General features: G+C 35.1%; 76 protein-coding genes and 1 riboswitch (1 of these 77 only partly in view). Of the genes, 1 reads left to right on the forward strand and 75 read right to left on the reverse strand.

The annotated features are described in order from the left end of the window. Window positions 1-124 precede the first annotated feature (124 nt). The 39 genes from DER71_RS06520 to cdaA all read right to left on the reverse strand — a co-directional run bounded on the left by DER71_RS06520 (window position 125) and on the right by cdaA (window position 36206). Window positions 125-1096, reverse strand: a complete 972-nt coding sequence (locus tag DER71_RS06520) for an ABC transporter substrate-binding protein (protein WP_114457622.1) — start codon at window positions 1094-1096, stop codon at window positions 125-127. Then, on the reverse strand, window positions 1097-1864 hold the full coding sequence (locus DER71_RS06525; RefSeq protein WP_114457623.1) for an ABC transporter permease: 768 nt from the start codon (window positions 1862-1864) through the stop codon (window positions 1097-1099). Window positions 1865-1866: 2 nt separating this feature from the next. After that, entirely contained in the window at window positions 1867-2166 is a 300-nt protein-coding gene (locus DER71_RS06530) for a thiamine-binding protein (RefSeq protein WP_114457624.1), read from the reverse strand. Between the two features lie 42 nt (window positions 2167-2208). Beyond that, window positions 2209-2306: riboswitch (TPP riboswitch) on the reverse strand. A gap of 261 nt (window positions 2307-2567) precedes the next feature. Next, the gene (groL, locus tag DER71_RS06535) at window positions 2568-4226 is read right to left on the reverse strand and encodes a chaperonin GroEL (protein ID WP_114457625.1); all 1659 of its coding nucleotides are present in this window, start codon (window positions 4224-4226) and stop codon (window positions 2568-2570) included. A 69-nt stretch (window positions 4227-4295) separates the two neighbouring features. Next, on the reverse strand, window positions 4296-4586 hold the full coding sequence (locus tag DER71_RS06540; RefSeq protein ID WP_114474444.1) for a co-chaperone GroES: 291 nt from the start codon (window positions 4584-4586) through the stop codon (window positions 4296-4298). 192 nt (window positions 4587-4778) lie between these two features. Then, window positions 4779-6113, reverse strand: a complete 1335-nt coding sequence (locus DER71_RS06545; RefSeq protein WP_114457627.1) for a DUF512 domain-containing protein — start codon at window positions 6111-6113, stop codon at window positions 4779-4781. 127 nt (window positions 6114-6240) lie between these two features. Next, window positions 6241-7281 carry a tRNA (adenosine(37)-N6)-threonylcarbamoyltransferase complex transferase subunit TsaD gene (tsaD, locus tag DER71_RS06550; RefSeq protein WP_114457628.1) on the reverse strand — a complete coding sequence of 347 codons (1041 nt, stop codon included), beginning with the start codon at window positions 7279-7281 and terminating at the stop codon, window positions 6241-6243. 2 nt (window positions 7282-7283) lie between these two features. After that, window positions 7284-7727 carry a ribosomal protein S18-alanine N-acetyltransferase gene (rimI, locus tag DER71_RS06555; RefSeq protein ID WP_158531710.1) on the reverse strand — a complete coding sequence of 148 codons (444 nt, stop codon included), beginning with the start codon at window positions 7725-7727 and terminating at the stop codon, window positions 7284-7286. Further along, entirely contained in the window at window positions 7717-8436 is a 720-nt protein-coding gene (gene tsaB, locus DER71_RS06560) for a tRNA (adenosine(37)-N6)-threonylcarbamoyltransferase complex dimerization subunit type 1 TsaB (RefSeq protein ID WP_114457630.1), read from the reverse strand. The genes rimI and tsaB overlap by 11 nt, the downstream gene beginning before the upstream one ends. Next, window positions 8417-8902, reverse strand: coding sequence for a tRNA (adenosine(37)-N6)-threonylcarbamoyltransferase complex ATPase subunit type 1 TsaE (tsaE, locus tag DER71_RS06565; protein ID WP_114457631.1), 486 nt, complete (start codon window positions 8900-8902; stop codon window positions 8417-8419). Before tsaE ends, tsaB begins: the two co-directional genes overlap by 20 nt. Window positions 8903-8913: 11 nt before the next feature. Next, window positions 8914-9723: a pyrroline-5-carboxylate reductase gene (gene proC, locus DER71_RS06570; RefSeq protein WP_114457632.1), complete on the reverse strand. Its 810-nt coding sequence runs from the start codon at window positions 9721-9723 to the stop codon at window positions 8914-8916. A gap of 27 nt (window positions 9724-9750) precedes the next feature. Further along, window positions 9751-11007, reverse strand: coding sequence for a glutamate-5-semialdehyde dehydrogenase (locus DER71_RS06575; protein ID WP_114457633.1), 1257 nt, complete (start codon window positions 11005-11007; stop codon window positions 9751-9753). Then, a complete protein-coding gene (gene proB / locus DER71_RS06580; RefSeq protein ID WP_114457634.1) occupies window positions 11007-12134 on the reverse strand; it encodes a glutamate 5-kinase in 1128 nt (375 codons plus the stop codon). Before proB ends, DER71_RS06575 begins: the two co-directional genes overlap by 1 nt. A 202-nt stretch (window positions 12135-12336) precedes the next feature. Then, window positions 12337-12816: a PTS glucose transporter subunit IIA gene (locus DER71_RS06585; protein ID WP_114457635.1), complete on the reverse strand. Its 480-nt coding sequence runs from the start codon at window positions 12814-12816 to the stop codon at window positions 12337-12339. Between the two features lie 87 nt (window positions 12817-12903). Further along, on the reverse strand, window positions 12904-13161 hold the full coding sequence (locus DER71_RS06590; RefSeq protein WP_199505643.1) for a glucose PTS transporter subunit EIIB: 258 nt from the start codon (window positions 13159-13161) through the stop codon (window positions 12904-12906). 36 nt (window positions 13162-13197) lie between these two features. Continuing rightward, window positions 13198-14103 (reverse strand): haloacid dehalogenase-like hydrolase, encoded by a 906-nt coding sequence (locus DER71_RS06595; protein WP_114457636.1) that lies wholly within the window; start codon window positions 14101-14103, stop codon window positions 13198-13200. A 217-nt stretch (window positions 14104-14320) separates the two neighbouring features. Then, the gene (gene nagE / locus DER71_RS06600; protein ID WP_114457637.1) at window positions 14321-15748 is read right to left on the reverse strand and encodes an N-acetylglucosamine-specific PTS transporter subunit IIBC; all 1428 of its coding nucleotides are present in this window, start codon (window positions 15746-15748) and stop codon (window positions 14321-14323) included. 73 nt (window positions 15749-15821) lie between these two features. After that, window positions 15822-16670 (reverse strand): PRD domain-containing protein, encoded by an 849-nt coding sequence (locus DER71_RS06605; RefSeq protein ID WP_114457638.1) that lies wholly within the window; start codon window positions 16668-16670, stop codon window positions 15822-15824. Window positions 16671-17092: 422 nt separating this feature from the next. After that, window positions 17093-18814, reverse strand: a complete 1722-nt coding sequence (locus DER71_RS06610; RefSeq protein WP_114457639.1) for an NADH-dependent [FeFe] hydrogenase, group A6 — start codon at window positions 18812-18814, stop codon at window positions 17093-17095. A 24-nt stretch (window positions 18815-18838) separates the two neighbouring features. Then, window positions 18839-20641 (reverse strand): NADH-quinone oxidoreductase subunit NuoF, encoded by a 1803-nt coding sequence (nuoF, locus tag DER71_RS06615; RefSeq protein WP_114457640.1) that lies wholly within the window; start codon window positions 20639-20641, stop codon window positions 18839-18841. 24 nt (window positions 20642-20665) lie between these two features. After that, window positions 20666-21031, reverse strand: a complete 366-nt coding sequence (locus DER71_RS06620) for a ferredoxin (protein ID WP_114457641.1) — start codon at window positions 21029-21031, stop codon at window positions 20666-20668. Window position 21032: 1 nt separating this feature from the next. Then, on the reverse strand, window positions 21033-21587 hold the full coding sequence (locus DER71_RS06625) for an ATP-binding protein (protein WP_114457642.1): 555 nt from the start codon (window positions 21585-21587) through the stop codon (window positions 21033-21035). Window position 21588: 1 nt separating this feature from the next. After that, entirely contained in the window at window positions 21589-22071 is a 483-nt protein-coding gene (gene nuoE, locus DER71_RS06630) for an NADH-quinone oxidoreductase subunit NuoE (RefSeq protein ID WP_114457643.1), read from the reverse strand. Between the two features lie 22 nt (window positions 22072-22093). Continuing rightward, entirely contained in the window at window positions 22094-22873 is a 780-nt protein-coding gene (locus DER71_RS06635) for a PHP domain-containing protein (protein WP_369834909.1), read from the reverse strand. Then, complete coding sequence (locus DER71_RS06640; RefSeq protein ID WP_114457644.1) at window positions 22836-23165, reverse strand: serine kinase; 330 nt, start codon at window positions 23163-23165, stop codon at window positions 22836-22838. Before DER71_RS06640 ends, DER71_RS06635 begins: the two co-directional genes overlap by 38 nt. Further along, window positions 23143-24474 carry a [Fe-Fe] hydrogenase large subunit C-terminal domain-containing protein gene (locus DER71_RS06645; RefSeq protein WP_114457645.1) on the reverse strand — a complete coding sequence of 444 codons (1332 nt, stop codon included), beginning with the start codon at window positions 24472-24474 and terminating at the stop codon, window positions 23143-23145. Before DER71_RS06645 ends, DER71_RS06640 begins: the two co-directional genes overlap by 23 nt. A 21-nt stretch (window positions 24475-24495) precedes the next feature. Beyond that, window positions 24496-24930 carry an ATP-binding protein gene (locus tag DER71_RS06650; protein ID WP_114457646.1) on the reverse strand — a complete coding sequence of 145 codons (435 nt, stop codon included), beginning with the start codon at window positions 24928-24930 and terminating at the stop codon, window positions 24496-24498. Window positions 24931-24966: 36 nt separating this feature from the next. Beyond that, window positions 24967-25329: a hypothetical protein gene (locus DER71_RS06655; protein ID WP_114457647.1), complete on the reverse strand. Its 363-nt coding sequence runs from the start codon at window positions 25327-25329 to the stop codon at window positions 24967-24969. Window positions 25330-25641: 312 nt separating this feature from the next. Continuing rightward, on the reverse strand, window positions 25642-25992 hold the full coding sequence (locus DER71_RS06660; protein WP_114457648.1) for a type II toxin-antitoxin system PemK/MazF family toxin: 351 nt from the start codon (window positions 25990-25992) through the stop codon (window positions 25642-25644). Further along, window positions 25973-26269, reverse strand: coding sequence for a CopG family transcriptional regulator (locus DER71_RS06665; protein ID WP_114457649.1), 297 nt, complete (start codon window positions 26267-26269; stop codon window positions 25973-25975). The genes DER71_RS06660 and DER71_RS06665 overlap by 20 nt, the downstream gene beginning before the upstream one ends. Window positions 26270-26416: 147 nt before the next feature. Then, window positions 26417-26566 (reverse strand): hypothetical protein, encoded by a 150-nt coding sequence (locus DER71_RS11940; RefSeq protein WP_158531711.1) that lies wholly within the window; start codon window positions 26564-26566, stop codon window positions 26417-26419. Window positions 26567-26672: 106 nt separating this feature from the next. Next, window positions 26673-28937: an IGHMBP2 family helicase gene (locus tag DER71_RS06670; protein ID WP_369834911.1), complete on the reverse strand. Its 2265-nt coding sequence runs from the start codon at window positions 28935-28937 to the stop codon at window positions 26673-26675. Window positions 28938-28952: 15 nt separating this feature from the next. After that, window positions 28953-29489: a dCTP deaminase gene (dcd, locus tag DER71_RS06675; protein WP_114457650.1), complete on the reverse strand. Its 537-nt coding sequence runs from the start codon at window positions 29487-29489 to the stop codon at window positions 28953-28955. A gap of 23 nt (window positions 29490-29512) precedes the next feature. Next, the gene (locus DER71_RS06680) at window positions 29513-31078 is read right to left on the reverse strand and encodes an NAD(P)H-hydrate dehydratase (RefSeq protein ID WP_114457651.1); all 1566 of its coding nucleotides are present in this window, start codon (window positions 31076-31078) and stop codon (window positions 29513-29515) included. After that, a complete protein-coding gene (gene acpS, locus DER71_RS06685; protein ID WP_114457652.1) occupies window positions 31079-31459 on the reverse strand; it encodes a holo-ACP synthase in 381 nt (126 codons plus the stop codon). Between the two features lie 128 nt (window positions 31460-31587). Continuing rightward, on the reverse strand, window positions 31588-33417 hold the full coding sequence (glmS, locus tag DER71_RS06690) for a glutamine--fructose-6-phosphate transaminase (isomerizing) (protein ID WP_114457653.1): 1830 nt from the start codon (window positions 33415-33417) through the stop codon (window positions 31588-31590). Window positions 33418-33663: 246 nt separating this feature from the next. Next, window positions 33664-35016, reverse strand: a complete 1353-nt coding sequence (gene glmM, locus DER71_RS06695; protein ID WP_233486977.1) for a phosphoglucosamine mutase — start codon at window positions 35014-35016, stop codon at window positions 33664-33666. A gap of 22 nt (window positions 35017-35038) precedes the next feature. Further along, window positions 35039-35422, reverse strand: coding sequence for a hypothetical protein (locus tag DER71_RS06700; RefSeq protein WP_114457655.1), 384 nt, complete (start codon window positions 35420-35422; stop codon window positions 35039-35041). Window position 35423: 1 nt separating this feature from the next. Continuing rightward, on the reverse strand, window positions 35424-36206 hold the full coding sequence (gene cdaA, locus DER71_RS06705; protein ID WP_114457656.1) for a diadenylate cyclase CdaA: 783 nt from the start codon (window positions 36204-36206) through the stop codon (window positions 35424-35426). A gap of 138 nt (window positions 36207-36344) precedes the next feature. Here cdaA and DER71_RS06710 point away from each other — a divergent pair, with 138 nt between their 5' ends. Continuing rightward, window positions 36345-37064: a hypothetical protein gene (locus DER71_RS06710; RefSeq protein WP_114457657.1), complete on the forward strand. Its 720-nt coding sequence runs from the start codon at window positions 36345-36347 to the stop codon at window positions 37062-37064. 2 nt (window positions 37065-37066) lie between these two features. On the opposite strand, the gene amrS is transcribed toward DER71_RS06710, so the two are convergent. From amrS to rplB, 36 genes are all read right to left on the reverse strand, one after another. Then, the gene (gene amrS, locus DER71_RS06715; RefSeq protein WP_114457658.1) at window positions 37067-38053 is read right to left on the reverse strand and encodes an AmmeMemoRadiSam system radical SAM enzyme; all 987 of its coding nucleotides are present in this window, start codon (window positions 38051-38053) and stop codon (window positions 37067-37069) included. Beyond that, window positions 38046-38573, reverse strand: a complete 528-nt coding sequence (gene amrA, locus DER71_RS06720) for an AmmeMemoRadiSam system protein A (protein ID WP_114457659.1) — start codon at window positions 38571-38573, stop codon at window positions 38046-38048. The genes amrS and amrA overlap by 8 nt, the downstream gene beginning before the upstream one ends. Window positions 38574-38638: 65 nt before the next feature. Then, a complete protein-coding gene (gene amrB / locus DER71_RS06725; RefSeq protein ID WP_114457660.1) occupies window positions 38639-39463 on the reverse strand; it encodes an AmmeMemoRadiSam system protein B in 825 nt (274 codons plus the stop codon). A 78-nt stretch (window positions 39464-39541) separates the two neighbouring features. After that, a complete protein-coding gene (gene rpsI, locus DER71_RS06730) occupies window positions 39542-39937 on the reverse strand; it encodes a 30S ribosomal protein S9 (RefSeq protein ID WP_114457661.1) in 396 nt (131 codons plus the stop codon). Window positions 39938-39962: 25 nt separating this feature from the next. Then, the gene (rplM, locus tag DER71_RS06735; protein ID WP_114457662.1) at window positions 39963-40391 is read right to left on the reverse strand and encodes a 50S ribosomal protein L13; all 429 of its coding nucleotides are present in this window, start codon (window positions 40389-40391) and stop codon (window positions 39963-39965) included. A gap of 127 nt (window positions 40392-40518) precedes the next feature. Then, window positions 40519-41265: a tRNA pseudouridine(38-40) synthase TruA gene (gene truA, locus DER71_RS06740; protein WP_114457663.1), complete on the reverse strand. Its 747-nt coding sequence runs from the start codon at window positions 41263-41265 to the stop codon at window positions 40519-40521. Window positions 41266-41274: 9 nt separating this feature from the next. After that, window positions 41275-42066, reverse strand: a complete 792-nt coding sequence (locus DER71_RS06745) for an energy-coupling factor transporter transmembrane protein EcfT (protein ID WP_114457664.1) — start codon at window positions 42064-42066, stop codon at window positions 41275-41277. A gap of 2 nt (window positions 42067-42068) precedes the next feature. After that, on the reverse strand, window positions 42069-42917 hold the full coding sequence (locus tag DER71_RS06750) for an energy-coupling factor transporter ATPase (protein ID WP_114457665.1): 849 nt from the start codon (window positions 42915-42917) through the stop codon (window positions 42069-42071). Next, on the reverse strand, window positions 42911-43732 hold the full coding sequence (locus DER71_RS06755) for an energy-coupling factor transporter ATPase (protein ID WP_114474445.1): 822 nt from the start codon (window positions 43730-43732) through the stop codon (window positions 42911-42913). The genes DER71_RS06750 and DER71_RS06755 overlap by 7 nt, the downstream gene beginning before the upstream one ends. Before the next feature lie 20 nt (window positions 43733-43752). Beyond that, the gene (rplQ, locus tag DER71_RS06760) at window positions 43753-44094 is read right to left on the reverse strand and encodes a 50S ribosomal protein L17 (protein WP_114457666.1); all 342 of its coding nucleotides are present in this window, start codon (window positions 44092-44094) and stop codon (window positions 43753-43755) included. Window positions 44095-44107: 13 nt separating this feature from the next. Continuing rightward, the gene (locus tag DER71_RS06765) at window positions 44108-45052 is read right to left on the reverse strand and encodes a DNA-directed RNA polymerase subunit alpha (protein ID WP_114457667.1); all 945 of its coding nucleotides are present in this window, start codon (window positions 45050-45052) and stop codon (window positions 44108-44110) included. Window positions 45053-45106: 54 nt separating this feature from the next. Next, window positions 45107-45733, reverse strand: coding sequence for a 30S ribosomal protein S4 (gene rpsD, locus DER71_RS06770; protein WP_114457668.1), 627 nt, complete (start codon window positions 45731-45733; stop codon window positions 45107-45109). 32 nt (window positions 45734-45765) lie between these two features. Continuing rightward, window positions 45766-46158: a 30S ribosomal protein S11 gene (gene rpsK / locus DER71_RS06775; protein WP_114457669.1), complete on the reverse strand. Its 393-nt coding sequence runs from the start codon at window positions 46156-46158 to the stop codon at window positions 45766-45768. 12 nt (window positions 46159-46170) lie between these two features. After that, window positions 46171-46548 carry a 30S ribosomal protein S13 gene (gene rpsM / locus DER71_RS06780; RefSeq protein ID WP_114457670.1) on the reverse strand — a complete coding sequence of 126 codons (378 nt, stop codon included), beginning with the start codon at window positions 46546-46548 and terminating at the stop codon, window positions 46171-46173. Window positions 46549-46569: 21 nt separating this feature from the next. After that, entirely contained in the window at window positions 46570-46683 is a 114-nt protein-coding gene (rpmJ, locus tag DER71_RS06785) for a 50S ribosomal protein L36 (RefSeq protein ID WP_013406387.1), read from the reverse strand. Between the two features lie 22 nt (window positions 46684-46705). Continuing rightward, on the reverse strand, window positions 46706-46930 hold the full coding sequence (infA, locus tag DER71_RS06790) for a translation initiation factor IF-1 (RefSeq protein ID WP_005487029.1): 225 nt from the start codon (window positions 46928-46930) through the stop codon (window positions 46706-46708). 4 nt (window positions 46931-46934) lie between these two features. Then, entirely contained in the window at window positions 46935-47219 is a 285-nt protein-coding gene (locus tag DER71_RS06795) for an RNA-binding protein (protein WP_114457671.1), read from the reverse strand. A 91-nt stretch (window positions 47220-47310) separates the two neighbouring features. Continuing rightward, complete coding sequence (map, locus tag DER71_RS06800) at window positions 47311-48060, reverse strand: type I methionyl aminopeptidase (RefSeq protein ID WP_114457672.1); 750 nt, start codon at window positions 48058-48060, stop codon at window positions 47311-47313. Continuing rightward, window positions 48060-48710, reverse strand: a complete 651-nt coding sequence (locus DER71_RS06805) for an adenylate kinase (RefSeq protein ID WP_114457673.1) — start codon at window positions 48708-48710, stop codon at window positions 48060-48062. The genes map and DER71_RS06805 overlap by 1 nt, the downstream gene beginning before the upstream one ends. A 15-nt stretch (window positions 48711-48725) precedes the next feature. Continuing rightward, window positions 48726-49994 (reverse strand): preprotein translocase subunit SecY, encoded by a 1269-nt coding sequence (gene secY, locus DER71_RS06810; protein WP_114457674.1) that lies wholly within the window; start codon window positions 49992-49994, stop codon window positions 48726-48728. A 1-nt stretch (window position 49995) separates the two neighbouring features. Next, window positions 49996-50439 carry a 50S ribosomal protein L15 gene (gene rplO / locus DER71_RS06815; protein WP_114457675.1) on the reverse strand — a complete coding sequence of 148 codons (444 nt, stop codon included), beginning with the start codon at window positions 50437-50439 and terminating at the stop codon, window positions 49996-49998. 18 nt (window positions 50440-50457) lie between these two features. Further along, complete coding sequence (rpsE, locus tag DER71_RS06820) at window positions 50458-50964, reverse strand: 30S ribosomal protein S5 (protein ID WP_369834918.1); 507 nt, start codon at window positions 50962-50964, stop codon at window positions 50458-50460. A 10-nt stretch (window positions 50965-50974) separates the two neighbouring features. Beyond that, complete coding sequence (gene rplR / locus DER71_RS06825; protein WP_114457677.1) at window positions 50975-51331, reverse strand: 50S ribosomal protein L18; 357 nt, start codon at window positions 51329-51331, stop codon at window positions 50975-50977. A gap of 19 nt (window positions 51332-51350) precedes the next feature. Continuing rightward, on the reverse strand, window positions 51351-51884 hold the full coding sequence (gene rplF / locus DER71_RS06830; protein WP_114457678.1) for a 50S ribosomal protein L6: 534 nt from the start codon (window positions 51882-51884) through the stop codon (window positions 51351-51353). 170 nt (window positions 51885-52054) lie between these two features. After that, window positions 52055-52453 carry a 30S ribosomal protein S8 gene (rpsH, locus tag DER71_RS06835; protein WP_114474446.1) on the reverse strand — a complete coding sequence of 133 codons (399 nt, stop codon included), beginning with the start codon at window positions 52451-52453 and terminating at the stop codon, window positions 52055-52057. 21 nt (window positions 52454-52474) lie between these two features. Continuing rightward, a complete protein-coding gene (locus DER71_RS06840; protein WP_114457680.1) occupies window positions 52475-52660 on the reverse strand; it encodes a type Z 30S ribosomal protein S14 in 186 nt (61 codons plus the stop codon). Window positions 52661-52687: 27 nt separating this feature from the next. After that, window positions 52688-53227 (reverse strand): 50S ribosomal protein L5, encoded by a 540-nt coding sequence (gene rplE / locus DER71_RS06845; RefSeq protein WP_114457681.1) that lies wholly within the window; start codon window positions 53225-53227, stop codon window positions 52688-52690. A gap of 21 nt (window positions 53228-53248) precedes the next feature. After that, window positions 53249-53563: a 50S ribosomal protein L24 gene (rplX, locus tag DER71_RS06850; protein ID WP_114457682.1), complete on the reverse strand. Its 315-nt coding sequence runs from the start codon at window positions 53561-53563 to the stop codon at window positions 53249-53251. A 14-nt stretch (window positions 53564-53577) separates the two neighbouring features. Then, entirely contained in the window at window positions 53578-53946 is a 369-nt protein-coding gene (rplN, locus tag DER71_RS06855; RefSeq protein WP_114457683.1) for a 50S ribosomal protein L14, read from the reverse strand. A gap of 27 nt (window positions 53947-53973) precedes the next feature. After that, the gene (gene rpsQ / locus DER71_RS06860) at window positions 53974-54228 is read right to left on the reverse strand and encodes a 30S ribosomal protein S17 (RefSeq protein WP_114457684.1); all 255 of its coding nucleotides are present in this window, start codon (window positions 54226-54228) and stop codon (window positions 53974-53976) included. Window positions 54229-54253: 25 nt separating this feature from the next. After that, window positions 54254-54457 (reverse strand): 50S ribosomal protein L29, encoded by a 204-nt coding sequence (rpmC, locus tag DER71_RS06865; protein ID WP_114457685.1) that lies wholly within the window; start codon window positions 54455-54457, stop codon window positions 54254-54256. After that, the gene (rplP, locus tag DER71_RS06870; RefSeq protein ID WP_114457686.1) at window positions 54447-54881 is read right to left on the reverse strand and encodes a 50S ribosomal protein L16; all 435 of its coding nucleotides are present in this window, start codon (window positions 54879-54881) and stop codon (window positions 54447-54449) included. The genes rpmC and rplP overlap by 11 nt, the downstream gene beginning before the upstream one ends. 29 nt (window positions 54882-54910) lie before the next feature. Continuing rightward, on the reverse strand, window positions 54911-55552 hold the full coding sequence (rpsC, locus tag DER71_RS06875; protein WP_114457687.1) for a 30S ribosomal protein S3: 642 nt from the start codon (window positions 55550-55552) through the stop codon (window positions 54911-54913). Between the two features lie 3 nt (window positions 55553-55555). Beyond that, window positions 55556-55897: a 50S ribosomal protein L22 gene (rplV, locus tag DER71_RS06880; RefSeq protein ID WP_114457688.1), complete on the reverse strand. Its 342-nt coding sequence runs from the start codon at window positions 55895-55897 to the stop codon at window positions 55556-55558. Between the two features lie 38 nt (window positions 55898-55935). Next, window positions 55936-56220, reverse strand: coding sequence for a 30S ribosomal protein S19 (gene rpsS, locus DER71_RS06885; RefSeq protein ID WP_114457689.1), 285 nt, complete (start codon window positions 56218-56220; stop codon window positions 55936-55938). A 23-nt stretch (window positions 56221-56243) separates the two neighbouring features. Then, window positions 56244-56778, reverse strand: partial view of a 50S ribosomal protein L2 gene (gene rplB, locus DER71_RS06890; protein WP_114457690.1) — the 3' portion only. The gene runs 299 nt beyond the window's last position; the window shows 535 of its 834 coding nt (coding positions 300-834); its start codon lies beyond the right edge, outside the window; it ends in the stop codon at window positions 56244-56246.

A 56778-nucleotide genomic window follows, 5' to 3' on the forward strand; every position in this document is an offset into this window, starting at 1 on the left:
ACACCCGAATTGAGTTTTAGATAAATCTAAAAATTTCGTTGATGACTAAAGCCCCCTTTTTGCAGCTTGAAAATAAATTTTGGGGAAACTCCTAATTTTATTTACTGTTTATTTTTAAAATTTTCTATTTGCTGTCAGGCAAAAATTGATTTGTAAAAGCTTTTTCTGCACTGAATTCTTCATCTATTAAGTCATTTTCCAGCATCCAGTCAGCAAATTCTTTCCAAATCTCCAGCTTTTGATAACCCCAGTAAGGCGCATCATCTATATAGCGTGGACTCAGCCAGTTTTGGCTTTTTACAATAAATTCTCGGCTGCTTTCTGGAATTTTTTTATACAAAATTTCTGCAGCTTTATCAGGATTTTCTGCTGCAAAAATGTACCCTCTGCTCACTGCTTTCATAAATTTCTCCAAAAGCTGAGGTTTTTCTGCAGCCATTTTTTCTGAAGTAATTATAACTGGTGTATAGTAATCAGGAACTAATTCCTGATAATCTTCAAGCATAAAGATATCAATATCAATATCTCTCATTTCTGCCTGAATTCCATCAACCGCATAAAATATCCAGGTAAAGTCAAATTTATTGCTGTTTAACATAGCAAGCAGATCCCCACTCCCAATATTAATAAATTTAACTTCTGAAAATTCTCCTCCTGAACCTTCAACTAGAGATTTTATTATTGCCTTTTCTATTGGCATTCCCCAGCCTCCATATCTTAAACCACTTAAATCAGCCGGAGTCTCCACATTTTTTTCAGAAAGTACAGCAAATCCAGAAGTGTTATGCTGAATAATTGCAGCTATGGATATAATAGGTACTCCTTCTATTCTGGCAGGTGTTACCCATTCCTGAAAGCTAATTCCTAAATCTGCTTTTCCGGCACCAACAACTTGTTCAACTGACATATTACTTCCTGGTTCAATAAAATTAACCTTAATATTTTCCTGCTCAAACCATCCCATCTCTTCTGCAACAAATAGCCCAGTATGATTAGTATTGGGAACCCAGTCCAGCAGAAAATCAACCTCTTCTGCAGCAGTATTTGCTGACAGTAAAAGCATCAACACAGCTGTAAAAATAATTATTTTTCTCATTTAAATTTCCTCCCTTTTTTGTTCTTTCCAGGGAATTAAAATCTTTTCTAAAAAATCAATAGATTTGAATAATATTATAGAAAAAAAAGATACAAACACTATTCCAGCAAAAACTCTTGCGGTTAGATAAGAATTGGAAGACCTTACTATAAATACACCCAGACCCATATCACTGCCCATCCACTCTGCTACTACTGCCGCCATAACAGAATATGTTGCTGAAATTCTCATGCCGCTAAAAATCATCGGTAGTGCTGCAGGAACTCTTACTTTAGTAAATACCTGCCAATTTGTTGCCCCCATTGATTTTAAAAGACTTATCATATCATTATCTGCTGTAGAAAGACCATCAATTGTATTTACAGCAGCAGGAAAAAAACAGGCAAGTATTACTATTAAAATTTTTGGTAAAATACCAAATCCAAACCAGATAACCAGCAGGGGTATTAAAATAACTATTGGAACAGTCTGAGAAATAACAAGTAATGGATAAAAAGTCCTTTTTAAAATATCAAAATGGAAAATAACGACACCTGTAATAATTCCTGTAATAAAGGAAATAAGCAGCCCTACTATTGATTCAAAAAGTGTTCTCAGAGAATGTCTTAAAAGAAGTGATCTGGTTTTAATTATTTCTTTGATTATTCTATGGGGAGCTGGCAGTATCCAGCTTTCTATATCAAAAAATGCAACAGCTAATTCCCAAACTAAAATAAGCAGGAAGAAGAAAACAAGTACAGGCAGATGGTTTTTAATTTTCTTTATCATTTTTAATTTCCCTCATTTTGCCGTTTAAGCTTTTCTGTAGTTGAACCAAGATTGTTTCCTGTAGCAAGCTTTATATAGCTTATAACATTTCCACTGGAAGCATTCTGAACTGCTTTGTGAGCTTTTAAGGCAGTATTCCAAATTTCTTCCAGTTCTCCCTCTATAGTAGTTGAAAAAGCTGCAACAGTGTAATCATGACCAGATTTTTCTATTATATCTATAGCTATATCAACCAGTTTATACAATTCTTCTTTTTCTGCAACTCCCAGAGGAAGACACTGAATATCTACTGCTGATTTCATAATATCACTCCTTTCATTAAAATACAAAAGCTCCCCAAATGGGAAGCTAAATTTTATTCTTCCCTACACTGGAATTATCCAGACCAGGTTCTAAGGGTTGAAATTTATCTCTCAGCCTTTTGGCACCCCTGAAAACTATATTTCTTATAATATTATATTTCGAGATTAAATATTAAAATCCTCTTATTCAAGCAGGATCTTTTTGAACAAAATATCTTTCGGACTTTTTTATTATAGTAAGGTTAAATTTTGTTGATGTCTAAAATTATGAATCCACAAATTTTATTCACAATAAACCATCTGATATAATTTTTTAGACATTTTAAAAAGGCATATCTGTAAAAAAACAGACATGCCTTTTAAATATCTATATTAAATTAAACTATTGGGGGCGTTTGGGCTTACATCATACCGCCCATTCCACCCATGCCGCCCATTCCACCGGGCATGCCGCCTCTCATACCGCCACCACCATTATCGTCATCGTCATCACCTTTATCGGCAACTAGACATTCAGTGGTTAACAGCATAGCAGCTGCACTGGCAGCATTCTGCAGGGCAGAACGTGTTACTTTAGCAGGATCAATGATACCAGCTTCAATCATATTTACATATTCGCCTTTCATGGCGTCAAATCCAATTCCTGCTTCCTTTTCTTTAACTCTTTCTACAACAACCGATCCTTCAAAACCAGCATTATCAGCAATCAGACGAATTGGAGCTTCCAGAGCTTCTCTTACAATATCTACTCCTGTAGCTTCATCACCTTCAAGATCTAACTGATCCAGAGCTGACATTACTTCCAGATATGTTGTTCCTCCACCAGGAACAAGTCCCTCTTCTACAGCAGCTCTTGTTGCAGAAAGTGCATCTTCAATTCGATGCTGCTTTTCTTTTAACTCTGTTTCTGTAGCAGCACCTACCTGAATTACTGCAACTCCGCCGGCCAGTTTTGCAAGGCGTTCCTGCAGTTTTTCTTTATCAAAATCTGATGTTGTTGTTTCGATTTGCTTTCTAATCTGATTAATTCTATCCTGAATTTTATCTTTTTCTCCATTACCTTCAACAATTGTTGTATCATCTTTGGTAATAGTAACTTTGTGTGCCTGACCTAAATCATTTACACTTACATTTTCTAACTTAAGTCCCAGATCCTCTGTTATAACTGTACCACCAGTAAGTACAGCAATATCTTCTAACATTGCTTTACGGCGGTCACCAAAGCCAGGAGCTTTAACAGCTACACAGTTAAATGTTCCTCTAATTTTATTTACAACCAATGTAGCTAATGCTTCACCATCAACATCTTCAGCAATAATCATCAGACTTTTACCTGATTGAGCTACCTGCTCTAAGAGAGGCAGAATATCCTGAATACTGCTGATCTTCTTATCTGTAATGAGAATATATGGATCTTCTAATGAAGCTTCCATTGTATCTGTGTCTGTAACCATATAGGGAGAAAGATATCCACGGTCAAACTGCATACCTTCAACGACTTCTAAAGAAGTTCCCATACTTTTTGACTCTTCAACAGAAATAACACCATCCTGCCCAACTTTTTCCATCGCTTCAGCAATCAGCTGTCCTATTTCCTCATCATTACCTGCAGAAATAGCGGCAATCTGAGAAACAGCCTCTTTACCTTCAACAGGCTTGGCAAAACTTGCAATTTCATCAGTTAACTTTTCTACAGCTTTAAGAATACCTCTTTTGAGCAGCATTGGATTGGCACCAGCTGCAACATTTTTTAGTCCTTCTTTAAAGATAGCTTCAGCAAGAACTGTTGCAGTAGTAGTTCCATCACCAGCTACATCATTTGTTTTAGTTGCAACCTCTTTTACAGTTTGCGCACCCATATTTTCATAATGATTCTTTAATTCTATTTCTTTGGCTATACTTACACCATCATTTGTAATTGTTGGTGCACCAAAACTTTTTTCCAGTAAAACATTGCGTCCTTTAGGTCCAAGTGTCACTTTAACAGCATCTGCTAAAGATGTAACACCCCTTTCTAAACTGCGGCGGGCATTTTCGCCAAATCTTAATTCTTTTGCCATTATGTATCCCTCCTATATAGGTTAAATATCTTTATTTTCTAATTTTCAATCCATAAAAAACAAAATTGTTTATCCAATAACAGCTAAAACATCTTCAATTGAAAGAACAATATATTCTTCATCATCAATTTCGACTTTTGTTCCAGCATACTTATCAAATACAACCATGTCTCCGACTTTTACTTCTGCTTCTTCATCTTCAGGTGCTATATTCTTACCTACAGCTACAATTTCACCTTTTTGTGGTTTTTCATCCTTTTTGGCTGTGTCCGGTAAAACAATACCACCCTGTGTTTTTTCTTTTTCTTCTTCTTTCACAAATTTTACAGCAACTCTGTTGTCTAAAGGTTTAATATTCATACAAAAATAACCCCCTTTTATTTTTTTTCTTATATAATTATTAGCACTCATTAGCATCGAGTGCTAATAAGCACTATAGATATAATATCTAAGACTAAATTTAAAATCAAGTCTCTTTAATAACTCTACAGCGCTATTAGAGGTTATTAATAACTTTCTTAACTATTTAGCTTTCAAATTCTTCGATTTTCTTTATATTAATATTATTTTTGATTTATATATTTTTTCAAGTTCTGTATAAGAACTCATACTAAGATCATAACCGTAATAGTCATACATTATTTCCGGCAAAATCATTCTTTTAAAAGAAAAATTGTTCTTTTCCAGCACAGAAACTATATCACTATTTAAAAGCAGACCGGCTGACATAATAGAACCTCCAAAAAATTTATTTTTTGCTTTAACAAGTTTTAATTTATAATTATCTTTACTGTTATTATGGACTAAATATTTCAGCATTGGATATGCAAGCTCTGAAGTGATGATAACAGTGCTGACATTTATGCACTGTTTTAAATATCCCAAAAATTTTTCTTTTATATAAGGTGAAATATCATAAGACATTATCAATCCTGATTTTTCTCCTTCTTTTTTAATAATTTTTAAATTTATTATTTCATTACCTCTTACTATCCTTAAATTTGGATTTTCAGCTTTTTTTATTCTATAAAATGCATCTACCCTTGATTCTGATTTATCTCCATCAATTTCTTCAATTAGATCATCTTTTTTAATACCGGCTTTATAAGCAGGTGATTTATCGATTATCCCTGCTATTACTGCATCCAGATTACTTATTATCTGAGGTTCAAGAATTACTGGATAACTGTAATTCTCACTGATCTTATCTATAAAATCATTTAATTCATTATAGATATTACCACTAAAGGTTAAATTATCAGGTGCATGTCTGCTAAATCCGGGCAAAAAAATTCTGAGGCTTTCCGGACTATATAATTCCATTCTATCCAGGGTCTTTTTAATAAAACCAAGCCCGGTAATATGGTGCATGGAAACTATACTTGCCTGAAAAAATATGCCGTATTTTTTTAACTTTGAAAGAAGTATAAATACATTTTCCGCATTTTTGTCATTCATTAAAATTTTTCTGGCTTCAGCATCTGGTCCATTAACAGAAACATTTAATTCAAGATTTTTAAATCTCTGCAGCTGATAAAGTTCTTCATCTCCAATATGAGAACCGTTTGTTGTTATTTTTAAATTTATCTCCGGATATTTTTTGTAAAGCAGCTCTAATACTGTATTGATCTGCGGATGTAAAAAGGGTTCTCCTTCTATTATGCGTGTTGCTGACTCACCAATAATAAGTGGTTTTTTAGGATCAATAAATTCTATTAATTGTTTAATAACTTTTAAACTAAGATCTCCAAAAGAAAAGGTTTCAATTTCTGGCGGATTATTTTTATGACTGCAGAAAATACAGTTCAGGCTGCATTTAGAGGTTATGGGAAGAATATTATCACGCTGTACTGTGTCAAATAATAGTTTTTCTCTGCTGTAATTCACTTTTTCCTCCTTCTATTGTGTTATTCTAAATTATAAAAACTGATCAAACTAAATAATTTAAGAAGATTCCCCAAGATTATTTCTAGAGTTATAAAAAAGAGATTTCGTCATAAATGTAATTTTTATACTATAATTTAAGAGAAGGATCTGCACTTAAGCTCAAATCTGAAAAATCTCTGTTTAAATACTGATAATATGCAACAGCTGCTATCATGGCAGCATTATCCGTACAAAACTGTAGAGGAGGATAGTAAAAGTCCAAACCATATTTTTCTATTTCTTTTTTTACAGCTGTTCTCAACCTCTTATTAGCAGCAACTCCTCCTGACAAAACAACACTTTTTATATCGTATTTTTCCACTGCCTGCATCAATTTAATCTTTAAACTATCAACCACAGCTTCCTGAAAGCTCGCGGCTATATCTGCTTTATTTATTTCTTCATTTTTCTGTTTTTTGTTATTGATATAGTTCATTACTGCTGTTTTTAAACCACTAAAACTGAAATCAAAACTCTCATTATCACTTATAGCTCTGGGAAAATTAGCAGCTTCAGGATTGCCATTCATGGCTGCTTTTTCTATTGCCGGCCCGCCAGGATAACCAAGATTCATAAAACGCGCAATTTTATCAAAAGCCTCCCCGGCAGCATCATCTCTTGTCCTCCCAAGAATCTTGTAGTCTTTTAAGTCTTCAAAATAAAGAAGATCTGTATGTCCACCAGAAATAGTTAAACAAATAAGAGGTTTTTCTATAGCTGGATTTTCAATAAAATTAGCATAAATATGACCTGCAATATGATTAACTCCGATTAAAGGTATATTTAAAAAAAGTGACACCGTTTTTGCTGCTGTAAGCCCTACCAGAAGTCCTCCAACCAGACCCGGTCCATAGGTTGCTGCCACAGCATCAATGTCCGAAAATGAAAGCTGTGCTTTTTCTAATGATTCATCAATAACAGGCAGGAGAAACTCTAAGTGTTTCCGTGAAGCTATTTCTGGAACTACACCTCCAAATTTTTTGTGGAGATCAACCTGTGACGAAACAGTATTAGAAAGTATTTCCAGCCCATTTTTACTAACAGCAGCTGCTGTCTCATCACATGAAGTTTCAAATGCCAGTATGTAAATATCTTCATCTTTATTTTTTAATTCATATTCTGAGTTCAATTCTAATCTAACTCCTTCCACATTATTAGTGCATCACAGCCTGGACCATAATAATCCAGTCTAACTCCTTCAGCTGTAAAATTAAATTTTTTGTACAGATTTACTGCAGCAGTATTTTCTGTTCGCACTTCTAAAGTTGCTCTATTTGCACCAATACTTCTGCCGTAATTCAATGCCTCATCGAGTATTCTGCTGGCAATTCCCTGCCTTCTATAAAGAGGTAGAACAGCCAGATTAACTATGTGCAGTACATCTAAAATAAGCCAGCACCCTATAAAAGCAGCTATATTGTTATCAACAGTCATTTTAAGATAAAAAGCTCTTTTATTATGTTCAAGATCTCTCAAAAAAGCATTTCTGGTCCACGGTGAATCAAATGATGATTTTTCTATTTTTATAATTTCCTCCAAATCTTTAGAAGTTAATTTAGAAATTTTAACTTTCACTTTTTTGGCTCCCATATTTTTTAAGCCAGTTAATTTCTGCCTGTGGTTTTTTTAAATATTTCGGCTTTATTTTATATAAGTCATCTTCACGTTTCTGTTCAATGTACTCATGACCCAAAACAGCCAGGATAGATGACTGCGGGTAATCAAATTCCCTTCCAGGATAAATAATATTATTATCCAGCTCGGCAGCCAGGATATCAGCTGCTTTTTTGCTTTTTTCTCCTACCACATATATATCTTTACTGCCGACTGCTGCAGCCTTTTTTGAAATAATGTCCAGCTGAGCAGCTTCAGGGTCAGATATTAATTTGAGGTTATTATCTTCTCTAAGATAGATAGAAAAATAGAACCTGTTTCTTCCCGCATCAATTAAAGGAATAATTATACCATTGTTTTTTACAGATGATGCTGTGATTTCAAGAGTAGAAACACCTTTTATAGGAATATTATTAATTCTGGAGATTATTTTGGCAGCAGTTATACCTATCCTTAACCCTGTAAAAGAACCTGGGCCGGTCGAAACGGCCACAGCCTCAATTTCTGAAGGCTCAATTTCTAAAACTGCAAACATTTCTTTAATTAAAGGCAGCAGTTTTTCGCTGTGCTGCCTCCTCAATCTAAGATTATATTCTGCCTTAATTTTATTTTCATCTGCCAGGGCCAGCCCCAGCACCTCAGTAGATGTATCAATTCCTAATATCAGCATTATTATTCAGCCTTTCCATTATAATTTCTTTCTGCTTACCTTCTCCAAAAATAATTATCTCTCTTTTATTATCAGTTAATTTTTTTATCTCAATAAATACAAAATCAGCCGGAAGAAGAGAAAAAGCTAATTCCGGCCATTCTATAATAACAATATTATCTTTATCCAGATATTCTTCAAAACCTATTTCTATCAGCTCTTCTTCAGTATTGAGCCTGTATAAATCCATATGAATAATATTTTTGCTGCCACTATTATATTCCTGTATTATGCTAAAAGTTGGACTGGTAACTTCGTTTTTATACCCAGCTCCTTCAGCAATCCCTTTTGCAAGCAGTGTTTTACCACTACCTAAATCACCCAGCAGTAAAAGCAAAAATCCTTTTTCTATAAATCTGCCGAGCAAAACACCAAAATTAAATGTTTCTTCAGGTGAGTTCGATATTTTTCTATATTTTTCAGTCAAATTTATTCACCTCAATCACTGCTCCCCAGCTCTTCTGACCGTTCTACTGCCCTATTCACAGCCTTAATAATGGAAGCTCTAAAAGCTCTGTCCTCAAGTACAGAAAGACCGGCAATAGTTGTACCTGCAGGAGAAGTAACCATATCTTTAAGCTCCGCTGGATGTCTGCCTGTTTTAAGCACCATCTCAGCACTGCCTTTTACTGTCTGAGCAGCAAGTTTTAATGCTGTTTCTCTAGTTAAACCATTTAAAACGCCAGCATCAGACATTGCTTCAATAAGTATATAAATAAAAGCCGGGCCACTGCCGCTTAGCCCTGTAACAGCATCCATATATTCTTCTTCGATAACAGCAGTTTCTCCCACAGCAGAGAATATTTTTTTGGCTGTTTTAAGCTCTTTACTGGTAATACTGCTGTCAGGAGAAAGAGCAGCTGCACCTGAATTTATTAAAGCGGGAGTATTCGGCATTACCCTAATAATTTTCGCATCATTACCAAGCTTCTGTTTTAAATAATCTATTTTTATACCCGCAGCAATAGATATAAAAAGCTTTCCACTGCTTAAATCACTTATTTCTTCAAGTACATGTTCAATAATTTGCGGTTTTACAGACAGCAGCACTACATCTGCCTCTTTAACACCACTCCGGTTATCATCTGTAAACCTGACCTGCCTAAAAACTTCATCAGGCTTATTATCAGGATCAGAAAATTTTTTATCACAGGCAATTATATCCTCTGCTTTAAAAATTCCCGCTTCTCTAATTCCTTTCAAAATAGCTGTCCCCATATTACCTAAACCAATAACTGCTAATTTCATAATAACCTCCTGCATTCAGATACCATTTTATTCGCGTATCTGTCCATCTCCCATGATAATATATTTTGTTGTTGTAAGTTCCTTTATACCCATTGGACCTCTTGCATGCAGTTTTTGGGTACTTATACCAGTCTCAGCTCCAAGTCCAAATTCGCCACCATCAGTGAATCTTGTAGACGCATTGACATAAACTGCGGCTGCATCAATATCATTCAAAAAATTTCTGGCAGTTGTATAATTTTCGGTTACAATAGCTTCAGAATGTTTTGTTCCATATTTATATATATGTTCCACTGCCTCATCATAATTTTTAACAACCTTAACCGAAATTATATAATCAAGATATTCCCTGCCAAAATCTTCTTCAGTTGCTTCAGCTGCATATGGTACAATTGCTCTAGTCTTCTCACATCCTCTTAACTCAACATTATTTTCCGAAAAAATACGTGCCATCTCAGGTAAAAATTTTTCGGATATTTCTTCATCAACCAGCAGACTTTCTGCTGAATTGCAGACAGCCGGTCTGCTGTATTTAGCATTAAAAACTATTTTTTTGGCTTTATTTAAATCTGCATCTTTATTAACATAAACATGACAGTTTCCTACCCCGGTTTCTATAACAGGTACCCTGGATTCGTTAACTACTTTCTGAATCAGACCTCTTCCACCTCTAGGGATAAGTACATCCAAATATTGATTTAATGTAAATAATATATCTACTGCTTTTCTGTCAGTTGTACCTATAAGCTGAACAGAATCCTCTGGAAGATTAGCCTCCTTTAGACCACCCTGTATAATATTTGTCAATATCTTATTTGAGTTAAATGCATTTGAACCACCTCGTAAAAGAACTGTATTCCCCGACTTTAGGCATAAACCTGCTACATCAACTGTAACATTTGGTCTCGCCTCATAGATTATTCCAATTACTCCAAGTGGGACTCTAACTTTTCCGATCTGCAGACCATTTGGTCTTTTCCACATATGAAGCACTTCACCAATTGGGTCTTCCTGAGCTGCAACCTGTCTTAACCCTTCTGCCATAGATATTATTCTATCTTCATTAAGTTTAAGACGGTCTAAAAGTGCCTCTGATAATCCCTCCTTTTTTCCCTTTTTCATATCTTCTTTGTTTATTTTTAGTATCTCTTCTTTTCTGGCAATTAGTTTATCAGCTACTAACATAAGTGCTTTATCCTTATCTTTACTTGATAAATTGGCCAATTCTCTTGCAGCTTGTTTAGCCTTTTTAGCCTGCGAAATAAGATTTTCTCTAATACTCATTATTTATCTCCTCCTAATACCATATTATCCCGATGAACTACCTCAGCCTGATTATAGTAACCAAGCACCTCACTTATTTTATTAGAATGCCTTCCCTTAATTTGTTGGATCTCATCAGAACTATAATTTACTAAACCTCTGGCAAATTCTCCTGTGAAATCCTCTATGATGACAAGCTCTCCTGCATTAAATTCCCCTTCAACATCCTTTATTCCCCCTGGAAGAAGACTTTTCCCTCTTTTTTTGAGAGCCTCTGCTGCTCCTTCATCTACTATTAATTTCCCAGCAGGTGTTATATTATAATTAAGCCACTGCTTGCGCTTACATAAACTATCACTGCAGGGCATAAATGTTGTCCCAATATTAGTTTTTTCTTTTTCAGCCATTTCCACCAGTTTAAGAATAATATTTCTATCATGTCCAGGTCCAATTATCATCATTATCCCTGAATTTACAGCAATTTTAGCAGCAGCAATTTTGGTCATCATCCCACCAGTTCCAATTTTACTGCCTTTACCTCCAGCCATTTTTTCAATTTCTTCTGTAATTTTTTCTACTTTAGAAATTAGTTTTAACTTATCACTTTTTTCACTTGGATTACCATTATACAGGCCTGGAACATCAGATAAATTAATTAATAAATCAGCTTCTACTAATCCAGCAACTCTTGCAGCTAACCTGTCATTATCTCCTACCTTGATTTCATTAGTAACAACCGTATCATTTTCATTAATTACTGGAATAATGCCATAATCAATTAAAGTTTTTAAAGTATTAAAAGCATTTAAATAACGATTTCTATTCTCTAAATCACTTGAAGTCAATAAAATTTGAGCACATTTTGCCCCATACTCTCTAAAAAATTTGTTATAGATTCCGATTAAAACTCCCTGACCAACAGCTGCACATGCCTGTTGTTCTGGAATAGATACTGGTTTTTTTGCATAACCCAGCTCTCCCATGCCAGCTGCTATCGCTCCTGAACTAACCAATATCATTTCTCGACCCTGATTTTCTAAATCAACTAACTGCCTAGTCAGAGCCTCAATTTGACTAAAGTTTAGCTTGGCGTTTTGATTGCTTATTGAACTGCTGCCTACCTTTACTACAATTCTTTTGAAATCCATTATTAATCATCCCGTTTTTAATATTAGATAAAAGTGTTTTTTTTATTATATCAAATTTATCTAAATATAAAAAGGGAAATAACTAAGTAGCAGATATCTCCCTTATTAAACATACTATTTAAGGAATTTCCCCCAAAATTACTTTTATAGTTAAAAAAGGGAGAAACTCCTTTTCTATTAAATATTTAAATAAATTATTTAATTAAGCTAATTCTATTTTAAGAACTTTTGTTCCAGCCTTAACTTTACCTGTTTTAACCAAATCCATGCTTTTAACTTTTTCCATATTGGTAATAATAACAGGAGTTAAAATAGAAGGAGCGTTATTTTTTATATACTCTAAATCTATTTCTATTAAAGGTGTTCCCACCTCTACTTGATCTCCATTTTTAACTAATTTTTCGAATCCTTCTCCATCCAATTTTATAGTATCTATACCGATATGAACTAGTACTTCTAGCCCTTTTTTAGTTTTGATTCCAACTGCATGTCCTGTTGAAAAAATCTGTACAATTTCTCCAGCACAGGGTGACTTAACTACATTTTCTTCTGGAGTTATAGCAAAACCATCTCCCACCATTTTTTGGGCAAAGGCTTCATCTGGTACCTGTTTTAAATCAGTAACATCTCCGGCAAAAGGTGCAGTCAGATATTCTTCTTTTTTCTTAAATATATTGAACATTAGATCTCCTCCTAAAATCATCATAATATATTTATTTTAATTTAGACAAGCTAATTCATTTAACCAATTTAACCAAATATACTTTATTTACATTAAACTCTTTATTTTATCCTTTAAAGCATCAGATCCTGGGCCAAATACTACTTGAACACTGTTCCCTGATTTCATAATACCTGACGCCCCTAATTTTCTCAGCTCTTTTTCATCAATTACTGCATTATCTACAACTTCTAACCTCAATCTTGTTATACAGGCATCTACACTTTCTAAGTTTTTGCTGCCTCCTAAAGCAGCTAATGTCACTAGAGCTTTACCAATCTTTTGTAATTTCTTAAAACCTTTCATTAAAATAATTCCTCATATTTATGTTGTAAATAAAATTTATCGATTAATTGAAAGTGCCATCCGGCGATAGGTATGTCTTTTTCCTCGAATTGTTTTAGATAAAGTTAAAATATTTTCAGGTAAAGCTATCCCTGCATATCCGGCATCTCCTATATGCTGAATATCAGCTCCTGCCATTTTACTCATCATAGCTATATCTCTTATTGTCTGCTGATCAGAACTTTCCTGTGAAGTTCCAATTGCAGTTAAAGCCAATTTACCACGATTATGAATCAATTGAATTATTTCTTTAAGGGAATTTAAATCAATTCCGGGAACTGTACCGGGAGCAGGTAATAAAATTATATCTGTGCCTGCAGAAATTAAAGAATCTATATATTTAGCTGCTAAATAATCTTCATTTATACCTGACATATGCATTTTTCCAGCTGCTATAATTATTTGACCACCAAAATTTTCGTCAGCAGCTTTAACTGCTTCAATAATTGCCTGATTACTAACTCCAACTGAAGGATTTCCTGTAAAAGTTATCATATTAAAACCTGCTTTGACAGCCTTTTCTATATTATTTAAAGTTGCTTTGCGGCCAGAACTCAATTTTATAAAACGTTCAGATTGAAGTTCATCTGTACTAACCGGTTCTAGGTTAATTGCTAAAGGACGACCACATAATTTTTTTATTTCTTTAACTATCTCAAAAGCTGTCTCCTTTGCTATGTTTTTGAATTTTGCCTGTTCAAGATCAAATAAATTTAAAAGTAAAATATCAGCTCCAAAAGCAGCGGCTATTTCTGCATTGCTGACATCGCGAAAAAGAGATGTTTTACCAATTACTTCACTCAAAACAGTTCTCCCTTCAGAAAGTTTAATGCTTTCTAAAAGTTCTTCTGCATTATAGTTTAAAATCTCTTTAGGAGTAGAACTCAACAGTCTCTTTAACATTTTTAATCTCTCCTATCATTTTAATTCTAAAATTTTTAAAGATGGATATAGCCCCTAGTTTCGGTCATTTACACAACTTATTATATAACTGCTAGTAAATGTTTTTTTATCATTAATCTTAAAACAAATGACACTTTTTTTGAAAAAAAATTTTAATACTTATGTATTAACTCAAATATAAAAGGGAGGTAGGTCCTACCTCCCTTTTATAGTCATATTATCTGGATAGCTCTTTTTTTATTTTATCAGCAATTAATTCTGCTTTTGTTCCAACAACAACCTGAGCATTGTTTTTATTTGCTTTTAATACCCCGGCAGCTCCCAGACTCCTAAGAGCATTTTCATCTATTTTATCCGAATCTTCTACTTCAAGTCGCAAACGTGTAATACAGGATTCAACTTTATTAATATTATTTTTTCCACCAAGAGCTGCTACATATTTTGCAGCATCACTTTCTTCTTCTGCTGTTTCAGAAGAAGATTTTTTCTTCTGTGATTCTGGCATAATATTCATTCCTGCACTGACTGCTGCTTCTTCTTCTAAACGCCCTGGTGTTGGAATATCAAATTTTTCTATCACAAAGCGAAATAAAAAATAATAAACAACAAATGTAACTAGCCCAATAGGTATAATCAAAAATGGTTTTGTGGCAAGTCCATAATTTAAAAAGTAATCTATTGCCCCTGCCGAAAAGCCAAAACCATGTTTAATACCCAAAATATATGTTACAACAAGCAAACCTCCAGTTAAAAGTGCATGAATTACATATAAAACTGGTGCCAGGAACATAAAGCTGAATTCTATCGGTTCAGTTATACCTGTCAAAAAGGAAGTTAAAGCAACACTTAAAAAAATACCTGCAACTGCTTTTTTATTTTCCTCTTTAGCTGAATTATACATTGCTAGAGCAGCAGCTGGCAGTCCAAACATCATCATTGGGAAAAATCCAGCCATAAATATACCTGCAGATGGATCACCAGCAAAAAATCTTGATAAATCTCCTGTAACTACCTCTCCTGCAGCATTTGTAAATTCGCCAAATAAAAACCAGATAAAACTGTTCATTACATGATGTAAACCAACCGGTATTAATAATCTATTTAGAAATCCATAAACTCCAACTCCAAGAGCTCCAGCATCAATAATCCACTGTCCAGCTGCCTGAATTGCCTCCTGTATTGGCGGCCATATAAATCCAAATATACCAGCCAGTATAACACTGGCAGCTCCAGTTACAATTGGCACAAAACGGCGTCCGCCAAAAAATCCTAAAAAATCAGGTAGTTCAATATCATGAAAGCGATTATAAAGAGCTCCCGCCATCAATCCACCAATTATACCAGCTAAAACTCCCATATTAATATCAGAATTAATTGCCTGTGTACCTCTGGTTAACACAAAATATCCAACTGCACCTGCAAGTCCAGCAGCACCTGAACTGTCAAAAGCAATTCCTACAGCAACACCAATACCAAATAATAAAGCAAGATTATCAAATATTGCTGAACCTGCTGCCATTACAAAAGGAATATCAAAGACATCTGGTGCTCCTAATCTTAAAAGAAGAGCTGCTGCCGGTAAAACTGCAATAGGCAGCATAAGTGATTTACCAATTCTCTGAAGCTGTGAAAAAAAATTTCTCATTTTATTTTCCTCCTATCTATTAATGGTTTCCTGACAGTTAGAAGAGATTAATCCCCCCTTTCCAATATTATATTTATTTTCCAACCTGCAGCCTCTGCAGGTGTAAAGCAAGATAACCGACTTCATCTATGGGCAAAGATTTACCTGTACGCTTTTCAATAATTTCTGACAGATTTAATGCCAGCTGAAAACTCTGTACAAATTCTTCTTTAATTTTATCTATTAGAGGATTTTTAATGGTTTTTTTATTTTCAAGCCTCTGCAGTGAAAATCTTAAATGATTGATCAATCTCATATACGAAAGATCTTCTTTAGAAAAATCAATTTTCAGTTCTGCTTTTACACATTCGACCAGTTCCTTAATTAATGAGGTCTGTTTAACTGTTTTTGAAACATCTTTATTTAATCTTGCTGCATGAATATGCATCGCAATAAAACCAATCTCAGATTCTGGAATTTTAACATTTAATTTTGACTCAATAATTTTTTTTCCCTCTTCTGCTACCTGATATTCTTCAGTATAAAGTGCTTTTATTTCTTCAATAAATGGATTGGCAACTTCCATATTATTAGCAATTCTTTCCACGGAAAAACCAATGTGGTCTGTTAGAGCTATATGTATATGAGGATTTAACGAACCAAATTTATCTACAGCTAAATCAATAATTTCTTCACTTACACCTATAACAGAATCGTCAAGCTGATTAATTAATTGATGATATTTTTCTCTATCTCCACTTTTATATGCCAGAAAATATTTTTCTATTTCTCTGGCAGGAATTTCTACATTACTGCCAACTTTAGTATTAAAACCTATACCTTTACCTACTACTACCACTTCTCGATTATCTTCTGAATTTATAGCCAGAATAACATTGTTATTATAAATTTTCTCTATTCGAAAACTATATTTAGCTGCCAATTCTCTCCTCCCTTCAGTAACTTTTGATCAATAATTAAATTTTAAAAGACAAAATATCCTTAGAAATTCTTTATTACAGTAAGGTTAAATTTTGTTGATAGCGGAAATTATGGATCTATAAATTTTATCCACAATAAATCATCCAGTATCATTTCCTGGTATTATATACTGTTGATAGATAAGAAAAAAGGACTTTTCCCATAGACATTAATAAAACCAGGATTAAGGATGATATAACTATCCCAAATCCTGGTTTATGCCTGCCAAACAGTAACACACCAATTAACTCACTATCTACTTATCTGAATATTCAATTCTATTTTTATTATACTCAATTAAAATAATTTTGTCAAGAATTTTGAGTTTTTATAAAATTCCATAATTGATTATATTTTATAGAACCCTTTCTCAAATAATCTATATTAGTTTTTTGGTCTTGCTTTGTATTTTGTATGCAGCAGGTGATGAGATTCTCCACTGAGTGGTTCTCCCAAAAATTCTTCATATAATTTGATTATCTGTGGATTTTCGTGTGATTTTCTAATTTCATTGCTGACATCTATATTACTTAAACCAGCAGCTCTTTTATCTTTTTTCTCATTTGTTGCAGGACGAGGCTGACCCCCTCCACCAACACATCCGTGTGGACAGGCCATAATTTCTATAAAATCATAATCAGATTCACCTGCTCTGACTTTATTAAGCAGTTTTTCTGCATTGGCCAATCCATTAGCAATGCCAACTTTTATTTTTCTATCTCCTATCTCCAGCTCTGCAGAATTTATACCTCTAAAGCCAAGATTCAATCTTTCAAGAGGTTCACCTGTCAATTTTTCTTTAACAGTTCTTACAGCTGCCTCAGTAACTCCACCTGTCGTACCAAAAATAGTACCTGCCCCACTAGACTCTCCCATCAGTTCATCAAATTCTTCATCAGGCAGTGAATTAAAATCTATTCCTATTTCTTTAATCATTCTTGCAAGTTCTCTAGTTGTTAAAACTGCATCTGTATCTTTAAATCGGCTTGCATTGATCTCATCTCTGTCTTTTTCGAATTTTTTAGCTGTACAGGGCATTACTGCCACTGTATATATATCTTCTGCATCAATTCCACTCTGCTGAGAGTAATAAGTTTTGCTAAGAGCAGAAAACATCTGCATAGGTGATTTAGCTGTTGAGAGATGATTAAGCAGATCCGGAAAGTTGTGTTCTGCATATTTTACCCAACCCGGACAGCAGGAAGTAATATGTGGCAGTTTTTTATTTCCTTTCAATCTCTTTAAAAACTCATTACCCTCTTCTAAAATCGTCAGATCAGCTGCAAAGTCAGTTGAAAATACTTTATCAAACCCTATTCTGTGCAGTGCAGCTACAAGTTGACCTGTAACAACTGTTCCAGCATCCATGCCAAATTCTTCTCCAATTGTCGCCTGGATGGATGGTGCAGTCTGTACAACAACATGTTTTTTATCATCTTCCAGTGCAGACCAAACTTTTTCGATTTCGCTCATTTCTGTTAGTGCTCCAACAGGGCATACTGTAGCACACTGACCACAGTTAGCACAATTTATTTCTGCCTGAGGCAGGTCAAATGCTGTTGTAACAATAGAATCAAATCCTCTCTGTGTAAATTGAAGTGCAGAAACGCCCTGTATTTCTTCACAGATTCTGACACAGCGGCCACAAAGTATACATTTATTTGGATCTCTTTTTAGAGCCGGTCCAACCGTATTAAGTGGTAGTTCTCTTCTATCACCTTCATATTTTTCTACATCTTCTTTCTGTATTCCAAGCTTATAAGTTATATCCTGAAGTTCACAGTGCCTATTTCGGTCACATCCCAGACAATCATTGGGGTGATTTGCCAGCAGCAGTTCAACATTTTTTCTTCGGGCCTTTCTCGCCTTCATACTTCTTGTGCTAATCTTCATCCCATCACCAACTGGGGTGGCACATGAAGCAAGTAGTCTGCCGCTTTCCAGATCTTCTACAACACATACTCTGCAGGCTCCGTGCAGGCTGAGATCCGGGTGATAGCACAAATAAGGAATATCTATTCCTATTTCTCTGGCAGCTTCAAGTATTGACTGATCTGATTTTGCCTCAATCGTCTGACCATCTATAGTTAAATTTATTTTACTCATTTTTAAACCTCCTATATTTCCAGATTAACCCTGGGAGATAGCGTCAACAGGACACCTATCAGCACATGCTCCACAGGAAATACATGTTTCTGCATCTATTACATAAGTTTCTTTCGGCTTACCAGAAATCGCATCAACAGGACAAACTTTAACACATTGTCCACAGCCCACACAGGATGATTCATCAATCACATATGCAGCTGCAAGTTCTTTACATACACCGGCAGGACACTTGTTTTCATATATATGTGCTTCATATTCATTTCTAAAATAATGTATTGTACTTAAAACTGGATTTGGTGCTGTCTGGCCCAGACCACATAAAGCTGTATCTTTAATATGCTGGCCTAAGTCTTCCAGAAGTTCAATATCTCCCTCTTCACCTTCACCCTCACAGATGCGGTTTAAGATTTCCAGCATTCTTTTTGTACCTTCACGACAGGGAGTACATTTTCCACATGATTCGCTCTGAGTAAAGTTTAGAAAAAATCTGGCTACATCTACCATACATGTTCCTTCATCCATTACAACCATACCACCTGATCCCATCATTGCTCCAACTTCCAGCAGAGAATCATAATCTATCGGTAAATCAAGATATTCCTCCGGTATACATCCACCAGAAGGTCCACCTGTCTGTACAGCTTTATATTTTTTACCTTCCTGCAGTCCACCACCAATATCAAATATTACTTCTCTTAAAGTCGTACCCATCGGTACTTCTACTAAGCCAGTATTATTTATTTTACCGGTCAGTGCAAAAACCTTTGTTCCTTTACTTCCTTCAGTACCAATGGAAGAAAAGGCTTCAGAACCTTCTTTTATGATATATGGAATATTACCTAGTGTTTCCACATTATTTATATTGGTTGGTTTACCCCACAGTCCACTTACTGCCGGATAAGGAGGCCTGGGACGAGGCATGCCTCTTTTGCCTTCTATTGAAGCCATAAGAGCTGTTTCCTCACCACATACAAATGCTCCAGCTCCTTTTTTAATATGAAGTTTAAAGTTAAATCCACTTCCGAATATATCTTCACCAAGCAGGCCGTATTCTTCAGCCTGTTTGATAGCTTTTTCCAGTCTTCTTATTGCCAGTGGATATTCTGCTCTTACATATACATACCCTTCATCTGCTCCAATTGCATAAGCAGCAGTCATCATTCCTTCAATAACTCTGTGGGGGTCTCCTTCCAGCAGACTTCTATCCATAAATGCTCCTGGATCACCTTCATCAGCATTACAGATTACATATTTTTTTTCACTATCAGAATTTCTTGCAAACTGCCATTTTAATCCTGTGGGGAAACCTCCACCCCCACGGCCCCTAAGTCCTGCTTTCTTAACTTCATCTATAACCTCCTGTGGAGTCATTTTGGTTAATGCTTTACCGACTGCTTCATATCCGCCTAAAGCAATATATTCGTTTATATCTTCGGGATCTATGCGGCCGCAGTTGGCAAGAACTATTCTTTTCTGCTTTTTATAAAAATCTATATCACTATATGAAGGAATATTTTCTTCAGTAAAAGGTTCTTTAAAAAGCAGCCTATCCACGATTCTTCCTTTAAGAAGATGTTCTTCTACTATTTCGGCAACATCTTCTGATTCTACCTGACAGTAAAATACACCTTCAGGATAGACAATCATAATAGGTCCTTTTTCACAGAAACCGTGACATCCTGTTTCTACAATCTTAATTTCATCACTGAGATCTTTTGCAGCTAACTCATCTTCAAGAGCCATTTTTATATTTTTTGACCCAGAAGAAACACAACCAGTACCTGTACAGACCAAAACATGGGAACGGTAAATTGTTTCTTTCATTAATCGATGCCTCCTTTTCTATATTTAATCTTCGTGTTTTGCTATTACAAGATCTTTAACAATATTTCCGTTAATAACGTGTTCCGCAATTATTTTTTTTACATCATCGGTACTTAAATTACCATAGGTAATTCTTTTTTTACCGGGCATTTTTACATCTATAAGCGGTTCTTTTTCGCACATACCTATACATCCTGTTTGAGTCACTCTTAAATCAATATTTCTTCTGTCTACTTCTTCCAGTATTGCTTTTAGAATATCTCTTGCTCCTGCTGCTATTCCACATGTTCCCATGCCAACTATAATTTCAGGTTTTGTACTCTGATCTCTCATTTCCATTTCTTTTTGCACTTTATTTCTTAATTCTTTTAATTCTTTTAAAGATTTCAACTTAATTTTCACCTCCATATATTTCAGCAAAGCTATCTTTTAGATAATTTTTTATCCAACTTATTATTTCTTTTGATTGAATAGAAATACCATCCAATTCTTTTTTTACTTCTCTGCTGTCAAAACAAAATTCTCTATTTTTAAATTTATGCCTGTAAATTAAATCGATAGAATCTCCATTTACTGCTATAAAAGAAATTATTGTGGTAATAATATCTCCCAGTGGAGCTCTATCAATATGATTATAGGGAAATTCCACCATTACTTCGGTACCTTTTCCTTTTTCTGATTTAATATAAAAATTTCCACCACATCTTTCAGCAGCTTGTTTAAACAGCGATAGGCCCAGACCAACTTCTCTGGTTGTGCGCGTGGTAACAAATGGATTAGTAATATCTTCTAATTTATCTTCATCTATACCTGAACCATTGTCTTTTAAAAAAATTTTTAAACTATCCTGTTCGGGCTGTTCAAAAATTTTGAGTTTTATTAAATCTGCTCCCGCTTCACGAGAATTCTCAATGATATCCAGGATATGAAGTGTTAATTCCCTCATTTTAGCTGTATTTAGCCAGTATTTCCGGAATTTTTTCCGGAGTCAGCCGACCGTGAGTGTTATCATTAACCATCATTACCGGAGCCAGTCCACATGCACCTACACAGGCTACAGATTCCAGAGTAAATTTAAGATCTTCCGTTGTTTCTCCACTATCAACATTCAGTTCATCTTTAAGTGCCTCTAAAACTTTGTCACCACCCCTAACATGACAAGCTGTACCCATACAGACACGGATAATATTTTTTCCTCTGGGTTCCTGATGAAACTGACTGTAAAAAGTTACTACTCCATAAACCTGACTTAAGGAAAGATCGAGTCCACTTGCTACTTCTTTTAAGACTTCTTCTGGCAGGTAGCCGTATTCTTCCTGGGCTTCCTGAAGAACTGGAATTAAATAGTGCTCTTTTTTTTCATAACGCTCTAAAATTTTTCTAACAGGTGTCAGATATTTTTCTAATTTTTCTTCTTTAATTTCTGCCATAATATAAACCTCCTAAGTTTAATTATATATCGTTAAATTTTATTTTTCTGCCGTTTTTAGACTTTAAGGCCAGTAAAAATTCGGCAAAACTTTTTTCTTTCATAACTAAAGTAATATAAGATCTAATATCATCAAGATAATGGCTGTCAGAATTCTTCATTATATTTATCTGTTCTGATATGTTGTATTTTTTGCGGAAGTTAACTGGATCAGCATTTTTTGATATTTCTACTACATCTATTGCAAGATCATCCGGTATAAATCCCAGCTGACTTATTATACTTTTATTTCTATCCAAATGTGCAGGAACAGCTATTCCATTCAGGTTTTTACTCTCTTTTATCACCTCAGATAGTGTCATATTCACAGCAGCAGCAAGCATTTTATCGTTTTTTTTGCTGTATTTGTCATTAAAATCAAGTACAATTTGGGGTCCAAAAAATTCTTCGTCATTTTTTATATCTGGTAAAGATTTATATACTTTTTCCTGCCATTTTTTTAAGGTATTTATATCGGGGAAAAATGTTAGTACATGAATTTCTTCTTTTGTCTCTACTTCCATCCCAGGTACAAACATTATATTATTTATTTCACAATAATATTGAAAGATTTCTGCATTTTCTGCAGAGTTGTGATCGGTTAAAGATATGATATCTATCCCAATTTTTTTAGCTTTTTCTATAACTGCTTTAGCTGTCATAAGTAGATCTCCACAGGGAGATAGTACAGAATGCAAATGAAAATCAGCTTTATATTCATTCATTTTATAAATTTCTTTCACACAATTTGCAGGCAATTTCATAAGCAGTTTCTTTACTTTTAAGCAGATTTACTCCTTTTTGATATGCTTTTTTAACAGCTGCTTCGTCAAAATCAAACCCTTCCACAATAATAACAGCTGAAACATCTACTAAAAGAGCTACTGCAGTTGTGTTCTGATGTCCCTGTACTGTAAGCCAAATGTTATCTTTTTTTGCATTTGCCATTACATTACTCAGCAGATCACCACAGTAAACTCCACTGACTTCTCTATCCAAATCAGGCCCGGCAATAACCTCTAATTCTAACTCATCAATCAGATCTTTTACTTTCATTATTTTCCTCCTTTTTTGATGACATTACAGGCGGCAGCTCATGTGCAAGTTCAGACAGCTCATCTGCAAGCTGACCAACATTTTTTCTCAGCATAAAGATACAATCAGATTTATTTGCGAGTCCATTAACTATATCTTCTGCAAAGGTTTTGCAGTCAGGAGCACCACAGGCAGCACAGTCAAGACCGGGCAGGCTTTCTATTTCTTTTTCCATCTGTTCTAACTTTTCCATTGCTTTTTGGAAATCTGGATCCAGTTTTCCGACATCTTCAGCTTCTATTTTCTCTGTAATTAAAAAATTGTAAATAAAATCTTTTTTATCTTTTTTATCCAGCTCAGAAATTTGTTCCATTCTTTTCTGAAGATTAAATTTTGCCTGGAAGGGATTTACCACATTTAATACTCCTCCAACACAGCCATTTATACAGGAACTGAGCTCAAAATATTTTATATCAGAAGAAATATTGTTTCTTTCAATTTCATCGAGAATTTTCTTAACCTGATGTATACCGGAAACATTTACAAAAGAAATTCCCTTCCATCTTTTTAATATATCTGTTTCTCCACCTTCCTGTCCCCATATTGTTGCAGGTGAAAAATCCGAAAACTGTTCTGTTTCTTCAGCAGTTATTTCAGAAAGTTTATCATATATTTTCTGATAAATATTTTCTACACCTATTGCACCAGTTAAAAAACTTTTTTTCTGACCCAAAGGATATTTTATGGTGGTTAATTTTGCAGGACAGGGAGTCAGCAGAAATATATCTGCTTTTATATTTTCCTTTTCCCACAGCAGTTTTTTTGTTTTTTCTGCACAGAGTTCAACTGGAGATTTAAAAGGTATGATCATATCTATGAGACCCGGATAAAGCAGTTTAATCAGCCGTATAATAACCGGACAGGAAGCTGATATAAAACTTCCGCTGTTATTTTCCAAAAATTCTAATGTTTTTCTGGAAAGAGCTGCTGCAGATTCTGCTACATCGTAAACTCTTTTAAAACCAAGTTTTAATACAGCTGCCTTTATTTTAGTTACTGAAATATCAGATTCAAATTGACCATAAAAACTCGGCGGTATTATAAGAACCGGATAATTATAATTTTTAATATCATCCAGCTGATCGGTTTCTGTATATTTAGCATGATATTCACAGGTGCGTATACACTCTGCACAATCTATACAGAGATCTTCTTTAATCCATGCTCTCCCCTGATGAACTCTTATCGCTCTTGTTGGACACTTTTTTACACAGTTTGTACATCCTTCACATTTATCTTCCTTAAGAAGCACAGAATGCTTATCTACCATCTTAATCCTCCCATGAACACTCTATAAAGGTTTTTCCAGTTTAATAGTCACTTTAATATTTGTACCTTCACCTTCAGCAGTTCTGATATCCATATTATCGGCATATCTTTTGATATTAACAAGCCCCATTCCGGCTCCAAATCCCATTTCTCTAATTTCACTTCCAGCAGTAGAAAAACCAGGAGTTAATGCCTTCTCTAAATCAGCTATCCCTGGTCCTTTATCATCTGCATAAATTACAAGCTCATCCTCTGATATTTGAGCAGTGATTTTACCGCCGAAAGAGTGAATTATTACATTCATCTCCAGTTCATAAGTCACTATTGCTGTTTTTCTAACAATATCCGAACTTACACCTAATTTGCGGAGCATATTTTTTAATTGACTGGATGCTTCTCCACCACTCTGAAAATCAAATCTTTCAATAGCAACATTTAAAATTTCTTTTTTCTGCAAGGAATAGTCAGCTCCCAATAATTTTTTTGAAGGTTATTAAATATAATTCATTTCTTCTGGACGAATACCATATTTATAAAGCAGACCACAAGCTTCAAAAAGAGTCTTTTCGGTACTGTAGAGCAGTATTTTTAACTCTTTAGCAAGAAAAACTGTTTCTGACGGTGGTTTTTTCCCCCTTACAAATATAATAGCCTGAATACCTATCATTTCAGCTGTTCTAACAACCTGTGGATTTGTCAGTCCTGTCAGCAGCATTGTTTTCTCCTGTGAAAAGGCAAGAACATCACTCATAAGATCAGCACCACAGGCACTTTTTATTATCAGGCTGTCTTCAATATTTTTTTCCCCATAAATTGTTTCCACATTGAGCAGGGATTTAACTTCAGATAGCTTCATTTTTAACCTCCATTAGCCGCCATAATAAATCATTAAAAAAGCCGATCCAGTCTAGAAAATTTATATTTATACCAAAAGCGGTGAATCAAATCACAATCTTTCTACAAAAAAAATACACCTGTAAAAATTATATGACACAAAAATCATATTGTCAAGAAAATAAATATAGGAGTTTCCCCAAAATTTATTTTCAAGCTGCAGAAAAGGTGATGTAGGAATATTTATATTTTACTTTAATTCTGCACATTTGAGCTATTTAAACACATAATCTGCTGCTTTAAAAATTAAGCAGCAGAAAAATATGTAATGATTTTAAATATCTATTAAGCCCAGACTTATTTCCAGTGAAGTATTAACATCTTCTATGACATCATCACCCAGATGGGCAATATGTCTCTGGAGTCTTTTTTTGTCTATTGTTCTTATTTGTTCCAGCAGAACAACAGAGTCTTTATCAAGATTTGTATAATCAGATGGAATTTCAACATGGGTTGGCAGTTTTGCCTTGTTTATTCGGGAAGTAATAGCCGCTACGATAACAGTAGGACTGTATTTATTACCAATATCATTCTGGACTATCAAAACCGGTCTTACTCCCCCCTGTTCTGATCCAATAACAGGATTCAGATCAGCGTAAAAAACATCACCTCTTTTTACTTTCAATTTTTTCACACTCCACAAGTCGTTGTTCATAACAATAAAAAGAATAGCAGTCAGTAGAAAGACCTTCATCGGCCAGCTGCCGGTTTAAAGCAGCCATTTTTAGGTATCCTCTTTTTAGATCATTTCTGACCTCTTCTTTTTTTCGTTCTCTTAAATATAATTTTACTGCATCAAGTAAAATAGCATTCCGATGCTCATCATTCTGCCCGGAGTAGGAGTTTAGTTCTTCTAATAAATAGTTAGGTAATTTTAGCTTTATTTCTTTAAATTCTGGCAAAGAAAGCACCCCCATTTATAAATTATATTCTTTTAAATCTAATATAATTATATACATTTATATTAAACTGTGTCAATAGAGATATTGGATATTAAAAATGGTGTATGTACTTTGAACAGCTTGATTATTTTAAAAAACAAGATGAGGCTATTTAGCCTCATCATCACTAAAAATATTTTCTTTTGCCAGGCTGCTGTTAATGGAAGCTATCTTTTTGTATCCTTCTATCATGTCCCTTGCAATCTGCCTTTTCTCAGCCTCAGTAAATTGACGCCGCTGCCGAATCCTTTTCACCATATAACCACCTCATTATTACTGAAATAAATTAAATGATTCTTTTCTCTTTTTTAGTATATAATAATAGAATATAGGTGTCAATCCCGGCAAAAAATATTATTTTTTTTTAAAGTTTATAAAAAAGTCCATTTTCTCTTATATAATCAACCAGTGATTTATATGTCTTATGTTTGGAGATAGTATTGATATCTCCAATAAATACCAGCTTTCTTCTTGCTCTTGTCAGAGCAACATTCAGCCTTCTTAAATCCCGCAAAAATCCGATATTACCTTTGCTATTGCTCCGCACTGAAGAGAAAATTATCATTTCTTTTTCTCTTCCCTGGAAACCATCTACAGTATTAATTTCAATATTTTCAAATTTACAATGCTGATAGAGCAGATCCACCTGATCTTTATAAGGAGTTATAACTGCTAAATCTTTTTCATCAACACCCCATTTTACAGCTTTATCAGCAATATCAAGTACTATTTCAGCTTCAACAGGATTGTCATAAGAATTTGATCCAGAAAGAGATCTTTCTGCTGCCTCCATTTCTGAAGTATCTAGAAAAACTACCGGATAATCTTCAAACAGAACTTTATCAGCAAAACAGTCACTTCCATCACTATCAACTGCGACTCCAATATCTTTAAGTGTGTGTTCTGCAACTTCCTCTGCTGCTTCTAAATTTGAATTGTAAAATTCCCTACTGGAAAATTCCATTATTTTTTTGTGCATTCTGTACTGTATTTTTAGCTGATAAGAAAATTCTTCTCCATACAGCTCCATAAATCTTTCAAACAAAGAACGATCCAGTCCCTGTTTCAGAACTTCTTTACTTAAAACAGTTGGAGGAAGCTGTTTGTGATCACCAATAAGAATGGTTTTTCTGCTTTTTAAATATGGTATCAGTGCAGATGGTTCTGTTGACTGTGTCGCTTCATCTATTACAGACAGATCAAAAAATTTATCTTCTAACAGTTCTGAACCGGCAGTAATATTTGTAGTGCAGACTACATCTGCTTTTTCTATCAATTCATTTACTGCTGACTGTTCTAATTCTTTTATTCTGCTGAAATAGTTATTTATTTTTGACTGAAGTTCAAGCCAAACTGCCATTTCATTAATTATTTTGGGTTTGATTCCTCTTACATGATGATCAATACCTTTTTCTGCATATTCTCTAATTTCCTGATCTGATAAACCGCGCCGATATTTCCCACTAGGATGAATATAATCTTCCTGTTCATTTATTAGTTCAGATACTTCATCTCTAAGTTTTTCGGCTTTTTTGTAATCTGGATGTTCAAGAACCATATAATCCAGGGTGTGTTCTCTTAAACTTTTTGTTATGCGAATTGGATGGCCGATTCTTAAGACATCAATATCTTCTGCAGCCAGCAGCTCCACCAAATTATCTACTGCAATATTTGAATCTGCTGCTGCCAAAACACTGTTATTTACTTCAATATTATTTTTTATAATTTCAACTGCTGTTATAGTTTTACCTGTTCCAGGTGGACCCTGAATTAAAAATATATCTTCTGCTTTTAAAGATTTTTCTACTGCCTTTTTCTGATATTCATCTAAATTATTATTAAGTACTTCAATTTCTTTTTCACTGTAGGCTGGTTTTACTTTATTAAGCAGCAGATCTCTTTTCTTTTTCATCTTTTTAGGACAATTTTTAACCTGTTCCAGAGCTGTAAACATACGCTGAAAACTTATATCATTTACATATAAATCCAATCTGAGATTTTTGCCGTAAACAAATGAAGGCGGCTGTCTGTCAAAAGCAACTGTTAATGAAAATCTTGTCTTTTCAGAAACAGTCCCGGTTGGATTATCTGAATTTAAAGGGTTATTTAAACTTATCATCACAAGATCTCCAGGGCCAATTTCTGTATCCGGAAGTTTTGTACCTTTATTTTGTTTAATAAATTTTACAGCAGGTTTATGGCCAAAAGCTGTTCCATCATCTTTACCTTTTAAATCTAATATAGCCCTTCCTTTGGCCTGCCTTTCTTTCGGACTGAGGTATTTTATCTCAAGCTTATGTCTTTCCATCTCTTCCTGTCTTTCCAATTCAACAAGACTGCGGAATTTTTTGTAATATTCAATTACTTTTTTATCATTTAAATCATCTGGGCTTTTTGCTTTTACTCTGACATGTACTCCACCGATCTGATTATCATCCATTATTTCCACAACTTTTTTAGCACTTTCTTCTGCTACTTCTACTTCTGCTTTTTTATTTTTCTTGTCTATTTTTATCTTTCCAATATCATTACTGTTAAGGCCAACCTCATTTATAAAAGCACCTACAATATCACCAGGTCCAATTGATTTATCTATATCAAAAATTTCGAGGTTTATAATTGTGAACACCTCCTACGGTTAAAATTACTTATTCTCTAAATCATCATATACTCTGCTTCCTACTGTATTTTGCTGGAACTGATATTTACCTCGATAAGGATTTTCAGCTGTATTATCCATTTTTGCAAAAACCAGCTGACAGATTCTGCGGTCAGCTTCCAGTTTTATCGGCAGACGATTAGCATTATATAATTCCAGAGTAATCTGACCTTCAAAACCGGGATCAACCCAGCCGGCGTTCTGTATAAACAATCCCATTCTCCCAATAGAACTTCTACCTTCCACAAATGCTGTTAAATTATCAGGCAGTTTAATATACTCATTTGTAGTTGCCAGCAGAAAAGAGTTGGGAGGAATAATTATTTCACTTCCCCTAAATTCCTTATATTTTATTTTATCAGTTAGTGTCATAACTGGCAGCATATTTTCATCAACTTTCAAAAAATCACGACCAAGTCTCATATCTACAGATGCAGGCTGAATCTGAATTTCATCCAGGGGTTCTATAATAAGTTCTTTATTTGCTAACATATTTTTAATTGTTTTATCAGATAATATCATGTCTTTTCTCCTTTATTAATTTATTAATATTTTCTTATCAGCTGCTTCCAGACAACTGATAAGTTTTCTATTATATCTCCTGCAGTCATATAGTATTCAGTATACTTTTCTGCTGCTTTTTCACCAGCTTTTCCATGTATATAAGCTGCCAGCACTGCTGAAGAAAAAAGATTCATCTGCTGAGCAGCCAGTCCTGCAGCAATACCAGTCAGAACATCACCACTGCCTGCAGTAGCCATACCATCTGTACCTGTTGTATTAATGTATGTTTCTCCATCAGGAGAAGATATGACAGTTGAAGCACCTTTAAGTATTAAATTAACTCCATATTCAGCAGCAAATTTTTCTGCAGTTTCAATTCTATTTTTATTTATTTCCACTGCTGTCTTCCCAAGCAGTCTGGCCATCTCTCCCGGATGTGGTGTTAAAAGAATCTCTCCTCTACTTTTTTTCAGTATAGCTGGGTTTATTATAGAATTAATTCCATCAGCATCAATTATAAGTGGTTTCGAAATACTGGTTATTAGTTCCTGCATAATCTCCTGAGTGTTTTTACTGCTGCCCATACCTGGGCCAACCACAACCAAATCAGCCGTTTCCGCTGCTGCAAATATAGTATCCAGGGCTGCTGTGTCCACAATGTTATCACTGCTTTTTAATGAAATTACAACAAGTTCTCTACTTAAAGACCCACAGGTTCTAGCAGCAGTTTCCGGTACAGCAATATAAACCAAACCCGCACCAGTGTGGAGGCAGGATTCGCCACTTAAAACAGCTGCACCTTCCATACCCATCTTCCCACCGATAATTAGTACTTTACCAAAACTGCCTTTATGACCATCTCTCTTCCGCTCTGGAAGAAGTGCTAAAATCTCCCTATCAGATAATACTTTTAAATTTGAAGTGTGCTTTTTTATTACATTATCAGTAATACCAATATCAGCTACACGAATTTTACCGGCATATTTTCTGCCCGGAAATAATAATAATCCTCTTTTGTATGCTGCCATTGTCACTGTAAACAGTGCTTTAACAGCTCTACCACATATCTCCCCGGTTTTTCCATTTATTCCTGATGGTATATCAACAGAAAGAACAGGAGAACTGCTTTCATTCATTACATCAATTAAATATCTGTAAACACCTCTCACTTCTCCTTTTATACCTGTACCGAGAAGTGCATCAATTATAAGATCAGAATTTTTTATTTTTAAGGCATTACTATCATTTAAACTACCGGTTATTTTACAAATATCGACTCCGCGATTTTTTAAAATGGAATAATTTTTAGCTGTTACACCCTTAAGATCATCCTCTTCTGCAGCAAGAAAAACCTTAACTTCATATCCCCACTGGTGAAGAAATCTGGCTGCAGTAAGGCCATCTCCTCCATTATTACCCTTACCTGCTGTAACTGAAATGATTATTTTATCTTTCTGCAGAATGCAGTCATCAACACTGGTAAGTATTTCATCTGCATACTCAGCAGCAGAGAGACCAGCAGACTCCATAAGTAAAATCTCCGGAAATCCATTTTCTATAGTTTCTTTATCACATTCAGCCATTTCAGATGGTGTTAAAATATACATTTAATCTTCTCCTTCCAGAATAACCTGGGCTATACTATAGTTTTGTTCATGTGAGATGGTGACAAATATTTTTTTTACACCCATTTTGGCTGCTATTTCAGCCGCATTACCTTTTAAATTAATTTCTGGTTTTCCCAATTCACTGTGAAATATTTCTATATCATGCCAGCTGTTGTCCCTAAGTCCGGTACCCAGCGCTTTTAAAGCTGCTTCTTTTGCTGCATATCTTGCTGCAAAACAGCTTACATATTGCGCCTTATCTTTACAGTAGTCAGCTTCAGATAACAAAAATAATTTTTCAATAAACCTGTCTCCATATTTTTTTATCAATTTTTCTATCCGCTGATTTTCTACAATATCAACACCTGTACCAATTATCATTTGGCCGATCCTTTCCCAAATTGCTTTATTTCTAAAAAGATTAATCTTTAATTTATTATAATAAATTAAGGCAATAAATGCAAAGTCCGGGCCAGACTCGACCCGGACTTGTTAATCTAAAATATATTTTACTCAACAGTAACACTTTTTGCTAAATTGCGCGGCTGATCAATATCCCTTTCACAGATAAGGGCTGTATAATATGCAAGAAGCTGCATCGGCACAACAGCAAGCAGGCCGGCAAAATAATCATCTATATCAGGCAGTTCAATGGCTTCATCAACAGTGTTTTTATCACAGCTGTTTCCTGCCAGAGTAATTAGAAATGTTTCTGCTCCTCTGGATTTAACTTCTTTTAAATTGCTGAATAATTTTGCAAAAAGTCTTTTCCGCACAGCAATTGATATTACCGGTACCCCTTCTTCAACAAGAGCAAGTGTACCGTGCTTCAACTCGCCGGCCGGATATGCTTCAGAATGTATATAAGAAATCTCTTTCAGTTTAAGTGCACCCTCTAAAGCCAGTGCATAATCAGTATTCCGACCAATAAAGAATATATGTTCTTTATCTGCATATTTTTCTGCAATTTCTTTTATTTTTTCTTCAGTATTATCTATTACCTGCCTCAGCAGTTCCGGTAATTTTATTAACTGATCTGTTAATTTTTTTAGCTCTTTTCTGCTAAAATCATCCTTCTGCCTTAGACCATCGAGAACCAGCATATAAAAAGCAGCTACCATATTGGTATATGCTTTGGTAGATGCAACAGCAATTTCCGGACCGGCATTTAAATAGAGAACCATATCAGATTCTCTGGCAATACTGCTGCCTCTAGAATTTGTAAATGCCAGAATATCTGCCCCTTTCTTTTTAGCAAGTCTGAGTGCAGCAAGTGTATCTGCTGTTTCTCCTGACTGACTTACAGCAATCATGAGGGTGGATTTATCTACAAGTGGCTTTCTGTATCGATATTCTGATGCAGCCTCAACTTCAACCGGTATCTGCAGCAGCTCCTCATACAGATATTTTGCCAGCAGTCCGGAATGATAGGCAGTTCCACAGGCAACAATATGAATTTTACTGTATTTAGACAGCCAATTCTTATCAATATTACTGTCTCTCAGATCTATCTGACCATCTGTTAGGTGATCCTGAAACAGCCATTTTAATGCTTCAGGTTGTTCATTAATTTCTTTGAGCATAAAATGTGCATAACCCTGTTTTTCAGCCATTTCTGCATCCCAGTCTATATGTGTCTTAATTTTTTCTTTTTTTTCACCGGAAAAAAAATTGTAGATATCTATAGAATCCTGCCTTATCTCAGCCAGTTCCCCATCTTCTAAGATATAAAATTCATTGGTTCTGCTCAAATATGCAGGAATATCAGATGCAAGAAAGTTTTCATTTTCTCCGATACCAATAATTAGAGGACTGTCTTTGCGGACAGCTATTATACGGTCACTATAATCTACCGACATAACTGCCATTGCAAAAGAACCTTCAAGTTTCTGCACAGATTTCTCAACTGCCTTTTTAAGATCATGCTTGTAATTGCTCGAAATAAGATGGGCCACAACTTCAGTATCTGTATCTGATTTAAATTGATGACCCTTTTCTATCAGCTCTTTTTTTAAGCTTTCAAAATTCTCAATAATCCCATTATGAACAATTACTATCTCCCCATTATAGTCATCATGAGGATGAGAATTTCTGTCTGATGGTTTGCCGTGTGTTGCCCATCTTGTATGTCCTATCCCTGCCTTCCCCGAAAAAATCTCTGATTTAATTTCCGAACTTAAATTATCAAGTTTACCTTTTTTCTTCTTTATTTTAATTTCATTGTTTTCATGTACTGCAATACCTGCAGAATCATATCCTCTGTATTCAAGTTTTTTTAAACCTGAAATGAGAATTGATGCTGCATCTTCTTTCCCAATATAACCTACAATTCCACACATTGATTAATTTAACCTCCATTTATTTTCTATATTTAACTGTCAGCCGACATTTATCTCCTCTGTACTGATAATCACTTATCAGTTTTTAAAGACAAACTATTAGGTGCTCGGCCAGCACCTGAGAGCATCCGCCGAATTTTCGATAACTCTCTCCCTCGTCAACTTGGATTTTCTGCGTCCATCCAAGCCCTGGCGCTTTTTTTATTTTCTTTTCTGGCCTCACCTCCTTAAATTAATACATATGTATTAATTTAACTCTTTCACTATTACTTCTCTTATTTTTTTAGACCATTTAGCCAATTTATTTTCTTCCTTTCCTTCCAACATAACTCTTACAAGTGGTTCAGTTCCAGATGCTCTGACAAAAACTCTGCCCTGACTGCCTAAATCAAGCTCAGCTTCAGCAATCACTTCAGCAATTCTGTCATTATCTTTCCACTTATTTTTTTTCTTCACTTTAATATTATCCAAAATTTGTGGCCAGTAATACATAACAGATTTCAAATCACTTAAACTCTTGTTTTCTTCTTTCATTATTTCTGCAATTTTAACTGCAGTTAAAATTCCATCACCTGTTGTATTATATTGACTAAAAATAATATGGCCGGACTTTTCTCCACCAAGTTTATAATCATTTTTCAGCATCTCTGCCAGAACATATCTGTCTCCATTTTTAGTTAAAACAACTTTTCCCCCAGCTTTATGTAATGTCTCTGTTAGCCCAAGATTGCTGTATCTTGTAGTAACAACAGTATTTTTGTTCAGCTCATTTTTTTTCATCATATTTAAAGCTGCAACTGCCATTATATTATCCCCTGGTACAACCTCTCCAGTTTCATCTATTAGTATTACTCGATCTGCATCACCATCATAGGCAATTCCTAAATCTGCATTTATTCTTTTTACTTCTGCTACAGCAAGTTCTGGCGAAGTTGAACCACAGTTAACATTGATTGCAGCTCCATCTGGATGATTATTGATTACACTTATCTCTGCCCCCAGTTTACGGAATACTTCTGGGGCTGTTTTGTAAGCAGCTCCATTCGCACAGTCAATTACAACTTTAAGTCCTTTTAAATTTTTTTCAGCAGAAGAAATAAGGTATGCTATATACTGAGAAATCCAGTCATATTTCTCATCTACAATACCAATATCACCATCCACAGGATAGGGAAGTTCTTTTTCTTTGCCTGCAAAAAAAATCGACTCTATTTCAATTTCTTCTTCATCACTCAGCTTTACTCCTCTTTCGTTAAAAAATTTAATTCCATTATCGGCAGTTGGATTATGTGAAGCAGAAATCATTATACCACCCTGTACATCTTTATTTGCTGTAAGGTAACATACTCCTGGAGTAGGTATAATACCAAGTCTGCAAACATCAATTCCAACAGAAGTTAATCCGGCCATAAGAGCTGCCTCCAACATATCACCAGATAATCTAGTGTCTTTACCAATGATGACTGTTGGACGCTGTTTCTTATTATAATTTTCCGTCAAAAAAAAGCCACCTATTCTACCCAGCTTATAGGCTAAATCGCCCTTCAATTCCTGGTTTGCAACACCACGCACACCGTCAGTTCCAAATAACTTCTTCAAAAAATTCACCTCAACATATAATTTATTTCTCTTCAATATTAACAACAACATAGCCAGGATCTATACTAATTAGTCTCGCTCCAGTTGGAACATTTACTTCAATTATTTTTATATTATCACCAATTGAAACATCTTTCAAATCTATATAAGCATTTATATCTTCTTTATCAAGCTGAACTAGATATGACACATAATCAATCCTTATCACAGCTTTATCGCCTGATATTGATTTAATTCGATATTTGTCATCCAGATTCCGGTATTCTAAATCAACAATAAACGATTCATTTTTTTCTTCACCAAAACTGAAGAGGTTATTAGCCTGATTATTGGCATAAGTCCACAGTAAAATAGCTATAAATAAAGCAAGCATTATCTTTTTGTGTTTTTCCTGCAGAGAAAACATATTATCCGTGCCTCCTCATAAAGGATTTCCCTTTACCTTTAGTAATATCAAAATAGCTGAAAAGGGATTCTCTTAATTCGGCTTCATCCAGGTGCCGCCTGAGCTGTCCCGAAGCCGCAAGGGATATTACACCTGTTTCCTCTGAAACAACTATGGCTAAAGCATCAGATTCTTCTGTAATACCTATAGCAGCTCTATGCCTTGTTCCCAATCGTGGATTGAGATCTGATCTGGTAGATAAATTCAAAAAACAGCTGGCTGCCTTAATTTTCCCATCTTCTATTATAACAGCTCCATCATGAAGGGGGGCATTGTGAAAAAAAATATTTTCCAGCAGCTGCTTACTTATATCTGCATCAAGGCTAATACCGGTCTGGATGTAGTTTTTTAAACCCACTTTTCTGGATAATACAATCAAGGCCCCTGTTTTATTTTCTGATAATTCTGTTGCAGCAGAAACAATCTCATTAAATTCTCTCGGTCCCCAATTCTGCCAGAACTGCTCACGCAGAAATCCACCTCTACCTATCTGTTCCAGTGCTTTTCTTAATTCTGGCTGAAATACAATCGGCAGAGCTACCATCACAACCGTTAAAAAGCTCTGCAGAAACCAATTTACAGTATTGAGTTCTAACAGCTGGCTTATTAAAGCTGCAGCAAATATTAAAATTAATCCTTTTATAAGCTGTACTGCTCTTGTACCTGATATTATATTTAAAAGATAATATATTATCACTGTTATTATAAATATATCTACTATACTGGTTATTATTTTCCAGTTCATATAAAAACACCTCTAAAATATTTATTCTGTAAAGATAGCTGTTTTACCTTCCTGATATATAATTATTAATTAAAAATTATTTCAATTTAAAGGTTTTCTCTAAATATTATAGAAAATATATTAAATGAGGTGAAAATAATGGAAAATCTATTTAAAGATGAGAGATTAAATTATAAAGATGTACTGATAATATTATTCACCTGGAGTTTTTTATTTATCACTGTTTTTTATTTAAACACCTCTGAATTTGCTGACATTATTATTATAAATGATTTTCTAGCATTTATGCTAAAAACTACTGCTTTAGCTGTTTTTACTGCTGTTTTTTACAGCTATTTTAATCTAATTTATGACTTGTCTCTTAAAGATCTGGGCTTTGATTTTAAAAATTTTAATTTCAATATCTCTCTATCAGCAGCTTTTTTTGTTATATTTTTTATATCAGCAGTTTTAATAACTTATACAGCTGACCAATCAAATACAGTTGGGGAATTTAATCCTGTTTATAGAGCAAACAGTTTAAAAGCAATAATGAGTGGTTTCCCACTCATTATGATAATCTTAATTTCAACAGCTATTATTTCAGCTGCAGAAATGTTTTTAGTTAACAAAGTAATCTTTGCCCTTTTTGACCTAAAATTCCCGTCTGCTATTGCATCTGTGCTAACAGCTCTGTTTTTTCCGATAATGCTCCTGGAATTTAGGCCGAATAAAATACTAATATTATTTCTGGCCGTTTTAACAGCTAATTATATCTACAGGATCAGCAAAAGCAACCTGCTGCCTGCTGTTTTATTTTACACAGCTTATCTGACAAATTATATAATATTTATTTACGGATATGATTTTTTGCTTTAAATTTAAAATTGACCATTTACAGCAGTTTTACAGTAAGGGCATTTACCATTTTTAATTAAATTTTTTATGCTGTATCCACTTCTGTTTATTATAGTTTCCCCACAGTTGGAACAGATAGTATCTCCAGCACCCGCTATATTGATATTACCCAGGAATATATAGGAAAGCTTTCTTTTTGCTGTTTGATAGGCCTTTTTTAATGTCTCAGGATCCGTAGATTTTTTCTTTAGTTTATTAGCAGGGTAATATCTGCTCAAATGGAGAGGTATATTTTTATTAATAGATGCAATCCAGTCTGTTATTTTTTCTATCTCTTCTCTGCTGTCATTCAAATCTGTTATTATAAGATTGGTCAGCTCCAGATGTATAGTCTCTGCCATTATTTTTATTGTATTTTTTACTGGCTCTAAACTTCCACCACAGTATTTTTTGTAGAAACTGCTGTTAAAAGACTTTAAATCAATATTTGCTGCATCAATAAATGGAATCAGTTCTTCCAGTGGGTCTTTCTCTATAAAACCATTGCTGACAAGAACTGTCTTTATATTATTTTTTTTGGCCAGTTCAGCAGTCTCTTTAACATATTCATACCAGACAATAGGTTCAGAATAAGTAAAAGCAATCATTTTTATATCCTCTTTTTCAGCAGCAGCAATAATTTCTTCAGCACTGTATTCTCTTAATACAGGTGTCTCCTGACTAATCTGCCAGTTCTGACAGAAAGTACAGCTGAAATTACAGCCATAGGTCCCCACAGAAAGAACTTTACTGCCTGGATAAAAATGATACAGAGGCTTTTTCTCTACCGGATCAACTGCTAACGAACTTATTTTATTATAATTTAAGGAATATAACCTTCCTCCTTCATTTTTTCTTACTCTACAGATACCACTTTTCCCTTCTTTTATCAAACAGTTATGTGGACATAATTTGCAGTGAACCGATAAATTGTCCCCTCGGCTGTAATAAAGCGCTTCTTTTTTAGCCATTTTCTTCAAACCTTCTTACAGAAAACCTATATATTGTTATATCCTCACTTTCCGACAGACCCGCTTTTTTTCTTGCCACAGCAATCTGTTTTTCTACTGTATCTATACCATCTAAATCAGGCAGCAGAAGACCTGTCTGATGATTCCCCTGAACAATTATACCATACTTTTTTGGATCAAGCTCATCCAAAGATTTTACTTTTTCAGGTTCTGACAGCAGATCCACCGATATTTCCAGCTCATCAAGCTCATCTTTCTGCACCGGACTAAAACGCGGATCTTTTTCTGCTGCACTTATAGCATTGCAGATAATTTCTTCGGCTGCATTTTTTTGTACTGCTTTTATAGTCCCAATACATCCCCTGAGCTTATTATTTTTCTTCAATGTTACAAATGCTCCACATCTTTGCTGCAAAATTTCTGGCAAATCATCTGGAACATCAATCTGAATACCAGATTTAACATATGCTTCAACTGATTTTCTTGCAAGATCTGTAATAAATTTTGTATCACTGCTCATAGTTTTAACTCCTTTAACAATGTTTTTAAATAGTTTTTTAAAAAATGAAGTTTTTCTTCAAAAATTTATTTAACCTGAAAATATAATTCAGCATAACCAACACCAAAAGGTCCTTCATAAGAATAAAAATCGACATCAACATCTTTATTTTCTATAGATCCAAGCATCATAATTATTGGGCGCAGACCACATTCTCCTGCATTTTCGATTAATTTTTTATTAATCTCTAAAACTTCTTTAAATTTTTTGGTTTTTAGCTTATCAATTAATATTTTATCAAAAACTTCTCCATCAGGGTGATAACCAGCAGGTGCACCTCTTTTTAAGCGGTGAGAAAGATCTCCACTGGCTAAAACAGTAATATTATAATCCATCTGTTCTGCTGTTTCCGCTATAATTTTACCAATCTTAAAAAGTTCACTATAGGAAATAAAGCCTATGGTGATAGGAATAATCGGCAGATCGAGACCGGCCTGTTTGAGATAATACCAGGGAACCAGTATTCCGTGATCAAGCTCTTCCTCAATTCCATATTTCTTGAGAACTTCAGCTTCAAGTCCAGCCAAATTTAAACCCTTTTTTTCTGCATTATTGACCAGACTATGAGAAAAATCAATATCAGACTTTTCTTTAAATTTTAAAGATGGTTTTCCAAATTCTTTAAAGCTGCCAAATAAACTCTCTTTAATTATTACAGCTGCATGTGATTTAAATACCGGTCCATGTGGTGAAATTGTAATCAGCAGATCCAGATCTTCAGTTTTAGCGATTTTTGCAGCTGTTTTTTTAACCCCATCCACAGTCTTTTCAGCATTATCAAGCTCTCTACCACCAATTTCTGGTATAATAATCGGTGGATGTGGAAGCAGAGCTGTACATTTAACAGTCATTTTTACTCACCTCTTATTTTATTTAATATTTATATAAAAAAGCAGAGAGATAGAAATCTCCCTGCTGTATAAATAAATTTATCTTTTTGAGAACTGAGGTGCTTTTCTCGCTTTTTTGAGTCCATATTTTTTTCTTTCTTTCATACGAGAATCTCTTGTTAAATATCCTGCTTTTTTTAGTGGTGTTCTGTAATCTTTATCAACTTCCAGTAGGGCTCTTGCTATTCCATGTCTTACAGCACCAGCCTGACCGGAAAGACCTCCACCCTGTACATTAACAATTATATCAAATGTATTAGTAGTATTGGTTACTTCTAATGGTGACATTATATCTTTAATTAGGGATTTTCTATTAAAATAGTTATCTATTTCACGCTCATTAACAATAAATTTTCCATCTCCAGGCAGCAGGCGAACACGTGCAGTAGAAGTTTTTCTTCGCCCTGTACCTCTGTATTGTACTTCAGCAGCCATCTATTAAAATTCCTCCTTTCTCATTTTACAGTTCGATTTTTTCAGGCTGTTGTGCCTGATGAGGATGATTTGCACCCTTATAAACTTTTAATTTTTTAAACATTTTTCTACCTAATTTATTACTCGGAAGCATGCCCTTAACAGCTTTTTCAATAATAAACTCAGGTCTTTTACTGCGCAGATCTTCATATGTGAATTCTTTAATACCACCTGGATAATTACTATGGCGGTAATATTTTTTATTATTCCACTTATTTCCAGTAAGTTTTACTTTTTCAGCATTAACTACAATAATATAGTCTCCAACATCAATATGAGGAGTATATGTTACCTTATGTTTTCCGCGGAGATATTCCGCTATTTTAGAAGCCAGACGGCCCAGAGTTTTTCCTTCTGCATCAACTATATACCAATCTCTTTCTGCTTCTTCTGGTTTTGCCATAAAAGTTGTCATCATTATCCCTCCTTATTACTTATTCGTTACGTCAACTGCTGAATATATTCTCAACGGGGCTTGTTGGACAGAATAATTCATAGTAATTTTAATACAATCTTCTTAATTTGTCAAGCTTCTTTTAAAATTAATCATAAAAGACTTCAATAAGTGTTAAACCTTTTGCAGGAGCTGTAAACCCAGCATGTTTTCTTTTACCTTCTTTTACAGCCTTTTTTACATTTTTTAAACTCCTCTTTTTTTTGCCAACTTCAATTAATGTACCTGCGATTATTCTCACCATATTATATAAAAATCCATCACCGATTACATCAATCCAAATCTGATTTGACCGGGCTGGATAAACATTCAGTGAATAAATATTTCTAACTGTAGAATCTGCCGCTCCACCAGAAGCCATAAAAGCAGCAAAATCATGACTTCCTTCTAAAATTTCTGCAGCACTCTGCATCAATTCTATATCCAGTTTTTTGTGAACTTTATATACATAATTTCTAATAAAAACTGAATTAAAATCACTGTTCAAAATCCTGTACCGGTATTTTTTCCCTCTTGCATTATATCTGGCATGGAAATCATCTGATACTTCTTCAGCATTTATACATACAATATCTGAAGGTAGATAAGTATTTAAAGCTAATGGTATTTTTTCTACAGGTATTGAAACATCAAGGAAAAAATTTGCCGACTGACCAGCCGCATGAACCCCGGCATCTGTTCTTCCTGCACCTGTAATATCTACTCTCGATTTATTTAATTCTGAAAGAGCTTCCTCTAATACCTGCTGAATAGTGTGTGGAGTATTTTTTTGTATCTGCCATCCACTGTAATTAGTACCATCATATTCAACAACTATTTTTATATTTCTCTTCATCATATTCACCTAAAAATTACTAACCAGTACAGACAAACATAGTATAATAAATAAGGCTATAAAATCAGTATAATGATATTTCATTTCATGTAATCTTGTTCTACCTTCACCACCGCGATAACAGCGTGATTCCATAGCAAGTGCAAGTTCATCAGCCCTTCTAAAAGCACTTATAAATAAAGGAACCAGCAGTGGAACAAGACTTTTAGCTCTTTCAATTAGGTTGCCTGATTCAAAATCTGCGCCTCTGGCCATCTGAGCTTTCATTATTTTATCTGCTTCTTCCAACAGTGTTGGTATAAACCTGAGGGCAATTGTCATCATCATTGATAGTTCACTGGCCGGAACACCAAATCTTTTTAAAGGGCTGAGAATATACTCAATTCCATCAGTAAGTTTTAAAGGAGAAGTTGTTAAAGTTAATAATGAAGTAAACATAATTAACAGAAAAATCCTTGTCACCATAAAAAATCCAGTATAAACTCCATTTGATTCAATAGATATAAATTTCCATGACCAGAGAACTTCACCCCCACCAGTTAAAAACACATGAATAAATAATGTAAGTAATATTAAAAATAAGATGGGTTTTAATCCTTTTATAACCCTCATCACAGGTAATTTGGAAAGCAGTATTGAAACCATCAAAAATAAAAAGAAAATACCAAAACCTGTAAAAGAATCGACCATAAATAGAGCTGCAATTAAAACTGCTGTTATTATTATTTTTATCCTGGCATCCAGTGAATGTACCAGAGAATCTCTGGCAATATACTGTCCTATTGTAATATCTTTTAGCATTTTCAACTACCTCTCAATGCTTTTATAATTTCAGATGAGGCATCATTAATCGAAAACAGATCTGTCCTAATATCAAGACCTTTTTCATTCAACCTGTGCAGTATTTCTGATATTTGCGGAAGCTCCAGCGAAAGCTGATGCAGTTTTTCCCCTTTGGAGAAAATTTCAATTGGACTTCCATCCATCACTATTTCACCTTCGTGCATAACAATTACTCGAGTTGAAAGCTGGGCAATTTCCTCCATTCGGTGTGAAATCAATATAATTGTCATATTTAAATTTTCGTGGAGATGTTTCAGCAGATTAGAAAGCTGATCTCTTCCATTAGGGTCTAAACCAGCAGTTGGTTCATCTAAAACTAAAACTTCCGGTTTTAACGCTAAAACTCCAGCAATGGCAGTTTTCCTCTGCTGACCACCACTTAACTTAAAAGGAGAGCGATCTTTAAACTCATTAAAATCCAGCCCTACCAGCTCCATTACTTCTGCAACCCTTGTTTCTATTTCATCTTCATTAAAACCAAGATTTTTAGGTCCAAAAGCAATGTCTTCATAAACTGTTTCTTCAAATAGCTGATGTTCTGGATACTGAAACACAAGCCCAACACGCCTGCGTATTTCTTTTAAATTTTTTTTCTCACCACTTACCTCTATATCATCAACCTTTACCACACCCTGAACCGGCTTAATTAACCCATTAAAAAGCTGAACCAGAGTTGATTTACCAGAACCTGTATGTCCTACAATACCAATAAATTCACCTTTATCAATTTTTAAATTTATATTATTTAATGCGGTTACATTGTTTTCATCATTATAAACATGTTTAACATTTTTTAGATCGATTAACATAAAGAATCCACCAACTCATCAATCGTTAAGATATCTGGAACTTTAATTTGATTCTGGCGCAGGATTTCTGCTACTTCAACAGCTACCGGAACATCAAGGTTAACCTCTTTTAATTCACTAACCTTCCGAAATATCTCTCTAGGGTTTCCTTGATGAATAACTTCTCCCTGGTGCATAACTAAAATTTTATCAGCACCTGCAGCCTCTTCCATAAAGTGAGTTATGTGTATTACAGTTATATTTTTTTCTTTATTTAAAAACTCAATAGTATCCATAACTTCTTTTCGTCCCCGTGGATCAAGCATTGCAGTAGGTTCATCAAGAACTATACAGTCAGGTTCCATGGCAATAACACCGGCGATTGCAACTCTCTGTTTCTGACCACCAGATAATTTATGAGGAGCAAACTTTTGAAAACCGGCCATCCCGACCATTTCCAGAGATTTATCTACTCTTTCTCTAATTTTTTCAGCAGGAATACCAAGATTCTCAGGCCCAAATGCTACATCATCTTCAACCATAGAAGCAACCAGCTGATTATCAGGATTCTGAAAAACCATGCCTACCTGCTGCCTAATTTTCCAGGTATTTTTTTTATCTCTGGAATTTAACCCATTGACCAAAATATCACCTTCAGAAGGCAGCAGAAGAACATTTAATAATTTTGCCAGGGTGGATTTGCCAGAACCATTTGAACCAATTACTGCAATGAAATCACCAGACTCTATATTGATGCTTACATCTTTAAGGGCCGGCTTTTCATTATCATCATTTTCATATATATAACTTACCTCATTTACTTCTATAAGGCTCATAATAACACCTACATTCAGAATTATTCTACCAATTCAATAATAGCTTTTTCAGCAGCATCTCCTCTGCGTGGATACATCTTTAAAATTCTTGTATAACCGCCAGGCCTCTCTGAATACTGAGGTGCAATTTCATCAAAAAGTTTTGCAACTACTTTTTTATCTTTAATTTTTTTCATAACTCTGCGTCTTGAATTTAAATCATTGCTTTTAGCAGCAGTTATCAATTTTTCCGCATATGATCTCAGTTCTTTTGCTTTCGGCAGAGTAGTCTCTATACGCCCATGACGAAAAAGTGAGGTGGCCAAATTTCTCATCATGGCTTGACGATGAGCAGATCTCTTCTGCAGTTTGCGTTTCACCATCTAAACTCCCTCCTTAAACTTCAGTATCTTTTAATTCTAAGTCAAGTTCATCAAGTTTATCCTTAATTTCCTGTAAGGATTTTTTACCAAGATTTCTAACTTTCATTAAATCATCTTCGGTTTTGTTTATTAATTCTTCTACAGAATTTATTCCAGCACGTTTCAAACAATTTGAAGACCGTACAGATAATTCTAATTCTTCTATTGTTGTGTCTAAAATCTTATCTTTTTCTTCTTCTTCAACTTCTACCATTATTTCCACATCTTCTATTTCATCTGTTAAATTAATAAATAATTCCAGATGTTCTACCATTATCTTTGCTGCCAGGCTTATTGCATCATCAGGATGGATACTTCCATTTGTAAATACCTCTAATATTAAACGGTCATAATCAGTTACCTGTCCTACTCTAGTATTTTCTACCTGAAAATTAGCTCTAAGAATAGGACTGAAGGAAGAATCAATTGGAATTAAACCAATTACTTTTTCAAAATGTTCTTTATTTTCTTCAGCAGTATAATATCCTCTACCCTTTTCTACAGTAGCTTCCATTATCAGATGCCCATCTTCTGACAGTTCAGCAATATGGTGATCTTTATTAATTATCTCAACATCACCTGCAGAAACAAAGTCTCCTGCGGTGACTTCACCTTCACCTTCCACTTCCAGCCTGATAGTTGTTTTTTCGTCTCCAGAATACTTTAATACAACTTCTTTTAAGTTGAGAATAATATCAGTAACATCTTCTACAATCCCAGGCATAGAAGAAAATTCGTGTTTAACTCCTTCTATTTTTACAGATGTTATTGCTGCACCTGGCAGTGAAGAAAGCAGTATTCTTCGCAGAGAATTACCAAGGGTTGTTCCATATCCTCTTTCCAGAGGAGAAATCTCATATTTTCCATAGTTATCATTGCTTTCAAGTCTTTCCACATGAGGTTTTTCTATTTCTATCATTATTATTAGCTTACCCTCCTTTTATTATGCAGTTTTCAACCTGAGGGCAGTCAATTAACGTGAATAAAACTCGACAATCAGGTGTTCTTCAACTGGATAATCGATATCTTCCCTCTCCGGTAAAGAAACTATTTTTCCTTCTGCTTTTTCAAGATCAACATTTAACCATTCTTGATTAGAAAAGTCAGCATTATACTCAAAGATTTCTTTAAATCGCTTGGATTTTCTGCTGGAATCTTTTACACTGATTACATCATCAACATCTACCTGATAGGAAGGGATATTTACTTTTCTTCCATTAACAACTATGTGACCATGTAAAACAAACTGTCTTGCTTCATTTCTGGATACAGCAAAACCCAATCTATAAACAACATTATCCAGCCGTCTTTCTAACAGACTTAAAAAGTTCTCACCTGTTATTCCTGGAGCTTTTTCAGCAGCTTCGAAATAATTTCTGAACTGCTTCTCCATAATACCATACATTCTTCTTACTTTCTGCTTTTCCCGCAGCTGTAATCCGTATTCAGAAACTTTATGACGTCCCTGACCATGTTCACCTGGAACATACGGTCTGCGGTCAAAAGAACATTTATCACTAAAACAGCGGGCGCCTTTTAAGTAAAGTTTTTCACCTTCACGCCTGCATAATTTACAAACTGGCCCTGTATATCGTGCCATTATTTACACCTCCATTTATTTTAAACTTATAATTAAACACGTCTTCTTTTGGGTGGTCTACAGCCATTATGTGGAATAGGAGTGATATCTTTTATTAAAGTAACATTTAATCCAGCAGCCTGCAGAGTTCTAATTGCAGATTCTCTACCTGAACCAGGTCCTTTAACAAAAATCTCTATTTCCTTTAATCCCATATCTTTGGCTTCATTTGCAACATTTTCAGCAGCTAACTGTGCTGCAAAAGGAGTACTCTTTCTTGACCCCTTATAGCCAACTTTTCCAGCACTGGACCAGGCAACTACTTTACCTTCAGTATCAGTGATAGAAATAATTGTATTATTAAATGTAGATTTTATATGGGCCTGACCTTTTTCTATATTACGTTTAACTTTTTTTCTTTTTCTATTTTTTTTGGACTTAGCCATTTATTTCCCTCCTTACTTAGTGGCTTTGCTTCTACGTACACCAACAGTCTTTTTCGGACCTTTACGTGTGCGAGCATTTGTTCTTGTTCTCTGTCCGCGTACTGGAAGACCGCGGCGGTGACGAAGACCTCTATAACAACCAATATCCATCAACCTCTTAATATTAGCTCTTCTTTCTCTTCTTAATTCACCTTCTACAATATAATTATCTATTTCACTTCTCAAACTGGAAATCTCAGCTTCTGTCAGATCTTTTACACGGGTATCTGGATCCACTCCAGTAGCTTCTAAAATATTTTGAGAAGTAGTACGGCCGATTCCATAAATATATGTCAATCCTACTTCAATTCTTTTATTTCTAGGAAGATCAACACCTTCTATTCTAGCCATAATCTCACCTCCATTATATTATTAACCCTGACGCTGTTTATGTTTTGGATTTTCACAAATAACCATTACTTTTCCTTTACGCCTAATAACTTTACATTTATCACAGATAGGCTTTACTGATGGTCTTACTTTCACTACAATCACCTCTTATGATAATTTATTTTGCTTTATGCCTGTAAGTAATACGTCCACGGCTCAAATCATATGGAGAAAGTTCAACTGTAACCTTATCTCCGGGTAAAATGCGAATAAAATTCATCCTCATCTTTCCTGATACATGAGCGAGAACTTTATGTCCATTTTCCAATTCCACTCTAAACATAGCATTTGGTAGGGGCTCTACAACTGTACCCTGGACTTCAATAGGATCTTCTTTTGCCATAAAACTATTTAGCCTCCTCTTTTTTTCTGTAGTTCTTTAAAACATACTGAATATCTTCATTACGCAGTCTTTTACCTTCTGTAAGCCAGATTGAAAATTCTTCATGTACTATACCTGTGCTCTCAATGTGTTTTATATTTTTCTTTTTTGGATTATTTATTTTTTTATATTTTCCATCTGCAGCCAATATATATTTAGGTGAAAGTATTTCCACAACTATATAATAATTTCCCAAATCTCTCCCAGCTGTTGAACGGACAATTTCACCTGGTTGAAATTTTTTATCCATTATTTAATCACTCGTCCTATCATAATTAAAACCTGTATTTGTAAGCACACTGGTTATTATACCATAGATTAATTAATTAGTGCAATAAAAGTTAAAGTACACTCAAAATTCTCGGACCTTCTTCTGTCAGGGCAATAGAATGTTCAAAATGAGCAGAAAAACTGCCATCTTTGGTCACTACTGTCCATTCATCTGCAAGTGTTTCCACTTCATAACTACCCACATTAACCATTGGCTCAATAGCAAGGACCATTCCTACTTTTAATTTTGGTCCTCTTCCTGCAGGTCCAAAATTTGGAATTTGCGGATCTTCGTGCATATCACGACCAATTCCATGGCCAACATAATCTCTTACTACAGAAAATTTATTAGATTCAACATGTTTCTGAACAGCATGAGAAATATCAAATAATCTATTTCCAACAACGGCTTTTTCTATACCTTTTAGAAGTGATTCTTCAGTAACTTTTAGGAGCTTTTCTGCTTCCTCATTTATATCTCCCACTGCAAATGTTTTTGCAGCATCTCCATTAAATCCCTCATAAAAAGTACCAATATCGATGCTTACGATATCTCCATTTTTCAAAAAGCGATTTGGACTGGGGATACCGTGAACAACCTCATTGTTGATTGATATACACACAGAAGCCGGATAACCTCTATATCCTTTAAATGAAGGTACAGCACCTCTGCTGCGGATAAATTCATCTGCCAATTTATCAAGTTCAGCAGTTGAAATACCTGCTTCTATGATTTCTGATAGATACTGATGAGTTTCAGCAACAATTCTATTGGCCTCCCTCATGATATCTATCTCTCGTTCGGATTTTAAAATTATCATTAGCTATTCTCCTTAACCAAACTCAAAAGACGCGAATGTACTTTATCGATTCCTCCAGTACTTTGAACTTCATAAAGAAGGCCTTTATTATTATAATAATCAATCAGTTTTTTTAGTTTTTCTTCATTGACCTCTATTCTCCGTCTAACTGTTTTTTCTTTATCATCACTGCGCTGAATTAATTCAGTGCCGCACTTATCACAAATTCCTTCTTTTTGAGGAGGATTATTATGAATGTGATAAGTTGCACCACAATTAGGACATACCCTTCTGCCAGAAAGCCTTTTCACCAGTTCTGATTTTTCAGCTTTCAGATAAACGACCATATCCACTTCTCTGGAAAGTTTATCCAAAATATCATCCAGAGATTCAGCCTGATTTATAGTTCTTGGAAAGCCATCAAGAATAAAACCATTTTTACAGTCTTCTTCATTAAGTCTTTCTCTAACAATCCCAATTGTAACTTCATCTGGTACAAGTTCTCCAGCATCAATATAGGATTTAGCTTTTTCCCCAAGCGGAGTTTTTTCTTTTATTGCTTTACGAAAAATATCTCCGGTAGCAATATGAGGAATATTTAAATCCTCTTCCAATTTTTTTGCATGAGTACCTTTACCTGCCCCCGGCAGTCCCAGAAAAATCAAATTCATCTGACTTCCTCCTTCTTATTTCATAAAACCTTCATAATGCCTCATCAAAAGATGTGATTCAATCTGCTGCATTGTCTGCAGAGCAACACCTGTCATAATAATTAGTGAAGTACCGCCAAAGTTAATCGAGACACCTGTCAGCGGCTGTATAACAAACGGCAGCAGTGCAACAGCTGTTAGGAATACAGCTCCAGCCAGTGTAACACGCATTAAAACTTTATCAAGATATCTAACGGTAGATTTGCCAGGTCTGATTCCAGGAATAAAACCTCCATATTTTTTCATATTATCAGCAACTTCTTCCGGATTGAAAGTAATTGCAGTATAAAAATATGTGAAAAACAGAATCATTAAACCATATAATATCATATAAAGTGTTGAGCCAGGTCTTATCATATTTGCCATTGAAGCTGCCCAGTCATATGGTAGAACCTGTGCAATCACACCAGGGAAGAGAAGAACTGATGAAGCAAAAATTACCGGAATAACACCAGCCTGATTAATTTTCATTGGTATATGTGTACTCCTACCACCATAGACTTTTCTTCCAACAATTCTTTTAGAATACTGTACAGGAATTCTTCTTTCTCCCTGCTGAACAAAAATAATTCCAGCAATAATTATAATGGCCAAAACACCAAAAACTAACACATTTAAAACAGATATTGTTCCTGCCTGCAGCAGTTTAAAAGTATTGTACAGATCTCCCGGAAAGCGAGAAATTATTGAAGTGAAAATAATAATGGAAATACCATTTCCAATCCCTTTATCTGTAATCTGTTCTCCAAGCCACATCAAAAATGCCGTTCCTGCAGTTAAACTGGTTACAATTAAAATTAGATCAAAAATTCCTGGATTTTCTACAGCACCGAATCTCTGTATATAAAGAGTAATACCAACACCCTGAATAACAGCCAGTACAATAGTTCCATATCTTGTATACTGAGCAATTTTCTTCCGGCCCTCATTACCCTGTTTTGATAATTCCTCAAGTTTTGGTATTACAACAGTTAAGAGTTGAAGAATAATTGAAGCAGTAATATATGGAGTTATACTCATAGCAAATATGGTGAAATTCCTCAAAGCTCCACCGGCAAAAAGATCTAAAAAGTCAAATACTCCTCCTACACTTCCCTGGAAAAGCCTCTCTCTAATAATCTGAACATTTACTCCAGGAACCGGAATATGAGCTCCCAATCTATAAACAGCCATCATAGCAAGAACAAATAATACTTTTTTTCTTAACTCTTTTACCTTAAAAACATTACTGAGAGCCTTAAGCAAATTAAATCACCTCATACTTTCCGCCAGCATCTTCGATTTTTTCTCTGGCAGAAGAAGTAAAAGCATTAGCTTTAACAGTTAATGATTTATTCAATTTACCCTGTCCAAGTATCTTCACTCCACTTTTTGCCTTTTTTTCAATAATACCCATCTCCAATAAACTTTCAGATGTTACAATATCACCATCAGAAAATTTATTTAATTGATAGATATTAACTTCATTGTATTCTTTTTTAAATCTATTATTAAATCCTCTTTTCGGAAAACGTCTAAAAAGTGGAGTCTGCCCACCCTCAAAGGTAGGACGAACTTTACCGCCAGAACGTGCATTCTGACCATTAGCTCCGCGGCCTGAAGTATAACCACGTCCGGAACCAATTCCACGTCCAACACGTTTGCGATCTTTTTTATATCCTTCAGCAGGTTTTAGATTATTTAGTTTCATCTTGACACCTCCTCGGTATTATCCTAATAATTCTTCTACTGTTTTTCCTCTTAATTCTGCAACTTCCTCAGCACTCTTTAATTCTGTTAAACCTTTTATTGTAGCTTTAATCATATTAATAGGATTTGAAGTGCCAAGTGATTTCGTTAAAATATCGCTTATTCCGGCCAATTCAATTACCGCACGAACTGGTCCGCCAGCAATTACACCAGTACCAGGTGCGGCAGGCTTTAATAGTACTCTCCCGGCACCAAAAACACCTACTATTTCGTGAGGAATTGTTGTATCTACAATTGGCACTTTAATTATTTCTTTTTTGGCTGCATCAATTCCTTTTCTAATTGCTTCAGGAACTTCATTAGCCTTACCAATTCCGGCGCCGACATGTCCTTCTCCATCTCCAACAACAACTAAAGCGCTGAAGCTGAACCTGCGGCCACCCTTTACAACCTTGGCAACACGATTTATATTAACTACTCGTTCTTCAAGGTTGAGTTTTTCAGGATCTATATTTTTCATTATTATACCTCCTTTTTTAGAACTTTAACCCATTCTCTCTGGCTGCATCTGCCAGTGCTTTAATTCTTCCGTGATATTTATATCCACCTCTATCAAATACAACTGTATCGATACCTTTTTCCAGAGCTCTCTGGGCAGCAACTTCTCCGACCAGTCTGGCTGCAGCTTTATTGCTGGATACCTCAATGTTCTCTCGAACAGCTGGATCAAGGGTAGATGCAGAAACAAGTGTATTGCCTGATAGATCATCTATAAACTGCACATAAATATGTTTAAGACTGCGGTATACACTCATTCTGGGTCTGTCAGATGTACCAACAACTTTATTTCTGATACGCATATGACGTTTTTTTCTTGCTTCACTTTTACCCACTCATATTCACTCCCCTCTATTAACCAGTCTTACCAACCTTGCGTCTAATATGTTCTCCGACATACTTAATACCTTTTCCTTTGTAAGGTTCTGGTTTTCTTACTTCGCGGATTTTTGCTGCAACATCTCCAACCCGCTGCTTATCTATACCTTTAACGGTAATATTAGTATTTTTTTCTACCTCAAATTCTATATTTCCTTCAGCCTCAATAAATACTGGATGTGAATAACCAACCTCAAGTTTTAATTTGTCTCCCTGAACCTGAGCATTATATCCTACGCCAACCATTTCTAGCTTTTTTTCAAATCCTTTAGTAACACCTTCTACCATACCTTCAATCAGACTTCTCACCAGACCGTGCATAGAACGATCTTCAATATCATCACCATTGCGTTCTACAATAATCTGGTTATCCTCAACTTTTATATCAATACCCGGCTTAAATTTTTTAGTCAGCTCACCTTTGGGCCCTTTTACTGTAACAGAATGCCCATCAACAGCTATATCAACTTTTTCCGGTATATCAATAGGCAGTTTTCCTATACGTGACATTTATTTCACCTCCGTAGATTTTATCTTAGAAAAGTTCTCTCAAGCAAAAGTCATCAGTCAGTCACTAGAGACAATCTTAATCATCTCTAACATCCAACCTCTGACGCGCTCGATGCGCTAATGCTGAGCTATCCTTGCGTTTATAAAAGAAAGCTCAGTGCAACTTCGAACTACCAGATATAACAGAGAACTTCTCCACCCACACCTATTTCGCGAGCCTGCTTATCAGTCATTACTCCCTGAGAAGATGAAATTATTGCAATTCCTAAACCTCCCAGTACACGAGGCACTTCATCTTTACCAACATAAACACGCAGTCCAGGCTTGCTTATTCTCTTTAGACCAGTAATGACTTTTTTATCATCTTTACCATATTTCAGATATATACGAATCATATTCTGTGGTTTCTTTTCAACTACTTTTACATCATTGATAAATCCTTCTTCTTTCAATATCTCACCAATACTGGCTTTGATATTTGAAGCAGGAATATCAACAGTATCTTTCCCGACATTATTTGCATTGCGAATTCGGGTAAGCATATCTGCAATTGGATCAGTTATATTCATTTTGTTGACCTCCTTCCAAGTTTACCAGCTTGCTTTTTGAACTCCAGGTATTTCACCTTTATGGGCCAATTCTCTAAAACAAATTCTGCAAAGATCAAATTTTCTCATATATCCACGCACTCTGCCGCATCTGCTGCAGCGGTTAACTCTGCGTGTCTCATATTTCGGCTCTTTATTGGCCTTTTCAATTAATGCTTTACGTGCCAAATCAAACCCCCCTTATTTTATAGGTGTTTATTTTTTAAACGGCATTCCCATTGCACTTAACAGCTCAAATGCTTCCTCATCTGTTTCTGCAGAAGTTACAATGGTAATCTCTAATCCATGTACTTTATCTACATCATCGATATTGATCTCCGGGAAAACAGTGTGTTCGTTAATACCTAAACTGTAATTTCCACGCCCATCAAATGATTTTGGCGATACTCCTCTAAAGTCACGAATACGCGGCAGTGCAATATTAATAAGTTTGTATAAAAACTCATACATCATTTCACCGCGGAGTGTAACTTTAACACCGATAGGCATACCTTCACGAATTTTAAAATTTGCAATGGATTTTTTGGCTCTGGTAACTGTTGGTCTCTGTCCAGTTATTTCAGCAATTTCATCAACTACTGTATCAAGCAGTTTGGTGTCTTCTTTAGCATCACCGAGGCCGACATTAACAACCAGCTTTTTCAGTTTAGGAACTTCCATAACGTTGTTATAGGAAAATTTTTCGACCAGCTGTGGCGAAATTTCTTCCCTGAATTGTTTAGCTAATACTGACATCCCTTGACCTCCTTTCGATTATTATTTATCCACTATTTCATTACATTTTTTGCATTTACGAACTTTTTTTCCATTATCTAAAAATTCTGCTCCAACCCTTGTTTTTTCGTCACAACGGGGGCAGACGAGCTGTACGTTTGAAACATGAATCGGTGCTTCATTTTCTATAATTCCACCCTGCGGCATATCCTGTGTAGGTCTAACATGGCGGTTTACAATATTTACACCTTCAATAATTACTCTATCTTTCTTATGAATCGCTTTTAAAATTTTACCGCGCTTACCTTTATCTTTACCTGCAATAACTTCCACAGTGTCACCTTTTTTAATTCTCAATCTAATCCCCTCCTTTATAATACCTCCGGTGCAAGGGAGATAATCTTCATATAATTCTTATCCCTCAGCTCACGAGTTACAGGACCAAAAATACGTGTGCCTTTTGGATTGTTATTGTCATCTATAATCACTGCAGCATTTTCATCAAATTTAATATAGGTGCCGTCTCTGCGTTTTAAAGGGTTTTTCGTCCGCACAATTACTGCTCTTGCTACTTCACCTTTTTTAACCATTCCATCTGGAATAGCCTCTTTAACGGTCACTATAATTTCATCACCGATTTTAGCATATTTTTTCTTTGATCCACCAAGCACCTTTACACAAAGTAATTCACGGGCACCTGAGTTATCTGCTACCTTTAAACGGCTTTCAGATTGAATCATGGTCAGGTCCTCCTTTCCTATCAGAACTTATTTTGCTTTTTCTAAAACTTCAACTAACCGCCATCTTTTTGTTTTGCTGATGGGACGAGTTTCCATAATTGTAACTTTGTCACCTTCACTACAAACATTTTCTTCATCATGAGCAGTATATTTTTTAGTCTGTTTTATAATCCGTTTATATAAAGGGTGCTGTGTTCTTCTTTCTACAGCAACAGTAATGGTTTTATCCATTTTGTCACTAACAACAACACCTGTTCTCATCTTACGATTGTTTCTCTCCATGGGAAAACCTCCTTTCAACAAACGGTTAAGCCCGTTCTATACCTAATTCTCTTTCACGTAAAACTGTTTTAATACGTGCAATAATTCTTTTTACCTCTTTAATCCGCATAGGATTATCCAGCTGAGCTGTAGCATGTTGGAAACGAAGATTAAATAGTTCTTCCTTAAATTCGCGGGCTTTTTGTTCCAGTTCTGCATCAGTTAAATTTCTTAATTCATCAGCTCTCATCGGCCTCACCATCCATTCCCTCTCGTGTTACAAATTTAGTCTTGATCGGCAGTTTATGAGATGCAAGCCGCATTGCTTCCCTGGCAATTTCTGGTGATACACCAGCTAACTCAAACATGACTCTACCTGGCTTAACAACAGCAACCCATTTTTCCGGGGCACCTTTACCACTACCCATACGTGTTTCGGCAGGTTTGGCTGTTACAGGTTTATCAGGAAAAATTTTAATCCACACTTTTCCTCCACGTTTAATATGTCTTGTTAGAGCAACACGTGCAGCTTCTATCTGTCTATTAGTAATCCAAGCAGGTTCAAGAGCCTGCAGACCATATTCACCAAAAGTGATTTGGGTGCCGCGGACCGCCTTACCCTTCATTCTTCCTCTCATTTGCTTACGATGTTTTACTCTTTTCGGTACTAACATCAAAGAGCCTCCTTTCTTCCTGAAATTATCTATTCGTCAATTTCTGGTAATACTTCTCCTTTATTTATCCATACTTTTACACCGATTTTACCATATGTGGTATCTGCTTCAGCAAAACCATAATCAATATCAGCGCGCAAAGTATGTAGTGGTACACTGCCTTCACTGTATCCTTCTCTTCTTGCCATTTCAGCTCCACCAAGACGACCACTGCTCTGAACTTTAAAACCTTCAGCTCCCATACGCATTGCACGGTTAAGTGCCTGCTTCATGGCACGGCGGAAAGAAATTCTGCGGAGAAGTTGGCCAGCAATATTTTCTGCAACTAATTGAGCATCCATCTCAGGTTTGTCTACTTCAACAACATTTATCTGTACTGTTTTTCCAGTCAATGCTTCAATATCATTTCGTAAAGCTTCTACTTCTGAACCACCACGACCAATAACCATACCTGGTCTTGCAGTATATACATCTAATTTAAGGCGGTTAGCAGCTCTTTCTATTACTATTCTAGAAATACCTGCTTCGTACATTTTGTCCTTAACATGATTTCTGATTTTTTGATCTTCATTTAAGAGTTTTGAATAGTCATTTTTATCAGCATACCATTTAGCATCCCAGTCTTTAATGACTCCTACTCGAAGACCATGTGGATTTATTTTTTGACCCAAATTCTATCCCTCCTTTTTATCACTTAACACAATTGTTATATGGCTTGTCCTCTTATTTATCGGGCTTGCCTGTCCCATAGCACGGGCACGCCACCTTTTCATTGTTGGTCCTTCATCAACAAATGCTTTTTCTACATAAAGATCATCAACAAACATATCATGATTATTTTCTGCATTTGCAATAGCTGAATTAAGAATTTTTTCTGTCATTCTAGCAGCTCTTTTTGGTGTATTCTTTAAAATAGCAAGTGCTGTTCCTGCATCCTTACCTTTTATCAAATCAGTGACCTGTCTTGCTTTACGGGCAGTAATGCGCAGATACTTGCCAACTGCTTTTGCTTCCATTTTAAAACCCCCTTACTACGAAAGTGTTTATCCAGTCTCTATTTAAGTGCTGTTGAACGCTCGGTATGACGGCCATGCCCTCTAAACTTCCGTGTTGGAGCAAATTCTCCTAATTTATGTCCAACCATATCTTCAGTTATATATACAGGTACATGTTTGCGTCCATCGTGAACAGCAATTGTATGACCAACCATTTCAGGGAAAATGGTTGAACTTCTTGACCATGTTTTAACAACCTGTTTTTGACCGCTTTTATTCATTTCTTTTATTTTGGAAATTAATTTTTCCGAAACAAAAGGTCCTTTTTTTACAGATCTACCCATCTATAATCCTCCTTTCTACTATATTACCGTTTTTTAGCATGACGAGAACGAATAATATATTTATCAGAACGTTTTGGCTTACGTGTCTTTTTACCCATAGTAGGTTTACCCCAGGGTGTAACAGGATGTCGCCCGGCAGGTGATTTACCTTCGCCCCCACCGTGTGGGTGGTCATGTGGATTCATTACTACACCACGCACATGTGGTCTTTTACCTTTCCAGCGGCTGCGTCCAGCTTTACCAACTGTAATATTTTCATGATCAATATTTCCAACCTGACCAATAGTAGCTTTACATTCCTGATGAACAAGTCTAACTTCTCCAGAAGGCATTTTTACATGTACATATTTTCCTTCTCTAGCCAAAATTTGTGCCATAGAACCGGCTGAACGTGCAATTTGTCCACCTTTTCCTGCATGCAGTTCTACATTATGAATAATTGTACCTACAGGTATATCTTTAAGTTTTAGAGAATTTCCTGGAGTAATATCTGCATCCGGTCCAGTTTCCAGTATATCTCCCACCTGTACCTTATTGGGAGCAAGTATATATCTTTTT

Origin of the sequence: Halanaerobium sp. DL-01, from assembly GCF_003338615.1 — a bacterium.
Taxonomy (GTDB): Bacteria; Bacillota; Halanaerobiia; order Halanaerobiales; family Halanaerobiaceae; genus QPJE01.

Coding starts and splice junctions, on each gene's coding strand:
- DER71_RS06520 (WP_114457622.1), bottom strand. CDS start 1,096: ATGAGAAAAATAATTATTTTTACAGCTGTGTTGATGCTTTTACTGTCA.
- DER71_RS06525 (WP_114457623.1), bottom strand. CDS start 1,864: ATGATAAAGAAAATTAAAAACCATCTGCCTGTACTTGTTTTCTTCTTC.
- DER71_RS06530 (WP_114457624.1), bottom strand. CDS start 2,166: ATGAAATCAGCAGTAGATATTCAGTGTCTTCCTCTGGGAGTTGCAGAA.
- groL (WP_114457625.1), bottom strand. CDS start 4,226: ATGGCAAAAGAATTAAGATTTGGCGAAAATGCCCGCCGCAGTTTAGAA.
- DER71_RS06540 (WP_114474444.1), bottom strand. CDS start 4,586: ATGAATATTAAACCTTTAGACAACAGAGTTGCTGTAAAATTTGTGAAA.
- tsaB (WP_114457630.1), bottom strand. CDS start 8,436: ATGCTGATATTAGGAATTGATACATCTACTGAGGTGCTGGGGCTGGCC.
- proC (WP_114457632.1), bottom strand. CDS start 9,723: ATGAAATTAGCAGTTATTGGTTTAGGTAATATGGGGACAGCTATTTTG.
- DER71_RS06575 (WP_114457633.1), bottom strand. CDS start 11,007: ATGAGTATTAGAGAAAATCTTATTTCGCAGGCTAAAAAGGCTAAACAA.
- proB (WP_114457634.1), bottom strand. CDS start 12,134: ATGGATTTCAAAAGAATTGTAGTAAAGGTAGGCAGCAGTTCAATAAGC.
- DER71_RS06585 (WP_114457635.1), bottom strand. CDS start 12,816: ATGTTCAATATATTTAAGAAAAAAGAAGAATATCTGACTGCACCTTTT.
- DER71_RS06590 (WP_199505643.1), bottom strand. CDS start 13,161: ATGAAAGGTTTTAAGAAATTACAAAAGATTGGTAAAGCTCTAGTGACA.
- DER71_RS06595 (WP_114457636.1), bottom strand. CDS start 14,103: ATGTTAAAGAGACTGTTGAGTTCTACTCCTAAAGAGATTTTAAACTAT.
- nagE (WP_114457637.1), bottom strand. CDS start 15,748: ATGAGAAATTTTTTTTCACAGCTTCAGAGAATTGGTAAATCACTTATG.
- DER71_RS06610 (WP_114457639.1), bottom strand. CDS start 18,814: ATGAGTAAAATAAATTTAACTATAGATGGTCAGACGATTGAGGCAAAA.
- nuoF (WP_114457640.1), bottom strand. CDS start 20,641: ATGAAAGAAACAATTTACCGTTCCCATGTTTTGGTCTGTACAGGTACT.
- DER71_RS06625 (WP_114457642.1), bottom strand. CDS start 21,587: ATGAGGGAATTAACACTTCATATCCTGGATATCATTGAGAATTCTCGT.
- nuoE (WP_114457643.1), bottom strand. CDS start 22,071: ATGGCAGAAATTAAAGAAGAAAAATTAGAAAAATATCTGACACCTGTT.
- DER71_RS06635 (WP_369834909.1), bottom strand. CDS start 22,873: ATGAAATTGCCTGCAAATTGTGTGAAAGAAATTTATAAAATGAATGAA.
- DER71_RS06640 (WP_114457644.1), bottom strand. CDS start 23,165: ATGAAAGTAAAAGATCTGATTGATGAGTTAGAATTAGAGGTTATTGCC.
- DER71_RS06645 (WP_114457645.1), bottom strand. CDS start 24,474: ATGGTAGATAAGCATTCTGTGCTTCTTAAGGAAGATAAATGTGAAGGA.
- DER71_RS06655 (WP_114457647.1), bottom strand. CDS start 25,329: ATGAAGCTATCTGAAGTTAAATCCCTGCTCAATGTGGAAACAATTTAT.
- DER71_RS11940 (WP_158531711.1), bottom strand. CDS start 26,566: ATGGTGAAAAGGATTCGGCAGCGGCGTCAATTTACTGAGGCTGAGAAA.
- dcd (WP_114457650.1), bottom strand. CDS start 29,489: ATGATATTATCTGATAAAACAATTAAAAATATGTTAGCAAATAAAGAA.
- DER71_RS06680 (WP_114457651.1), bottom strand. CDS start 31,078: ATGTATATTTTAACACCATCTGAAATGGCTGAATGTGATAAAGAAACT.
- acpS (WP_114457652.1), bottom strand. CDS start 31,459: ATGATAATTGGTACAGGTGTTGATATTGTAGAAAATCAGCGGATAGAA.
- glmS (WP_114457653.1), bottom strand. CDS start 33,417: ATGTGTGGAATTGTAGGTTATATTGGGAAAGAAGATGCAGCATCAATT.
- DER71_RS06700 (WP_114457655.1), bottom strand. CDS start 35,422: ATGTTTTCTCTGCAGGAAAAACACAAAAAGATAATGCTTGCTTTATTT.
- cdaA (WP_114457656.1), bottom strand. CDS start 36,206: ATGAACTGGAAAATAATAACCAGTATAGTAGATATATTTATAATAACA.
- DER71_RS06710 (WP_114457657.1), top strand. CDS start 36,345: ATGGAAAATCTATTTAAAGATGAGAGATTAAATTATAAAGATGTACTG.
- amrS (WP_114457658.1), bottom strand. CDS start 38,053: ATGGCTAAAAAAGAAGCGCTTTATTACAGCCGAGGGGACAATTTATCG.
- amrA (WP_114457659.1), bottom strand. CDS start 38,573: ATGAGCAGTGATACAAAATTTATTACAGATCTTGCAAGAAAATCAGTT.
- amrB (WP_114457660.1), bottom strand. CDS start 39,463: ATGACTGTTAAATGTACAGCTCTGCTTCCACATCCACCGATTATTATA.
- rpsI (WP_114457661.1), bottom strand. CDS start 39,937: ATGGCTGCTGAAGTACAATACAGAGGTACAGGGCGAAGAAAAACTTCT.
- rplM (WP_114457662.1), bottom strand. CDS start 40,391: ATGACAACTTTTATGGCAAAACCAGAAGAAGCAGAAAGAGATTGGTAT.
- truA (WP_114457663.1), bottom strand. CDS start 41,265: ATGAAGAGAAATATAAAAATAGTTGTTGAATATGATGGTACTAATTAC.
- DER71_RS06745 (WP_114457664.1), bottom strand. CDS start 42,066: ATGCTAAAAGATATTACAATAGGACAGTATATTGCCAGAGATTCTCTG.
- DER71_RS06750 (WP_114457665.1), bottom strand. CDS start 42,917: ATGTTAATCGATCTAAAAAATGTTAAACATGTTTATAATGATGAAAAC.
- DER71_RS06755 (WP_114474445.1), bottom strand. CDS start 43,732: ATGAGCCTTATAGAAGTAAATGAGGTAAGTTATATATATGAAAATGAT.
- rplQ (WP_114457666.1), bottom strand. CDS start 44,094: ATGGTGAAACGCAAACTGCAGAAGAGATCTGCTCATCGTCAAGCCATG.
- DER71_RS06765 (WP_114457667.1), bottom strand. CDS start 45,052: ATGATAGAAATAGAAAAACCTCATGTGGAAAGACTTGAAAGCAATGAT.
- rpsD (WP_114457668.1), bottom strand. CDS start 45,733: ATGGCACGATATACAGGGCCAGTTTGTAAATTATGCAGGCGTGAAGGT.
- rpsK (WP_114457669.1), bottom strand. CDS start 46,158: ATGGCTAAGTCCAAAAAAAATAGAAAAAGAAAAAAAGTTAAACGTAAT.
- rpsM (WP_114457670.1), bottom strand. CDS start 46,548: ATGGCTAGAATAGAAGGTGTTGATCTTCCTAGAAATAAAAGAATTGAA.
- infA (WP_005487029.1), bottom strand. CDS start 46,930: ATGGCAAAAGAAGATCCTATTGAAGTCCAGGGTACAGTTGTAGAGCCC.
- DER71_RS06795 (WP_114457671.1), bottom strand. CDS start 47,219: ATGGATAAAAAATTTCAACCAGGTGAAATTGTCCGTTCAACAGCTGGG.
- map (WP_114457672.1), bottom strand. CDS start 48,060: ATGATAATTTTAAAATCCGAACGAGAGATAGATATCATGAGGGAGGCC.
- DER71_RS06805 (WP_114457673.1), bottom strand. CDS start 48,710: ATGAATTTGATTTTTCTGGGACTGCCGGGGGCAGGTAAAGGTACTCAT.
- rplO (WP_114457675.1), bottom strand. CDS start 50,439: ATGAAACTAAATAATCTAAAACCTGCTGAAGGATATAAAAAAGATCGC.
- rplF (WP_114457678.1), bottom strand. CDS start 51,884: ATGTCACGTATAGGAAAACTGCCTATTGATATACCGGAAAAAGTTGAT.
- rpsH (WP_114474446.1), bottom strand. CDS start 52,453: ATGAATATAACTGATCCAATTGCAGATATGCTTACCCGAATTCGCAAT.
- rplE (WP_114457681.1), bottom strand. CDS start 53,227: ATGTCAGTATTAGCTAAACAATTCAGGGAAGAAATTTCGCCACAGCTG.
- rplN (WP_114457683.1), bottom strand. CDS start 53,946: ATGATTCAATCTGAAAGCCGTTTAAAGGTAGCAGATAACTCAGGTGCC.
- rpsQ (WP_114457684.1), bottom strand. CDS start 54,228: ATGGAGAGAAACAATCGTAAGATGAGAACAGGTGTTGTTGTTAGTGAC.
- rpmC (WP_114457685.1), bottom strand. CDS start 54,457: ATGAGAGCTGATGAATTAAGAAATTTAACTGATGCAGAACTGGAACAA.
- rplP (WP_114457686.1), bottom strand. CDS start 54,881: ATGTTAGTACCGAAAAGAGTAAAACATCGTAAGCAAATGAGAGGAAGA.
- rplV (WP_114457688.1), bottom strand. CDS start 55,897: ATGGAAGCAAAAGCAGTTGGCAAGTATCTGCGCATTACTGCCCGTAAA.
- rpsS (WP_114457689.1), bottom strand. CDS start 56,220: ATGGGTAGATCTGTAAAAAAAGGACCTTTTGTTTCGGAAAAATTAATT.